Annotated in this window: 41 protein-coding genes and 2 tRNA genes (1 of these 43 running past the window's edge); 26 read left to right on the top strand and 17 right to left on the bottom strand. The window is 33.1% G+C overall.

All coding sequences use genetic code 11. The features are described from left to right. The 9 genes from NTX22_04675 to NTX22_04635 form a co-directional block, all read left to right on the top strand. Positions 1 to 899, top strand: partial view of a metalloenzyme gene (locus NTX22_04675; GenBank protein MCX6149799.1) — the 3' portion only. It extends 7 nt beyond the left edge of the window; only the last 899 of its 906 coding nucleotides appear in the window; its start codon lies off the left edge, out of view; its stop codon occupies positions 897 to 899. Then, positions 896 to 3,295 (top strand): DNA internalization-related competence protein ComEC/Rec2, encoded by a 2,400-nt coding sequence (locus NTX22_04670; protein ID MCX6149798.1) that lies wholly within the window; start codon positions 896 to 898, stop codon positions 3,293 to 3,295. The genes NTX22_04675 and NTX22_04670 overlap by 4 nt, the downstream gene beginning before the upstream one ends. A 99-nt stretch (positions 3,296 to 3,394) precedes the next feature. Continuing rightward, on the top strand, positions 3,395 to 4,822 hold the full coding sequence (locus tag NTX22_04665) for an MFS transporter (GenBank protein ID MCX6149797.1): 1,428 nt from the start codon (positions 3,395 to 3,397) through the stop codon (positions 4,820 to 4,822). 292 nt (positions 4,823 to 5,114) lie between these two features. Further along, positions 5,115 to 7,958: a T9SS type A sorting domain-containing protein gene (locus NTX22_04660; GenBank protein MCX6149796.1), complete on the top strand. Its 2,844-nt coding sequence runs from the start codon at positions 5,115 to 5,117 to the stop codon at positions 7,956 to 7,958. Positions 7,959 to 8,177: 219 nt separating this feature from the next. Next, positions 8,178 to 11,069, top strand: a complete 2,892-nt coding sequence (locus NTX22_04655; GenBank protein MCX6149795.1) for a T9SS type A sorting domain-containing protein — start codon at positions 8,178 to 8,180, stop codon at positions 11,067 to 11,069. Then, positions 11,066 to 13,921, top strand: coding sequence for a T9SS type A sorting domain-containing protein (locus tag NTX22_04650; GenBank protein ID MCX6149794.1), 2,856 nt, complete (start codon positions 11,066 to 11,068; stop codon positions 13,919 to 13,921). Before NTX22_04655 ends, NTX22_04650 begins: the two co-directional genes overlap by 4 nt. A 114-nt stretch (positions 13,922 to 14,035) precedes the next feature. Then, positions 14,036 to 15,727, top strand: a complete 1,692-nt coding sequence (locus NTX22_04645) for a T9SS type A sorting domain-containing protein (protein ID MCX6149793.1) — start codon at positions 14,036 to 14,038, stop codon at positions 15,725 to 15,727. A 167-nt stretch (positions 15,728 to 15,894) separates the two neighbouring features. After that, a complete protein-coding gene (locus NTX22_04640; GenBank protein MCX6149792.1) occupies positions 15,895 to 17,445 on the top strand; it encodes a metallopeptidase TldD-related protein in 1,551 nt (516 codons plus the stop codon). A gap of 54 nt (positions 17,446 to 17,499) precedes the next feature. Beyond that, positions 17,500 to 18,822, top strand: coding sequence for a TldD/PmbA family protein (locus tag NTX22_04635; protein MCX6149791.1), 1,323 nt, complete (start codon positions 17,500 to 17,502; stop codon positions 18,820 to 18,822). A gap of 118 nt (positions 18,823 to 18,940) precedes the next feature. Here NTX22_04635 and NTX22_04630 read toward each other — a convergent pair whose 3' ends face one another. Together NTX22_04630 and NTX22_04625 are read right to left on the bottom strand one after the other, a co-directional pair. Then, a complete protein-coding gene (locus tag NTX22_04630) occupies positions 18,941 to 20,455 on the bottom strand; it encodes a magnesium chelatase (GenBank protein ID MCX6149790.1) in 1,515 nt (504 codons plus the stop codon). A 171-nt stretch (positions 20,456 to 20,626) separates the two neighbouring features. Then, complete coding sequence (locus tag NTX22_04625) at positions 20,627 to 21,778, bottom strand: hypothetical protein (protein ID MCX6149789.1); 1,152 nt, start codon at positions 21,776 to 21,778, stop codon at positions 20,627 to 20,629. A gap of 109 nt (positions 21,779 to 21,887) precedes the next feature. Here NTX22_04625 and alr point away from each other — a divergent pair, with 109 nt between their 5' ends. From alr to ftsE, 11 genes are all read left to right on the top strand, one after another. Next, the gene (gene alr / locus NTX22_04620) at positions 21,888 to 22,997 is read left to right on the top strand and encodes an alanine racemase (GenBank protein ID MCX6149788.1); all 1,110 of its coding nucleotides are present in this window, start codon (positions 21,888 to 21,890) and stop codon (positions 22,995 to 22,997) included. Between the two features lie 3 nt (positions 22,998 to 23,000). Then, a complete protein-coding gene (locus NTX22_04615; protein MCX6149787.1) occupies positions 23,001 to 23,900 on the top strand; it encodes a hypothetical protein in 900 nt (299 codons plus the stop codon). Positions 23,901 to 23,910: 10 nt separating this feature from the next. Then, positions 23,911 to 24,978 (top strand): mannose-1-phosphate guanylyltransferase, encoded by a 1,068-nt coding sequence (locus NTX22_04610; GenBank protein MCX6149786.1) that lies wholly within the window; start codon positions 23,911 to 23,913, stop codon positions 24,976 to 24,978. A gap of 35 nt (positions 24,979 to 25,013) precedes the next feature. After that, positions 25,014 to 25,772, top strand: coding sequence for a dihydroorotate dehydrogenase electron transfer subunit (locus NTX22_04605; protein MCX6149785.1), 759 nt, complete (start codon positions 25,014 to 25,016; stop codon positions 25,770 to 25,772). Further along, positions 25,769 to 26,686, top strand: coding sequence for a dihydroorotate dehydrogenase (locus NTX22_04600; GenBank protein ID MCX6149784.1), 918 nt, complete (start codon positions 25,769 to 25,771; stop codon positions 26,684 to 26,686). Before NTX22_04605 ends, NTX22_04600 begins: the two co-directional genes overlap by 4 nt. A gap of 82 nt (positions 26,687 to 26,768) precedes the next feature. Then, entirely contained in the window at positions 26,769 to 28,046 is a 1,278-nt protein-coding gene (locus tag NTX22_04595) for a bifunctional folylpolyglutamate synthase/dihydrofolate synthase (GenBank protein ID MCX6149783.1), read from the top strand. A gap of 157 nt (positions 28,047 to 28,203) precedes the next feature. Further along, positions 28,204 to 29,451 carry a transcription termination factor Rho gene (rho, locus tag NTX22_04590; GenBank protein MCX6149782.1) on the top strand — a complete coding sequence of 416 codons (1,248 nt, stop codon included), beginning with the start codon at positions 28,204 to 28,206 and terminating at the stop codon, positions 29,449 to 29,451. 61 nt (positions 29,452 to 29,512) lie between these two features. After that, on the top strand, positions 29,513 to 30,769 hold the full coding sequence (locus tag NTX22_04585; GenBank protein MCX6149781.1) for a GWxTD domain-containing protein: 1,257 nt from the start codon (positions 29,513 to 29,515) through the stop codon (positions 30,767 to 30,769). Further along, positions 30,766 to 31,749 carry a 4-hydroxythreonine-4-phosphate dehydrogenase PdxA gene (pdxA, locus tag NTX22_04580; protein ID MCX6149780.1) on the top strand — a complete coding sequence of 328 codons (984 nt, stop codon included), beginning with the start codon at positions 30,766 to 30,768 and terminating at the stop codon, positions 31,747 to 31,749. Before NTX22_04585 ends, pdxA begins: the two co-directional genes overlap by 4 nt. Next, entirely contained in the window at positions 31,742 to 32,488 is a 747-nt protein-coding gene (locus tag NTX22_04575) for a methyltransferase domain-containing protein (GenBank protein MCX6149779.1), read from the top strand. The genes pdxA and NTX22_04575 overlap by 8 nt, the downstream gene beginning before the upstream one ends. Further along, a complete protein-coding gene (gene ftsE / locus NTX22_04570; GenBank protein ID MCX6149778.1) occupies positions 32,475 to 33,152 on the top strand; it encodes a cell division ATP-binding protein FtsE in 678 nt (225 codons plus the stop codon). The genes NTX22_04575 and ftsE overlap by 14 nt, the downstream gene beginning before the upstream one ends. 40 nt (positions 33,153 to 33,192) lie before the next feature. On the opposite strand, the gene NTX22_04565 is transcribed toward ftsE, so the two are convergent. Beyond that, entirely contained in the window at positions 33,193 to 33,834 is a 642-nt protein-coding gene (locus NTX22_04565; GenBank protein ID MCX6149777.1) for an adenylate kinase, read from the bottom strand. Between the two features lie 197 nt (positions 33,835 to 34,031). Here NTX22_04565 and NTX22_04560 point away from each other — a divergent pair, with 197 nt between their 5' ends. Then, the gene (locus NTX22_04560; protein MCX6149776.1) at positions 34,032 to 35,597 is read left to right on the top strand and encodes a glycosyl hydrolase family 28-related protein; all 1,566 of its coding nucleotides are present in this window, start codon (positions 34,032 to 34,034) and stop codon (positions 35,595 to 35,597) included. Between the two features lie 39 nt (positions 35,598 to 35,636). Here the strand turns inward: NTX22_04560 and tadA are convergent, their stop codons facing one another. The 3 genes from tadA to NTX22_04545 form a co-directional block, all read right to left on the bottom strand. Continuing rightward, positions 35,637 to 36,080 (bottom strand): tRNA adenosine(34) deaminase TadA, encoded by a 444-nt coding sequence (gene tadA / locus NTX22_04555; GenBank protein MCX6149775.1) that lies wholly within the window; start codon positions 36,078 to 36,080, stop codon positions 35,637 to 35,639. Positions 36,081 to 36,208: 128 nt separating this feature from the next. Then, positions 36,209 to 36,282 (bottom strand) — tRNA-Arg (locus NTX22_04550). Between the two features lie 144 nt (positions 36,283 to 36,426). Then, positions 36,427 to 37,254, bottom strand: coding sequence for a hypothetical protein (locus NTX22_04545; GenBank protein ID MCX6149774.1), 828 nt, complete (start codon positions 37,252 to 37,254; stop codon positions 36,427 to 36,429). A 365-nt stretch (positions 37,255 to 37,619) separates the two neighbouring features. On the opposite strand from NTX22_04545, the gene NTX22_04540 reads away from it, so the two are divergent. Beyond that, the gene (locus tag NTX22_04540; protein ID MCX6149773.1) at positions 37,620 to 37,955 is read left to right on the top strand and encodes a hypothetical protein; all 336 of its coding nucleotides are present in this window, start codon (positions 37,620 to 37,622) and stop codon (positions 37,953 to 37,955) included. A 225-nt stretch (positions 37,956 to 38,180) separates the two neighbouring features. Here NTX22_04540 and NTX22_04535 read toward each other — a convergent pair whose 3' ends face one another. The 11 genes from NTX22_04535 to NTX22_04485 form a co-directional block, all read right to left on the bottom strand. After that, positions 38,181 to 38,468, bottom strand: coding sequence for a hypothetical protein (locus NTX22_04535; GenBank protein MCX6149772.1), 288 nt, complete (start codon positions 38,466 to 38,468; stop codon positions 38,181 to 38,183). Positions 38,469 to 38,635: 167 nt separating this feature from the next. After that, entirely contained in the window at positions 38,636 to 39,868 is a 1,233-nt protein-coding gene (locus NTX22_04530) for an ABC transporter permease (GenBank protein MCX6149771.1), read from the bottom strand. Positions 39,869 to 39,935: 67 nt separating this feature from the next. Then, complete coding sequence (locus NTX22_04525) at positions 39,936 to 41,171, bottom strand: ABC transporter permease (protein MCX6149770.1); 1,236 nt, start codon at positions 41,169 to 41,171, stop codon at positions 39,936 to 39,938. 124 nt (positions 41,172 to 41,295) lie between these two features. Beyond that, positions 41,296 to 42,519, bottom strand: a complete 1,224-nt coding sequence (locus tag NTX22_04520; GenBank protein MCX6149769.1) for an ABC transporter permease — start codon at positions 42,517 to 42,519, stop codon at positions 41,296 to 41,298. Between the two features lie 8 nt (positions 42,520 to 42,527). Then, on the bottom strand, positions 42,528 to 43,763 hold the full coding sequence (locus NTX22_04515; protein MCX6149768.1) for an ABC transporter permease: 1,236 nt from the start codon (positions 43,761 to 43,763) through the stop codon (positions 42,528 to 42,530). A 21-nt stretch (positions 43,764 to 43,784) separates the two neighbouring features. Further along, the gene (locus NTX22_04510) at positions 43,785 to 44,504 is read right to left on the bottom strand and encodes an ABC transporter ATP-binding protein (protein ID MCX6149767.1); all 720 of its coding nucleotides are present in this window, start codon (positions 44,502 to 44,504) and stop codon (positions 43,785 to 43,787) included. A gap of 101 nt (positions 44,505 to 44,605) precedes the next feature. After that, a complete protein-coding gene (locus NTX22_04505) occupies positions 44,606 to 45,901 on the bottom strand; it encodes an efflux RND transporter periplasmic adaptor subunit (GenBank protein MCX6149766.1) in 1,296 nt (431 codons plus the stop codon). A gap of 26 nt (positions 45,902 to 45,927) precedes the next feature. After that, positions 45,928 to 47,280 (bottom strand): TolC family protein, encoded by a 1,353-nt coding sequence (locus NTX22_04500; GenBank protein MCX6149765.1) that lies wholly within the window; start codon positions 47,278 to 47,280, stop codon positions 45,928 to 45,930. Positions 47,281 to 47,541: 261 nt separating this feature from the next. Further along, a complete protein-coding gene (locus NTX22_04495; GenBank protein MCX6149764.1) occupies positions 47,542 to 48,969 on the bottom strand; it encodes a CCA tRNA nucleotidyltransferase in 1,428 nt (475 codons plus the stop codon). Between the two features lie 21 nt (positions 48,970 to 48,990). Next, positions 48,991 to 51,210: a hypothetical protein gene (locus NTX22_04490; protein ID MCX6149763.1), complete on the bottom strand. Its 2,220-nt coding sequence runs from the start codon at positions 51,208 to 51,210 to the stop codon at positions 48,991 to 48,993. Positions 51,211 to 51,234: 24 nt separating this feature from the next. Continuing rightward, on the bottom strand, positions 51,235 to 53,133 hold the full coding sequence (locus NTX22_04485; protein ID MCX6149762.1) for a YCF48-related protein: 1,899 nt from the start codon (positions 53,131 to 53,133) through the stop codon (positions 51,235 to 51,237). A 330-nt stretch (positions 53,134 to 53,463) separates the two neighbouring features. Between NTX22_04485 and NTX22_04480 the strand changes: the two genes are divergently transcribed. From NTX22_04480 to NTX22_04465, 4 genes are all read left to right on the top strand, one after another. Beyond that, positions 53,464 to 53,547: transfer RNA gene (locus tag NTX22_04480), tRNA-Leu, on the top strand. Between the two features lie 28 nt (positions 53,548 to 53,575). Continuing rightward, positions 53,576 to 54,886 (top strand): trigger factor, encoded by a 1,311-nt coding sequence (gene tig, locus NTX22_04475; GenBank protein ID MCX6149761.1) that lies wholly within the window; start codon positions 53,576 to 53,578, stop codon positions 54,884 to 54,886. Continuing rightward, positions 54,886 to 55,518: an ATP-dependent Clp protease proteolytic subunit gene (locus NTX22_04470; GenBank protein ID MCX6149760.1), complete on the top strand. Its 633-nt coding sequence runs from the start codon at positions 54,886 to 54,888 to the stop codon at positions 55,516 to 55,518. Before tig ends, NTX22_04470 begins: the two co-directional genes overlap by 1 nt. A 613-nt stretch (positions 55,519 to 56,131) precedes the next feature. Then, positions 56,132 to 56,611: a Rieske (2Fe-2S) protein gene (locus NTX22_04465; protein MCX6149759.1), complete on the top strand. Its 480-nt coding sequence runs from the start codon at positions 56,132 to 56,134 to the stop codon at positions 56,609 to 56,611. The last annotated feature ends 1,060 nt before the right edge of the window (positions 56,612 to 57,671 follow it).

The raw sequence follows: 57,671 nt of genomic DNA, 5'->3' as shown, positions 1-57,671 counted from the left end.
CAACATTATTAATATTTGTGGATGGGGTAGGAATTGGAAAACCGGATCCAGCAATAAATCCTTTTTTCAAATATCATTTCAGATTTCTAAATGATATCTTTGGTCAACCACCTTCAATTGATAATTTATATTTAAATTCTGATGGCTGTTATTTATTTCCAACTGATCCATTACTTGGCGTTGAAGGATTACCACAAAGCGGAACTGGACAGACATCAATCTTTTGTGGCGTAAATGCTCCAAAGATTGCTGGGCGACATTTTGGTCCATTCCCGCATTCCACAACTATTCCACAATTAAAAACAAAAAATATTTTCCTTGAATTGAAACGAAGAAAAAAGAAAGTAGTTTTTGTTAATGCTTATCCAAAAGTATTTTTCGATTATATCAAATCTGGTAAAACCAGGTTAAGCACTACCACATTAAGCTGCCGATTTAGTGGAATTCCTTTATATCATTCCTCTGATATTTGGAAGGGGAGAGCTTTAGCTGCCGATATTACCAATGATAGATGGGTAAGAAAACTTGGTTACAAATTGCGTATTATAAGCCCAGAATCAGCAGCTAAAAGATTATTACGAATTTCCGCTAAGAATCATTTAACTGTATATGAATATTTTCTTACTGATCATCTTGGACATTGGAGGCACCGTGAAGAAATGGAAACAATTATGGAATCGTTTGACCGGTTTTTATATTTCATTTTAAAAAACCTGGACAAAGAAATGATAACGTTAATAATCTGTTCGGATCATGGAAACCTGGAAGATATTTCTGTAAAAATGCACACATTGAATCCTGCATTAACTATTACCGCAGGAAAATTTGCCAAAGAATTAAGCAAGAAGATTAAAAACCTTACTCAAATAAAACAGGCAATAATAAATTTATATAAATGAAGGATTATCCTTTAATAAAAGTAACTCTTTGCTATGTTCTGGGAATTATTCTCGCGAAAGTGTTTATTCTTCCTCTTAATCTTGATCTCCAGTTAATTGTAATCGGATCTTTAACCACACTATTCCTTTTATCAAGATTATTGAAACTGGGAGATTTATTTTCAATCATTTCTATTTCATTGTTAATAATTTCATTCGGAATCGTTTCATACTCAATTGCGCAAATATCAATTCATCCATATCCATTTAATGATTCCAAAATTCAAAATGCAGAAATTTTCGGAATGATTGAAGACATTGAACTAAATCGTGAATATGAAATTAGAATGACGGTACAAGTCGATTCGGTTAGAATTTCTGGAAATTTAACAAGACTTAATCATTCATTTTTATGTAGAGTAAGAGATGAATCAAGAAAAAATCTGGATTCAATATATAATAACTCTAGTGTTGGAAATTATGTGGCAATAAAAGGCACGATTACAAAAGGAAGAGAACAAAGGAATCCCGGTGAATTTGATTATCAATATTATCTTGAACAAAAAGGAATCAGCGGATTATTTACATCTTACTCAACCAATGATTTTAAAATCACAAATTTTACAAATAAAATAATCCCAAATTTGATTTTAGATGCACGTAAAGCAATTGATAAAAGTATTACAGAATTGCATGATGCACAAACATCGGCTTTGCTGAAAGGTTTACTTGTTGGTGACCGAACTGAAATAAATGATGAAACCAAAACTGATTTTATTAATACTGGAGTGGTTCACGTACTGGCTGTATCTGGATTGCATGTTGCATACATCCTTGTAATTTTTCTATTTGTATTTGGCAGACTGAATCTCTATTTGCGAACTACGCTTACAATAATTGGAATATTTCTTTTCATTTATGTTACCGGTGCAACAGCATCGGTTGTAAGATCTGCCATCATGGGAATTGTGATTCTAACTGCTTTTCTTTCCAATCGATCAACTAACATTTATAATTCTATTTCCTTATCAGCATTAATTATTTTAATTATAAATCCAATCGACTTATTTGATCCTGGTTTACAATTGTCTTTTGCGGCTGTAATAGCAATTGTTGCATTAACTCCATTTTTTAAGAAAAGGATAAATGAAATAAATCTTAAAAATAACTACCTCAAAAAACTTTTGCTTTTTTGTACAGTATCTCTTGCTGCTCAAATCGGAACTCTACCTTTTACATTGATTTATTTTAGGAAGCTATCTCTCATTTCGCTTGTTGCCAATATAATTATTGTACCATTAACCGGAGCAATGATTAGCATTGGAATACTAACTTTAGTTCTTGGTATTGTCTGGCTAAAAGCCGCAATTGTATATGCAAGTGTAAATAATTTAGCAACTGCGTTTTTATATTGGATTGCTCATCAGCTAAGTAGTTTCAAATTTTCATTTCTTGCAATCAGGCAATTTTCCGTTTTAGATGCGTTAATATTTTATTTTTTAATATTTATCATCTTCTACAATTATGAAAAATTTGTAATTGCAAAGACAAAGTTCATTTTAATAATTCTAACTTTCGCAAACATTTTAATTCTTAGCTCTTTAGACAATAAAGAATATCTGCCTAAAAATAAATTGAGTATAACTGCAATTGATGTTGGGCAGGGTGATGCATTTCTTTTAAAATTTCCGAATGGAAAAACTGCGTTGATTGATGCTGGTGAAGCCACGCAATATTTTGATAATGGAGAAAGAATTATCTTGCCTCTTCTTCAATATCTCGGTGTGGATAAAATCGATTATGGATTTATATCGCACGTTGATAGCGACCATTATGCAGGATTTGTTTCATTGGTGCATAATGGAGTTATTCAAGAAATATATAAACCACCACTTGACACTTCTTACAAAAAAGATATTCGTTTAGAAAAATTTCTTGCGGAGAATCAAGTTCTTGTTCATCATTACAATAAAAATATTTTAAAGATTGGTGATGCGAGAATTTATTTTTTGTACAATCCAAATGATAATGAGTTTTCTAAATTTAAAATGAATGATAGAAGTGGAATTATCAAAATTGTTTATGGCAACAATAGCTTTTTATTTGTGGGTGATGCTGAAAAGAAAGCTGAGAGCAAACTAATTAATAATTTCGCAGGATTCTTACAATCTGATTTACTAAAACTTGGTCACCACGGAAGTTCAACCGGCTCATCTACAAAATTTTTAGATGTTGTTAATCCAAAGTATGCTTTAATTAGTGCCGGACAGTACAATAAATTTAAACATCCATCACCAATTACTTTGCAAAGAGTACAGGAAAGAAATATCAATATTCTAAGAACAGATAAGTTAGGGTGTATAATGCTTTCCAGCGACGGTGAAATTATTAAAAATATGGGATGGCGCCGGTTATAAAAATCCCCATTCTTTGTTAGTAAGAAAAGACAAAATGATTCATTATCTTGGCAGGCAAAATTAAACCTGTTATTAGAATTTATTCAAATTGGAGTTTTTATGGAACAAAATAAAGAAGACAAACAACACACAAGTGGAAATGTCTTCAAAGGAGTTTTAAAAGAAATAACTCAACCATTCATTGATTTATTCCATGCATCTCGTGCACTGTGGGGAGTTAATCTTTCTTATTTACTTGAAGGACTAACGTACTTTGGTGTAGTTGGTTATTTAGTAATCTACTTTACTGATTTTATAAAACTTGATGATATAAGAGCCGGACAAATGGTTGGGCTTCAAACTGCTGGAATTACGCTTGCCATGCTTTTTCTTGGGGCAACTGTTGATTGGATTGGTGTCCGTAAATCTCTTATCTACTCTCTAATCTTCATGTTGATTGGAAGAATATTCCTAACACTTGGACCAAATATTACTTCATCAGTTGGATTGTGGTCTACGGCGCATCTTATTGCTTTGCTTGGAATTTTTGGAATTGTTTTGGGATATGGAATTTATCAACCTGCGTGTTATGCGGCAGTAAAACTATTCACAAACGAAAAAACTTCTGCAATGGGATACGCCATGCTTTATGCATTGATGAATCTTGGTGGATTTCTTCCTGGCTTAATGGCTCCACCAATCAGAAAAGCGTTTGGAAATGAAAAAGATGGAATCTTAGCAGTGATGTGGGTTTATGTAGTGTTGACTGTTCTGGGAATTATTGTGGTAGCAATAATTCTTTCAAAAAAAACAATTGATAAGACAATTCAGGAAATGAGCAAAGACTCTAAAGAAAAAATTGCTGCAGATAAAAAAGCTCAGGATGAAAAATCCGCCAAAGAAAAAATTATGTTCTATGTTAAAAACTTTCCAATAACAGATTTCCGATTTATGTATTTCATTTTCATTCTTATTCCGGTTCAAACTTTGTTTGCTCATAACTGGTTAACGCTTCCTGTTTATTTTAGTCGGGCATTTACCGGTGTTGTTCAGGATAACTTTGAATTTTTTACCAACTTCAATCCTATATTAATTTTCATTTTAACTCCAATGGTTGCTGCTTTAACAATTAAAAAAAATACTTATAAGATGATGATCTATGGTACTTTTGTTATGGCTTCACCAACTTTTATCCTTGCATTAGGACCAACTGTTTTTAACGTGTTTGCTTATTTAGTTATAATGACGATCGGAGAAGCAATGTGGCAGCCAAGATTCCTTCAGTGGGTTGCAGATATTGCTCCAAAAGGAATGACTGGAATTTACATGGGTATTGGTCAGTTTCCTTGGTTCCTTACTAAAGTTGTTACAAGTTTATATTCCGGCTGGTTCTTGATGCATTATGCTCCAAAGGGAGTTGCACCTGCAGAAATGCACACAGAAACAATGTGGTTGTATTACGGATTTATCGCTATAATATCTCCGGTTGGTTTAGTGCTTGCAAGAAAATGGATGATGAAAGGATTTAAAGTTAAGCACGAAGAATAATTTTTAAATCATTGAGACTCCGGGATAAATAATTTTCCCAGAGTCTCAATGTATTTCTAACGCCGCTTCTTCACTTCTCCGTTTCCTCATTTCTCCAATTCTCCGTTTCTCTGATTCCCCGTTTCCCAGATTCCTTCCTTTGACTTTACTCATATTCACATTGCTTCTAATAAGAAAATATTTTACGTTAATAGTGTCTTTTTAATTTTGCTGTTCGGGAAGTAAAAATTAGTCACAAAGACTTAAAGTTAACTGAGATTTACATTGTATCATTTGGAAGAGGGAGTTTGAAATGAAACAAACCTATCGTTCAATTTTATTATTCACAATACTGTTTTCCTTCCAATTGTTTTCACAGACGAACACTTTCATTAAAAATTATTCAAGAGGTGGTGGCTGCTCAGTCATTCAGACTAAAGATTCAGGATATTTAATCGGTAGTTATTTGTATTATGATAAAATTGTAATATTAACTAAAACAGATAATGCAGGAAATCTTATCTGGGAAAAAAAGTTCGAAAATCTAACTGAGCCGCTTCCTTATTTTTTACGAGTTGTTCAACATTCCGATGAAGGATATAGTTTCGTTGGTACAAAAGAAGGTAATGATACGAATGTTTGTTTGTACCGATTGAACAAATCAGGAGACACAATCTGGACTAAAACTTACCTCACTACCGCTTGTGAATTTGGTAAATCATTTGTTCTAACAGATGACGGCGGATATTTAATAGCAGGTACCCATCAAGCATTAAATTCTCCTGATAAAACAATGATTATTAAAGCTGATTATGATGGCAACTTAATCAAACGCAAATTATTTAGTTTCCCTACTTCATCCATTACTTTTCTTGATATTCAAAAAACGTTTGATAATAATTTCATGTTATACGTCAAAGGTAGGTTATTCAAAATTTCTGATGATGGTGATTCATTATGGGTAAAGAATCTTTCAAAATCCTGTACGGACTTTTTCCAGACAAGCGATAGTGGTTTTGTTTTATGTGGTGAAGATTTTTTAATGAAAACTGATAAAATTGGAAATAAAATTTGGACAAAAAATTATTCCAATTGGACTTTTAGATCAGTAATACAAACCGAAGATGGTGGTTTTGCTTTAGTAGACCGTGGAATTTTAAAAACTGATGCTGATGGAAATAAATTATGGGAAATAGTAATTCCAAATTATTTTTATGAAATTCAAAGCACAGGAGATAAAGGATTTATTTTAGCAGGGCATATAAATAATTATATCAGTTTGATTAAAACAGACGCAAATGGAAATGCAAGCGGGGTTGCTTTAACTTCTTTTAATGATGCTCAATCTTGTGTAATTGGGAGGGAATATATTTTTTATTGGTATAGTCAGAGTATATCAAATGTAAATATTGATTTAACAACTAATGGTGGAGCTAGTTGGGATAGAATTGCATCTGTCATCCCTGATTCTGGATTTTATAAATTTGCAATGGAAGGGAAATCTTCAGATAAATGCAAATTAAAAGTTAGCGATGCAAATAATCCAACTCTGTTTGATGAAAGTAATGAATACTTCTCGATCACTTATAATTCCACTTCAGATTTTATAGCTATTAATCAAATTATGATGTTTGTTGGTAATAATGGAATGGGTTCGCACGATCCGAGATCAGATGGGGCGGGACTTTATTGGCCCGGTGGAAAATATGCAACTATCGGTGCTGTATTTCAGGATGGATTAATTTGGGGAGGGAAAGTAAATGGAGTAATAAATGTAAATGGTAGTACATATAGAAGTGGCTTACAACCGGGGAAAATCTTGTCTTGCGGTTTACCAGACACTACCACCAAACCAATTTATAATATTTGGAAAATCAGAAGAGATTGGGAATCGCTTCCACCCAGATCCGAAAGAGCCGCATTTGAATACAATTATGATAACTGGCCTGGTGAACTAGGAGCACCATATGAGGATATAGACCACGATGGTCAATACACTAAAGAAATAGACAAACCAAAGTATGAAGGTGATGAAACACTTTGGTTTGTAGCAAACGATCTTGATTCAGCAATTACACAATACACGTACGGAAGCGAACCTATCGGATTGGAAGTTCAGGTTACAACTTATGGTTATAACAGGACTGATGATTTGGCTGATGTTGTGTTCAAGAAATATAAGATTATAAATAAAAGCACAACTACTGTTGAAGATATGTACTTCGGTTATTGGTCGGATACCGACTTAGGTGATGGTAGTGATGATTATGTTGGATGTGATTCAATACTCAATTTAGGATATGCATACAACAGTAGTAACAATGATCAAGCGTATGGTGCTGCTCCTCCTGCTTTAGGTTATTTTTTATTACAAGGACCAACTTGTCCATCAAAATTATCTGATAGTGCTTACTTTGATGGACGATGGGTAAAGGAAAAGAAAAATTTAACTATGTCAGCATATGCAGCAATATTCAAGACGTGGCTTTATGCACTTGATCCACCGATAGGTTATAATGGATCACTTGGCTTCTATTATTATTTAAAAGGATCCAGATATTCATATCAAGCACCTGAATTACCTTATATTGATCCATACACAGGTGATACAACTAAATTTCCTCTTTCTGGTGATCCAGTCTTTAATACTGGATGGTATGAGGGTAATGGCTGGCCAGGAGGACCTTTTGCTGGAGATAGACGACATATGATTTCTTCCGGTCCATTTAATTTTGCTCCTGGCGATACTCAGGAAGTTGTTTATGCAATTATTATAGGTAGAGGAACGGATAATATAAATAGTGTAAAAGTTCTAAAAGATAAAACCAAAGCGGTTAAAAATTTCTATTACCTTGGAATTCTGGATGATGTTGCTAAAAGTAATTTCTTGCCCAAGGAATTCAAACTTTACCAGAACTTTCCAAATCCTTTCAACCCTACAACAACAATAAAATATTCTATCCCAGAAAGAAGTAGGGTAGAATTAAAAATATTTGATGTACTTGGCAAGGAAGTAGCAACTTTAGTTAATGAAGAAAAATCCATTGGAAATTATGAAGTTCATTTTGATGGAAGTAATCTTTCGAGCGGAGTTTATATCTATAGACTGAAAGCAGGAAATTTTTTCAATACAAAAAAAATAGTATTAATAAAATGATGAATTATATAAAAATAATTTTAATTTGCCTTAAGCGCTGTTTACTGTTAAATGGACAGTTATTTTCTCAGACGAACACTTTCATTAGAGATTATTCTAAAAGTCCTGGATTTACAGCTATCCAAACAAAGGATGGCGAATATTTAATCGAAAGCCATTATTTCTATTTGCTTACAAATAAAATCCTGTCCAAAATGACAACAAATTTTTGAGAGGTATATGAAAAAGATAAAAACTTTCTTCATTCTTTTATTTTTATGTCTATCATCTTACAATGCACAGGTTATTACATTTGATAGCGTTTATACTCGCTACAAGAATTTCAATTATCTTGGATCTGAGCAAAGAAAAGACAGCAGTTACCTGGTAGCTATTGCTATTTATAATCCAACAATGAAAATAGTACATATTGATCAGAAAGGCAGAGTTATAGGTTATAATGATTTAACAGTCGAATTGTTTCTCAGATCAAATCCATTATGTAATACCTCTGATGGAGGTTGGACAGTTGTTTCTTCTATTATTAAAGGGAAAAACCCAAATTCCTACGTAAATATCTCTCTTACAAAGTTTAGCTCCGACAACAAATTAGAATGGCAGAAATTCTATGGTGATTCATTGTTGAAGGAATATGGAATGATGGTAATGCAGATGGATGATTCTGGTTTTTTAATTCTTGCTGGTACTTATGTAAATCCAATTCTGATTAGAACAGATTCGCTTGGTAATCTTATCTGGATGAAACATTACAAATATCCCGCACTCTTTTCCAATATTGATTGTCAATTTATAAAACTTGCAGATGATAAACTAGTAATTGCAAATAGTAGTTCTTTACTTGGTGTAAACCAAAACGGTGATTCACTTTGGACAACCAAACTGGATATGAAGGTGAACAGCATTACTCCATTAGCCGATGGAGGATTTTTAGCTTGTGTTAATACAAAATTATATAAGTTCAACAAATCCGGCAATATTTTATGGCAGAAAGATTTCCCTTTTAAACTTACTGATATGGTTGAAACTTATGATAAAAAAATTGCTCTTGTATCCTATGGGCAAAATAATAGGTTTTTAAAAATTCTTGATGAAGATGGAAATTTAATAAGGCAGAAAAGTCTGTATAACTACAATGCCCTTTTTGTAAAGGAAGCTTTAGATAAAGGGCTAATAATCAGTGGTGCTAGCGATTATATTGCAGTTTATTCACCACCCTGGCTAATGAAAACAAATAATGAGTATGAAGTAAAAAGACTTAGTCTTACACTTTCCAATTATACTTTTTTTATAAATGATAGTATCACTATTAATTGGAGAAGTGAAGCAGTAAATAAAGTTGATTTATATTACTCAACTGATGATGGAGTAAACTGGATTGAGATTGTGAAGAATTTGCCGGATACTAGCTCATATGTTTGGGTAGTACCCGAAACACCAACTATAAAAGGCAAACTCAAAATTGTTGATGCTGAATATCCTGAGCTTTTTGATATAAGCGAAATAAGTTTCCGGATCTTTGATCCGGGCACCATCAATTACATAGACATCAATCAGATTTTAATGTTTGTTGGTAATAATGGAATGGGTTCACACGATCCGAGATCAGATGGGGCGGGACTTTATTGGCCCGGTGGCAAAGATGCAACTATCGGTGCTGTATTTCAGGATGGCTTAATTTGGGGAGGGAAAGTAAATGGAGTAATAAATGTAAATGGTAATACACATAGAAATGGCTTACAGCCAGGCAAAATTTTATCAAATGGTTTGCCTGATACTACCACCAAACCAATTTATAATATTTGGAAAATTAGAAAAGATTGGGAATCGCTTCCACCCGGATCTGAAAGAGATGCATTTGAATACAATTATAATAACTGGCCTGGCGAACTTGGTGCCCCGTATGAAGATATAAACCACGATGGGCAGTACACAAAAGGAATAGACAAACCAAAGTTTGAAGGCGATGAAACACTGTGGTTTGTTGCTAACGATCTTGATTCAACAATTACTCACTACACGTACGGAAGCGAACCTATCGGATTGGAAGTTCAGGCTACAACTTATGGTTATAACAGGACTGATGATTTGGCTGATGTTGTGTTCAAAAAATATAAGATTATAAATAAAAGCAATTCAATAGTTGAAGATATGTATTTTGGTTATTGGTCGGACACAGACCTGGGTGATGGTAATGATGATTATGTTGGCTGCGATACACTTCTAAATTTCGGGTTTACCTACAACGCAGATAATATTGATGGATCAGGAAATTATGGTTATGGTACACCGCCGCCTGCTTTAGGTTATCTTTTATTACAAGGACCAAAGCAAACTTCAAACTCTTCCGATAGCGCTTTCTTCAACAATTTCTGGCATAATGGATTTAAGAATTTGGGAATGAGTTCTTTCGTTCCAAATATGAAAGGTTCATTCTGGACACATGATCCATCTCAAGGACGATACGAGGGCACGCTTCAATTTTATAATTTACTTAATGGATTAAGAAATGAAGGTGAGCCGATGATTGATCCGAATACGGGTGATACAACAAAATTTGGTTTAGCAGGTGATCCGGTAGCTGAAATCGGTTGGTATGAAGGTAAAGGTTGGCCTCCCGGTTATGATATCACTCCAATACACTACCCCGGTGATAGAAGACTTATGGTTACTTCCGGTTCATTTAACTTTGCTCCTGGTGATACTCAGGAAGTTGTGTATGCAATTATAATTGGAAGAGGAACTGACAACATCAACAGCATTAAAGTTCTTAAGGATAAAACCAAAGCAGTAAAAAATTTCTATTACCTTGGAATTCTGAGTGATGTTAATGATAGTAAAATTATTCCTGAAGAATATAAACTTTATCAGAACTTTCCGAATCCATTTAATCCAACAACAACAATAAAATATTCCATTCCAGAAAGGAGCGGAGTAGAATTAAAAATATTTGATGTGCTTGGAAAAGAAGTGACAACTTTAGTTAATGAGGAAAAAACGGCAGGAAATTATGAAGTAAAATTTGATGGAAGTAAATTAGCAAGTGGGATATATATATACAGACTGAAGGCGGGAAATTATTTCAATACAAAAAAATTGGTGTTAATAAAATGAAAATCATTTTTTCCTTTTTATTTTATTTCCTTTTTTATTTAGCCATAATTGCACAGAGTATTACATTTGAAAAGCATTTTGGTAAGGGTATTGGCTATTCAGTTGTGCAAACAACAGAAGATGATTTTATTATTGCAGGACGTGACGCAAATAGTATTTCAAGTGATTTGACCAATTCAAAGCTAAGAGTATTAAAGGTTGATAAACATGGTGAAAAAGTTTGGGAAAAGAATTATGATGCGCTTGGATTAAATTCGCCTTTCATAACAACTACATCAGATGGAAACTTTGTAGTAATTGCCATAAAGAAAACCGGTGAAGTTGTTAACCTGTTTTTAATAAAAATAAATTCAAATGGCGATACGCTTTGGACAAGGTTATTCGCTTCAGTTAAAAATGAATTTTGCTCTTTTGTAGTAGAGACAAAAGATAATGGATTTATCATTTCCGGATATGCTTCCGCAAGTTCAAGTTTATCTTCACCAGATATATGTGAAGTTCTTATAAAGACCGATTCAATTGGCAATGTAATCTGGAAGAAAAACTATTATTTACCTTTTACTTCATACACTACTAGGCTACCGGTTGTTGAGTTTTATGATGGGTATGCACTTTTAGCAAACTCAAAACTTCTCAAAGTAAGTAGACTGGGTGATTCACTATGGACAAGTATACTAAGTTCAATTTCTTATTCAATGATAAAAACATCTGACGAAGGAATCCTATTGCCAGGAAATAATTACGTAACAAAAATTGATTCTGCCGGAAATAATGTTTGGGTAAAACCATTATCTGGAAGAGCATATTTTATTAATCAAACAAATGATTCTTGTTTTATCCTTGTTGGAAGAGAATGGTTAAAGAAAATAAATCAGCAAGGTGATACTTTATGGAGTAAAACTATCTCAGGTGGTTTTCCAAGTTTTATAGGACAAACAAGAGATAATGGCTTTATTATAGCAGGAGAAAATGGCAATATTAAATTAATTAAAACTGATGCAAACGGCAATTACTCAAGTCTTATCCTTTGGAAACCTCAACCAGGTGAATATTTAACGATTGGTTCAGAATATAATTTTGAGTGGGAAAGCAAAAATGTTTTCAGGGTTAAATGCGAAATTAGTACAGATAACGGTTTTCATTGGTTAACCATTGCTGAACAAATTTCTGAAACAAATAAATTTAAATGGACGGTACTAAACTTACCAAGTTCCAATTGTAAGCTAAAAATTATAGATACAGATAAAAATTATAATTATGATATAAGCGATAGTACTTTTACTATTGGTTATAATCCCAACTATGATTTTGTTGCTGTCAACCAGATAAAAATGTGGATTGGAAACAACGGAGATGGGTCTCATGATCCAATTACAGATGGACAGGGATTTTATTGGCCCGGAGGTAAGGACGCAACGATTGGAGCTAGTTTTGAAGATGGATTGCTTTGGGGAGGAAAAATTGACGGAAAGATTTATGTGAATGGAAATACACATAGACAAGGATTAAAACCGGGCAAAATATTACCAGATGGAAATGCGGGATCTGCGGAAGGAATTTGGAAAATAAAAAAGGATTGGCAATTGTTGCCTGGTGGACCTGAGAAAGACAGATATGAATATAACTACCAGAATTGGCCTGGAGATTTAGGAGCACCTTTTATTGATGAAGATGAAGATGGAAAATTTACAAAAGGTATTGATCAACCAGGATTTCTTGGAGACGAAGTTCTATGGTTTGTGGCAAATGATCTTGATACAGCAACTTCGATAAGAACTTATGGAAGCAACCCAATTGGATTGGAAGTTCAGGTATCAACATTTGGATATGACAGACAAGATGATCTTGCAGATGTTGTATTTAAGAAATATAAATTGATAAACAGAAGCGGAAAAGAAATTAAAGATATGTATCTGTCTTATTGGGCTGATCCAGATTTAGGTGATGCAAGTGATGATTATATTGGTTGTGATTCAACTTTGAATTTAGGCTTTTGCTATAATGGGAAAAATGATGATTACATGTATGGCAGCCCACCTCCAGCAATAGGATATTTGCTTCTTCAAGGTCCCATTCTCTTGTCAGAAATATCAGATTCGGCAAGATTTGATGATAGATGGAAGCACGGTTATAAAAACTTAGGAATGACAATGTTCACGCCTATTATTAAAAACTGGATGCCAGGAACAACCGATCCTTCAGTTGGAATTTATGAAGGTACACTTCAAATGTATAACAATATGCGATGTTTAACAACGTTCGCGGGCAATCCTTTAACTGATCCAAATACAGGACTCTCGACAAAATATGGTTTAAGCGGAGATCCAATAGCTGGGTCAGGTTGGTATGAAGGGAAAGGATGGCCCGGAGGACCTTTGCCTTATGATAGAAGATTGATGGTAGATTCAGGTCCATCCAAAATGGCTTCTGAAGATACTCAGGAAGTTGTCTATGCTATAATAATGGCAAGAGGAACAGATAATATAAACAGCGTTGCCGAATTAAAAAGAAAAGCAAAAGTTGTTCAGGAGTTTTATGATTCTCACATTCCGACAGATGTAAAGAAGGAAAAAATTCTTCCAGCAAAGTTTGAACTTTATCAGAACTACCCAAATCCATTTAATCCCTCAACAACAATTTCTTTCGTAATTCCTAATTCGTCATTTGTAATTCTTAAAATCTTTGATGTACTCGGTGAAGAAGTAGCAACTTTAATTAATGAAGAACTTAAAGCCGGCATTCATCATTATACATTATCAACTATAAATTATAAATTATCCTCCGGTGTTTATTTAATTCAACTTAAATCAGGAGAAAAATCACTTACACAGAAAATGTTGATGTTAAAATAATGAGTTGACTTTGAAAGCAGATTTACTAAGTTTGTAATGTAATTATATATCTTAACTAAATTTTAGGATGGAAAGGAAGGTTTTATTTTTTAATTAAATAGGTAAGGGGTTCTTATGAAATCTTTAATTCTTGCTTTGTTAACATTTCTGATAATTTCAATAATTGCTTTTCCACAAGTCGTTTCCAATGAATCAATATGCGAATTGAAAGCAAAAACCCTTTTGAAGAAAAATCCCGCTGAGATTCAAACTGTAAATTTTTATAATTATATCGCTATAAATGAAGTAAAAATGTGGGCAAGTAACAACGGATCGGGTTGTACTACTCCATCGGGTGCAGGTTTTTTATGGCCTGGTGGAGAAAATGCAACTTTAAGTGCAATTTTTGCTGATGGTCTGATCTGGGGTGGAAAAGTAAATAATCAGGTAACGGTTAATGGCAACACTCACAGAACGGCATTTGCCGCCGGAAAGATATTACCAAATGGATTACCTGATGATCCAACTTTGATGGGGAACCGAGTGTACAAAATCAGAAAGGACTGGATGAGCTTACCGCAGGGAGAGAAACGAGATGCTTACCAAAAAGATCTAACGGAATGGCCTGTATGGGATGGAGCTCCCTGGAAAGATGCAAACGGAAACGGCAGTTATGATGTTGGTGAAGCAAATTTTTACGGCGATGAAGTTTTGTGGTCTGTTTCCAATGACTTGGACAGCGTTAAGTCAAACTATAATTTTGGGAATAATCCATTTGGATTCGAAGTGCAAACTTGTATTTATGCATTCAATCAACCCGGATTAGAAAACGTAGTATTTAAAAAACAAACAATTATTAACAAGGGGAATTCCAATGTTGAGGATATGTATCTTGGTTATTTTGTAGATCCCGATTTAGGAAATGCAGTTGATGATTATGCAGGTTCACATCCTGTTCTTAATATGGTTTATTGCTATAACAGCGATAACAAAGATGAAGCTCAATATGGAGGTTATGGCACTGCGCCTCCTGCTGTTGGATATATGATTCTTCAAGGTCCGATTGTGCCAGGTACACAGAATGATAGTGCAATAATTAATGATCGATGGAAAACCGGGTATAAGAATCTTCCTTTAACTTCGTTTATGCTTTATAATTGTGGAAGTACAATCTATGGTTGTCCGGCATATGGAGATGCAATTCCATATTACAACGGACTAAAAGGATTAATGAAAGATGGTAATCCCATAATCGATCCTGTCACAGGACAGGCAACCACTCTTGTACTTAATGGAGATCCATCTACAAAAACAGGTTGGTATGAAGGAGCAGGCTGGCCTGGTGGACTTCCAGCCGGTGAAAGATATTTTATATTTAGTTCTGGTCCATTCAACTTTGCACCTGGTGATACTCAGGAAGTTGTAATTGCAATAGCGATAGCGCGGGGAACAGACAACATTAACAGTGTTTCTGTTTTGAAGAATACAAAATTAGAAGTCCAAAACTTTTTCAATCGTTCTGTAACTGAAGTTCAAAAAAGTAGTGATCAAATTCCGGCTAAGTTTGAGCTTTACCAGAATTATCCTAATCCGTTTAATCCCTCAACTACTATTTCGTTCGTAATTCCTAATTCGTCATTCGTAATTCTAAAAATCTTTGATATACTCGGTGAAGAAGTAGCAACTTTAATTAATGAAGAACTTACAGCCGGCATTCATCATTATACATTATCAACTGTAAATTATAAATTATCCAGCGGAGTTTACTTTTATCAGCTAAAAGTTGGCAATTCCATAGAGACTAAGAAACTTGTTTTAATGAAGTAACTGATTAATCTTCTACCATTTTTGTAGAGCCACTTTTAAAACTAAAGTGGCTCTTTATCCGTCCTGAAATAAAATGTTAAATTTCTATAAACGGTCTACCTACTTCAATTTATTTTTACTAAATTGCCGCTGAAAACTTGCCAATTATAAATTAATTAGGAGAGTATATGAGTTCAAAAATCTCACGGCGTGCTTTTCTAGAAAGAAGTTCAAAGGGATTAGTAGCTGTTGCGTTAATTCCACCTTTTCTTAAATCAAATTTAGATAAAGCATTTCCACTAACTAAGGGAGTTGATATGAAACTCCTTGACTATTACAATCATTTTGGTATTGACGAAAAATTAATTAGCGAAATTATGTCTGAAGCTTTGTCCAGGGGAGGAGATTACTGCGATCTTTTCTTTGAGCACAGCATTGCTAATTACATTGGACTTGAAGACAAAGCTGTAAACCGGGCATATAGCGATGTTGGTTTTGGAGTTGGAATCCGTGTATTAAAAGGGGATCAGACCGGATATTCTTTTTCGGAAGAGATAACTCCCAAAGCGATGAAACTGGCTGCACTAACTGCCGCCAATATTGCAGATTCTAAAAGTGTAATTAAACAAGTCCAGCTTAAACTTAAGGACGCTCCAAATTATTATCCGATAGAAACACCATGGGAGCAAATCGGAATCGATAAAAAAATTCCATACCTGCAACAGATTAACGATAAAGTTTTTGCTGAAGACAAGCGCATTATTAAATCCAATATTTGGTTTACCAATGAAACTAAATATATTCTGCTTGCTAATTCGGATGGTGTAATTCAATTCGATTACCAACCGATGGGACAAATATCCGTTAGCTGTAATGCAGAACAAAATGGTAAAAGAGAACAAAACTATTTCGATCTATCCGGGAGAAGAGGAATTGAATTTTTTACTCCGGCTAATATCGATAGGCTTGCTAAAGAATCTGTAAGAAGAACAGTAGAATTATTTGAAGCAGTTAAACCTGATGCCGGGGAAATGCCGGTTGTGCTTGCTGCCGGAAGTTCTGGTATTCTTCTTCACGAAGCAATTGGTCATGGTATGGAAGCGGATTTTAACCGGAAGAACATTTCAATCTTTAGCGATAAAATTAATAAACCAGTTGCAGAAAAATTTGTTAATATTGTTGATGATGCAACCAATCCAAACATCCGCGGTTCAATTAATATTGATGATGAAGGAAATCCCACAGAAAAAACTTTCTTAGTAGAAAACGGAATATTAAGAAGTTACCTGCACGATAGAATAAGTGCACAGTATTATAAAGTTAAACCAACTGGCAGCGGTCGCAGAGAATCATTCCGGTTTGCACCCCAACCGCGAATGAGAAATACATATATGCTGCCAGGTCCACACACAAAAGATGAAATAATTGCAAGCGTAAAAAAAGGAATTTATGCCGAATCGTTTACTAATGGACAAGTATTTATTGGTGCAGGCGATTTTACCTTCTATGTAAAATCCGGTTACTTAATTGAGGATGGAAAATTAACCAAACCAATTAAAGACATTAACATAATTGGAAATGGTCCCAAAGTTCTTGCCGATATTCAAATGGTTGCCGATGACATGCAAATGGCTGAAGGCGGCTGGACTTGCGGAAAGAATGGACAGGGCGTTCCTGTTTCTATGGGCTTGCCAACGGTTAAAGTAGGTAAAATAACTGTGGGCGGAGTAAAAGCTTAAGACTTTTCCATCAAAATTAATAATCAATTTTAAAATTGAAGAAGGAAAATAAATATGGACAATAAAGAAAGATTGGCATTAGCCGAATGGGTTATTAAACACGCAATAAAGAGTGGTGCAGATCAGGTATCAGCATCTATACACAACAATAGATCAGTAGAAATTGAACATAGAAATAAAAAATTAGATAAGCTTCAGGAATCAACACAAAATTCTCTTTCGTTACAGATTTATGCCAAGCAGCGTTATTCTGGTCATAGTACAAGCGATTTAAGAAAAGATTCACTTGAAAAATTTATAGAAGAAGCTGTTGCAAGTACAAAATATCTTACTGAAGATGAATACCGCAAACTTCCTGATCCAAAATATTATCCAACAAAAATTGAAGGTGATCTTAAATTAGTAGATAGTAATTACGAAAAAGTTGATCCGGCGGATCGGGTGAAAATGGCAGCCGAGATTGAACAGGTTGCAATGGCACAAAGCGATAAAATTATTTCTACAACTGCTGGTTACTCAGATGGAATTTATGAAGGTATCCAGGTACATAGCAATGGATTTTCTGGCGAATCAGGTGGAACATATTTTTCGGCTGGTGCAGAAGTAACAGTTAAAGACAATGCCGATGGACGACCGGAAGATTGGTACTATGCTACTACTCGTTTTTATAAAGAACTACCACCATGCGAATTATTAGGCAAATATGCTGTTCAACGTGCATTACAAAAAATCGGGCAGAAAAAAATAGCATCCGGAAAATATACAATGCTGGTGGAAAACAGAACGAGTTCAAGAATACTTTCATTATTCCAGGGTGCAATGACTGCACGCGCAATTCAACAAAAGAGTTCCTGGCTTGATGGCATGCTTGGGAAGAAAATTGCATCCGATGTTTTAACTATTATTGATGATCCTTTTGTGGAAAAAGGAATGGGTTCCCGTCATTTTGATAGTGAAGGAATTGCAGCTAAAAAGCGAGTAATGATAGATAAAGGAGTTCTCCAGCATTATTATGTTGATAATTATTATGGAAAAAAGATTGATATGGAACCAACTTCTGGTTCACCATCAAATCTTTTCTTTGAGTATGGAACAAAATCATTCGATGATATGCGCAAGGAATTGAAAAGAGGAATCATTGTAAATGGTTTCATTGGCGGAAATTCTAATTCAACAACAGGTGATTTTTCATTTGGTATCGTTGGTCTTCTGATTGAAAACGGAGAAATTGTTCATCCGTTAAATGAAATGAATATTTCCGGCAATGCGAAAGAATTTCTAAATCAACTGGTTGCAATGGGAAATGATCCTTATCCGTATTCTTCAGTTAAAATTCCAAGCATGTTGTTTGAGAATGTTGATTTCAGCGGTATCTGATTCTGATGTTTTAGGATTTGATAAAATTATAATTTGGAGACTTTGAGAAGAAAAAATTTTTCTTAAAGTCTCCGGTATAAAATTTAGTTCAAGAAGTATTTTTGTTTAGGAAGTCTCATCAATAATTATCTTTTCCATCATACTCATCTTCATCATCTTCCTTTGACATAGAGAACATACTGCTTAACATATCTTTAAATTGTATTCCGGATTCCAATCTGAATTTGCTAAGTAAAGAATATTCAGCTAAACCGTGCAGTGCAAACTCCATCAATAATAATTTAAATTGTTCATCTTCATTTGGATGAAATTTGTTTATCAATTCTTTTAAACCAGGAACACTTTGCAAAACTTTTTTATAATCTGAATTGGTAACATTATGCAGCAGGTCAACCTCATTTCCTTTGGAAAACCAACTAACAATTACCTGGTATGGATTCGATTCCTGGCTTCGCTTTAGTTTATCCGGACTTGGAAAGTAAAGCGCAAACTGAGAACGAATAGCTTTGCCAATTAAAATTTGAGCAACCTTGCCAGGTCCTTCCTGCTCACCTTCATAAACTAGTTCTATCTTTCCGGTTATGGATGGAATTACTCCAGTAAAGTCAGAAATTCTGATTGAAGTTTCCTTTTCATTATTCAACAAAATTCTGCGCTCGGCAGTACTCACAAGATTTTCATAAGCAGAGATAGTTAATCTTGCAGAAACACCGCTCTTTGAATCAACATATTCGCTTTCACGCGCTTCAAATGCAATTTGTTCAACTAAATTTTTCACTAAATCTGAAGAGCAAATTTTAGTTTGTTGTTCATTGGTTATTCTTGCTTCCTGGTGTGTAATTTCTTTAGAAACATAAATCGATTTTGGATAGTGCGTTAAAATTTGGCTGTCTATTCTATCTTTCAACGGTGTAACAATTGCACCACGATTTGTGTAATCTTCCGGATTAGCTGTAAATACAAATTGAATATCAAGTGGTAAACGTATCTTGAATCCGCGGATTTGAATATCTTCTTCTTGTAAAATATTGAATAAAGCAACCTGGATTCTTGCCTGCAAATCCGGCAATTCATTAATTACAAAAATGCCTCTGTGCGAACGAGGAATTAATCCAAAGTGAATAACTCTTTCATCAGAGTATGGAAGTTTTAAGTTAGCAGCTTTTATTGGATCAACATCACCAATCAAATCAGCAATGGAAACATCCGGTGTTGCAAGTTTTTCTGTATATCGTTCACTTCTGTGTACCCACTGAATTGGAGTTTCATCACCATATTCAGCTATTAAATCAAGTGAGTACCTTGAAATTGGATTGAACGGATCATCATTCAATTCTGAATTTGCAACAATTGGAATATATTCATCGAGAAGATTGATCATCAACCTTGCAATTTTGGTTTTTGCTTGTCCACGCAATCCAAGCAGAATAATACTGTGTCTGGATAGAATTGCAGTATGAATATCTGGAATTACAGTTTGTTCGTAACCAACAATCCCATTAAAAGTGTTTTCTTTTTCTTTAAGTTGAACAACAAGGTTTTCTCTCATTTCATCTTTAATAGGTTTCGGAGAGTAACCGGAATATTTTAATTGTCCAAGTGTTTTTATTTCAGAATAATTTTTAATCTGCATTTAAATCCTGTTTCAATTTTAGTATTAAATGATATTTTATTCTAAGACGTTGGACGTGAAATGTCAAACGTCAGATGTAAAAAGTTAGAAGGAATTCTCTTTTTAAGATGCTATTATTTATTGAAATAAGATTTAACAACAACAGCGATCTATAAACTGATAACCGGGAAATCATTTCACTCTTTTCTTTCTGTTTCTAACGTAATCCTCAAATACATATTCACCAAGCGTATCCGGAGTGCTGTAGAAAGCTTTACCATTGTTTGCTTTAGTAAAATCGCGTACAAACCTTTGCAAATAAGTATCCTGTGCTATCATAAAAGTAGTTATTGTAATTCCATATCTCCGGCATTTAGCTGCCTGATCTAAAGTTTTATTAACTATTTTTCTATCCAAACCAAAACTGTTTTTGTAATATTTAATTCCTTCTTTAAGGCAGGTTGGTTTTCCATCTGTTACCATAAATATTTGTTTGTTGCTTGTCTTTCGTCTTCTAAGTATATCCATTGAAAGTTCTAATCCTGCAAAAGTATTTGTATGATAAGGACCAACCTGGAGATAAGGAATGTCTTTTATTTCAATTGGCCAGGCATCATTTCCAAATACAATAACATCAAGTGTATCCTTTGGATATTTGGTTGTTATCAATTCTGCAAATGCCATTGCAACTTTTTTTGCGGGAGTAATTCTGTCTTCACCATAGAGAATCATAGAATGTGAAATATCAATCATCAAAACAGTTGAGTTTATGGTTTTAAATTCCTTTTCTTCAACTTCAAGATCATCTTCCGTTAAAGAAAATTCATTTATCCCATGGTTTACTTGCGCATTTTTTATTGAGTCGGTCATATCAATTTGATCAAGAGAGTCACCAAATTCATAATCACGCTTGTCTGAAGTTTTTTCATCTCCAATACCAGAAAAGGGAGTTCTATGATTTCCAGCGGATGTTCTTTTCAATTTCCCAAATACTTCTTCAAGGGATTTTCTTCTAATCGATTGCTCGGATTTTGCTGTCATAATTAAAGTATCTGGATCTGCTTCATCTTCTTTGAGATAATTTTTGTCTTTCAATTCCTGTATGAAATCCCCAACTCCATATTTATCCGATGTTAACTTATATTTAGCATCAAGTTGGTTCAACAGCCGCAATGCCTCAGAAACATCACCAGAAGTAAGTGTAAGCAGTTGCAAGAATAGATCAAGAAGCTGTTCAAATGCATTTACATTCTTCGGATCAGGTCTAAAATCTGTAAATCGAAAACCTACCATGATAATTTTTCTTTCATATTGTTTCCTTAATATGAAAACTGAAAATGTCATTTTAAAGTTCTCAATCTGTTAAAATGGGTAAATCCAAAGCTTCTTTTCTAAATTGATTCTAACTATAACAAGAAGTATATTTTGCAAGACATTTTAAATGAATAGGATTATGCGCCCTACTTTTGCTGAGATCAACCTCTCTAATTTGAAGTTCAACTTTTTGAATATAAAAAAGAAAGTTAGAAACACTAAAATTATGGCTGTAGTTAAAGCAGATGCTTATGGACATGGAATGATTGAATGTGTAAATGCTATGAATTCTCTTAAAGAAAAACAACCGGATTATTACAGCGTAGCTTTAATTGAAGAAGCATTGGAATTAAGAACTGTAATTGTCGAACAGCCAATTTTAGTATTTTCACCTATACTTGAATCAAATGTTGAAGAGTACTTTAAGCATAACATTCTTCCCACAGTTTTCAATGAAAATCATATCAAGATTCTAAAGAAATCATGCAATGGAAGAAAAATAAAAGTTCATGTAAAAATTGATACGGGGATGGGAAGACTGGGCATACGGTTTAATGAAGCAGTAAATTTTGTTGAAAATCTTTCAAAACAGGATGATATTATTGTTGATGGAATTTATATGCATTTTGCAACCTCGGATGAAAGGGATAAATCATTTGCCCAGCTACAACTTAAAAGATTTGCTGAAATAGTTAAAGAATTAAAACATAGAAAAGTAAATTATGGTTTAGCACATACTGCAAACAGCGGTGCAATTATAGATTTACCCGATTCCTATTTTGACATGGTTCGTCCGGGAATTTCTTTATATGGGTATTTCCCTTCACTTGAAACAAGCGAATCCATTAAATTAAAACCGGTAATGTCCTTAATTTCATTTGTATCCAGCATAAAAGAAATTAATAAAGGTGAATCAGTTAGTTATGGAAGAAAATTTATTGCTAAACAAAAAACTAAAGTAGCTACAATTCCAATTGGTTACGCAGATGGATACGTCCGGGCACTTACCAACAAAGTTGAAGGAATAATTGGAGGGGAAAAATACAAACAAGTCGGGCAAGTTTGCATGGATAGAATTATGTTTAATATTGGAAATGGTAAAGTTAAAGAAGGAAACAAAATAATTCTTCTTGGCAAAGATAAAAAAGCCGAAGTTAATGCTTGGGATTGGTCGAAGATTTTAGGTACTATTCCTTATGAAATAACCTGTAACATTAGTAAACGGATTCCCAGAGTTTTTATTGACTGATATATGGATTTAATAAAACAATATATAGTTCAATGCATTGTCTCTGCCGCAAATAATCTTCGTTTAAGCACAGAAAAAATTGAAGTAGTTGCTTTACTCCGCGAGGAAATTACACACGCAGAAGATTTAGAAAACTTGATACAGGAAATGAAGAAAGTAACCGAACTTTCTACTTTTGCAATTAAACTTGGAGAAGTATTTACCTATCTTGCCATGGGGAAAATTGATTTTCTAAAACTTTCTGATAAATTCAAAGAACATGGTTCGTACATTGCCAGAGAATTTAGCAATTTACTTGATAAGATAAGTCCACAAATTTATCGTCAGATCAGCTTTTCTATGAAAGAACATATGTTAACTTCAAAATTATCTGTGACTATGAGTGAAACAGTTACAGAAAAAAAAGGTATCGTTTTAGAAGAAATTCATGAAATAAAATCGTCAGAACTTTTTATAAAAGAAAAAGAAAGCGCTCAACCAGATAGTGATAAACTGAAAGAAGAATTTATTTTAGAATTGGAAGAAAAAAGTGATGACATTCTTTTTGAGAAATTTGAGGAAAGAATTTTAACTCCCATTAAAGCAATAGACCAATTCTTAAAAGAACTATCCCCGGAAAAAATTAACTACGATGAACTTGAAAAATTTTATAAGTTGATGGAAAAGAACGCAGAAATTTCTTCTAAAATTGGATTTGAGATAATTGCGAGTATGCATTCCATTTTTGCAAAAGCTTTGTTGCTTATAAAATCTCAGTCGCTCCAACCAGTTAAAGAAGTTCTGGAAGGAATGCGCGCTTGTCTTATAGTAATTGTGGCTGTAGTTAGAGGTAAGGAAGTAGATATTACAAATTATTTAAACCGGGCAGAAAAATTTGGTAAACAAATTCAGGATATAAATTAAGGGAAAATTTATGGAATTATTTGCGGTTATTATGGCTGGAGGTGTTGGTGCACGCTTTTGGCCCAGAAGCAAAGAGAAGACGCCAAAACAGTTATTAAAAATATTTGGGGAAAATTCACTGATCCAGGAAACTGTTTTTAGATTGGATGGATTAATAAAAAATGAAAATATATTTATCATCACTAATAAAATTCAGAAGAAAGCAATCAAGAACCATCTTCCCGAAATTCCTTCCCAAAATATTATTGATGAACCATTTGGTAAAAATACTGCAGCAGCAATCGGACTCGCATCATTAATCATCGAAAAGAAATGTGAAGATGCAGTTATGATAACTCTTCCAGCCGATCATATTATCAAAGAGAAAAATGAATTCCAGAAGACTATTCGGAATGCCGCTGAGTTTGCTTACAAATCCAAAGGATTGTTAACCATTGGAATAAATCCAACAAGACCAGAAACTGGATATGGATATATTCAAGTTGATGAATCTCCTTTGGAAGACAGCATTTATAAAGTACTTACTTTTGCAGAAAAACCAAATTATGCTACTGCGGTTCGGTTTATTGAAAGTGGAGATTTTTTATGGAATAGCGGGATGTTCATTTGGCGTGTTGATTCCATTTTAAGAGAAATTGATAAATATATGCCGGAACTTTCGGATGGATTAAAAGTAATTCAACCAGAAATCGATACACTAAAATTCAAAAAAACTCTTACTAAAGTTTATGGACAATTAAAAAGTATTTCTGTGGATTATGGAATTATGGAAAAATCGAGTATTGTTTATTTAATAAGCGGAAGTTTTTCCTGGAGCGATGTTGGAAGTTGGGAAGAAGTTTTTCAGCTTTCCACAAAGGATGGAGAAGGAAACGCAATTCCAAGTTGCAATTATACACAAAACTCGAGTGACTCTTATGTTTATTCACCCAAGAAATTTGTTGCTTTAATCGGAGTTGAAAATTTAATTGTGATAGATACTAAAGATGCGCTGCTTGTTTGCAAACGAGATCAGGCGCAAGCAGTTAAGAATGTGGTTGATTATCTTAAAATGAAAAAAATGACAAAACATTTATAGTGTAATATTTCATTAAGGAAGAAAGAGAAAAAGATTTGGTAATAACTAACTCAGTTCTTGTTCAATCCTACGAACTTGAAAACTCAATTTATCTTATTAAACTTCATTCGCCAGAAATTGCTCTTAATTGTTCACCGGGACAATTTTGTAACATCAAGGTTTCAACTTCTACTTTCCCACTGTTAAGAAGACCATTTAGCATATGTGAAGTTGAAGAGGAGCATATTTATTTTATGTTTAATATCCTTGGTGAAGGAACAAAATTATTATCGCACAAAAAAGTTGGTGAAACCATTGATGTTTTGGGACCACTTGGCAATGGATTTAATCTTAAAGGTGATTTTGAAACGGCGGTTATAGTTGCTGGTGGTTTAGGATCTGCTCCATTTCCATTTGTAACCAAAAATTTATCTGAAGAGAAAAGGATTTTTTCATTCATCGGAGGACGTTCTTCTAAAGATGTTATTACTTACGGAATGAAAAATATTTTAATTTCTACCGATGATGGTTCTCTTGGATTCCAAGGTAATGTAATCCAGCTTCTTGAAGAGAATATAAATCTTTTAACTTCAACTAAAATTAAAATATTTGGCTGTGGTCCAAATGCGATGTTAAGAATACTAAAAGATTTTAGTATTAAGAACAATTTTGAATGTGAAGTCTCCACAGAATGTGCAATGGCATGTGGGTTTGGTATATGCCAGGGTTGCCCGATAGAAGCCACAGATAAAGAAGGTTATTATCTTGTCTGTAAAGATGGACCCGTCTTTGATGTTAGGAAAGTTGTAATATGAACAATATAGATTTATCCGTACAGATTGGTTTTCTTAAACTTAAAAATCCAGTTATGCTGGCTTCCGGAACGGTTGGATATGGAAACGAAATATCAAATCTAACTGATTTAAATAAACTTGGAGCAATAGTTACAAAGTCAGTAAGTTTGAAACCAAGAAAAGGAAATCCACCGCAAAGAATAGTTGAAACAGCGGCTGGAATGCTAAATGCTATAGGCTTAGCTAATGTTGGTATTGAAGAATTTATAAAAGAAAAAATTCCTTTCTTAAAAGAAATTGATTCTGCTATTATTTGTAATATTGCCGCTAGCACAATTGAAGAATACGTTGAATGTACACGGTTACTTACAACTGAAGAAACAATAAAAGCTTTTGAGATAAATGTTTCTTGTCCAAATGTAAGAGAAGGCGGATTAATTTTTGGTAATGATTTGCAATCAGTTGGAAAGATTACTGAAAAAGTTAGATCTATTACTAATAAACCAATCATCATAAAACTTTCTCCCAATACAGCAAGCATTTCATCATTTGCCAAAATTGTTAAACAAGAAGGTGGAGATGCTGTTTCAGCTATCAATACGTTGGTCGGTACTTCCTTTAACATTAAAACCAGAAAACCAAAATTGATGAATATTACTGGTGGACTTTCTGGACCTGCAATTAAACCAGTAGCGCTTGCTAAAGTTTTAGAAATAAAAAGAAATGTTGATATTCCAATTATTGGTATAGGTGGAATTATGAACTGGGAAGATGCCGTAGAATTTATGATTGTTGGAGCCACTGCTTTTCAGCTTGGAACTGTCAATTTTATTAATCCAAATTGCGGAGTAGAAATCATTAATGGATTGGTGGAGTATTGCAAAAAAATGTCAATTCAGAGTATTGCTGATTTAACGGGATCATATATTATTTAATTTTGATACCAAAATCGATTGAAAAACTTTATTACCTTGAAATCTTGACAATGGAACCTGAAGAAAGAGTAGGTGCAAAGATTTGAAATTAGAAACGGCAATAAGTAAACTTTATTCCTTGCAAAAGTTTGGGATAAAACTCGGTTTAAAGAATATTGAAAAGTTTTTAGAGTTGTTGCAAAATCCTCAAAAGGATTTTAAATCCTTTCATATTGCTGGATCAAATGGAAAGGGAAGTACGGCTTCATTCATCGCAAGTATTTTAACTGAAGCAGGTTTTAAAGTTGGACTTTATACATCTCCTCACTTTGTTAGATTTAATGAACGAGTTAAGATTAAAAATTTTGAAATTTCTGACGATTATATAATTGGATTCATTTCAAAATATTTTAGTTATATTGAACAGGAGAAACTTACTTTTTTCGAAGCAACTACAGCTTTAGCTTTCAAATATTTTTCGGATAATAAAATTGATTATGGAGTAATTGAAACCGGTTTAGGTGGCAGACTTGATGCGACAAATGTAATTAATCCACTTGCCTCAATTATAACTTCTATTAGTTACGAGCATACTGAAATATTAGGCGAAACACTTGAATTGATAGCTGAAGAGAAAGCTGGGATAATAAAGCGAGGTTGTAAAGTATTTATAGGCAGGCTTCCATTAGAAGCAGAAAAAGTAATTGAACGTAAGTGTGACGAATTTTCGGTTGAATTATTTAAAATCTCGAAATATGGAAGTAATGAAATTGATGGTTTGAAATTAGATTTTCCAAAATTATTTTTTGAAAATTTACCGAATCCATTGTTGGGTGAGTTCCAAAAATATAATGCTGCTCTGGCAATCTTAACAGTATCTGAATCGTTGGAAATGTTAGATAAAAATTTATTCAAAAAGGGAATTGATAAAGTTATTCCGAACACTGGATTACAAGGCAGATATGAAATAATTAACGAAAATCCAAAAGTTATTTTCGATTCAGCACATAATGTGGAAGGTGTAGAAAATTTCATTTCAACATTTGCTTCTGAAGCAAGCAATTACGAAAAAAGAGTTTTGCTATTTGGAGCAATGAGAGATAAAGCAATAAGAGATATGCTTTCTACTTTAAATCCTTACTTTACTGAAATACATTTTACAGATATTTTATTAGATAGATGTGCAACGATTGAACAATTAAGTGAAATTGCTTTGGAACTAAATCTAAAATGTTTTGTTGAAACTGATGTGGAAAGTTTTATTTCAGATTTCATTAAAACAAAAAACAATCATTGTCTAGTGGTACTTGGGAGCATATACATATTAGGCTTCATAAAAGAAAAACTATTAACTAAAAAAACACTTGACATTATTTCTTAATAAGCCTAATTTTATCATAGTTCCTCTTGTTCCTATCACAATTTCATATAAACAGAGTGATCTAAAAAAATAACCCCGATTTAACAAATCCGGTTATTGTGAGTAACAATAATTAAATATTTTTCGTAACATAATTAACAGGATTTGAAATATGCCAATGGATATTTCTGAACTGCAATCAAAAAAAATTGTCGATTTGTACAAAATCGCCAAAGAATTGGAAATTTCTGGTTACAGTGATTTAAGAAAGCAAGAACTAATCTTCAAAATACTTGAAGCTCAAACCGCCAAAGACGGATTGACCTTTTCAAAAGGAGTACTTGAAGTTTTAGCCGATGGTTATGGTTTTCTCCGTTCTGCGGATTACAATTATTTACCATCACCGGATGATATTTATGTATCTCCTTCACAAATTAAACGGTTTAGTTTAAGAACTGGGGATCATGTCAGCGGTCAGGTTCGCCCGCCAAAAGAAGGTGAAAGATTTTTTGCATTACTTCGGGTTGAAGCAGTTAACGGGCAAAATCCGGAGGCAATAAGAGAAAGAACACTTTTCGATAACCTTACACCTCTTTATCCAACAAAACGACTTATTCTGGAATCCGCACCCGGCGAGTACTCGATGAGAATAGTTGATATGCTTGCTCCAATTGGAAAGGGACAAAGAGGATTGATAGTCTCTCCACCTAAAAGCGGAAAAACAATTTTACTTCAGAAAATTGCTAATTCGCTTACAAGAAATCATCCTGAAGTAAAATTAATTATTTTATTGATTGATGAAAGACCAGAGGAAGTAACCGATATGCAACGGTCAGTTCAAGCTGAAGTAATTAGTTCTACTTTTGATGAACCCGCTGATAGACACGTTCAGGTTGCAAATATGGTTCAGGAAAAAGCGAAACGAATGGTTGAAGCCGGTGAAGATGTTGTTATTCTATTAGATAGTATAACTCGTCTTGCAAGAGCTAACAATACAGTTGCACCTCATAGTGGTAGAATCTTATCAGGTGGAGTTGATGCAAATGCACTTCATAAACCAAAACGGTTTTTTGGTGCGGCAAGAAATACTGAAGAAGGTGGTAGTTTAACAATCATAGCAACTGCTTTGATTGATACTGGAAGCCGAATGGATGAAGTGATCTTTGAAGAATTCAAAGGTACTGGAAATATGGAAATTGTATTAAGCAGGGATTTAAGCGATAGAAGAATATTTCCTGCAATTGATGTGAATAAATCCGGAACAAGAAAAGAAGAATTGCTATTACGGGAAGATGAATTAAACAAAGTATGGATAATAAGAAAAATCTTAAGCGATTTTGATTCCGTTGAGGCAATGGAATTCTTAATGGATAAAATTAGAGGTACTAAGACTAATAAAGAATTTATGAATAATATGAATAGCTGATATAATAGCAATCATGCTCTATTCATCTTTTTTTATTATCAACTAAGATTGAAAATTGATTATGATTAAAAATAAAGCATTCATTTTCTTTTTTGTAATCTGTTCCTTGGTTTACTCGCAGATTCCCCCAAAAGGAATTTTTATAGAAGCAATACAGACACATGATAATTTTGATGTAAATTGTTTCATCCCATTCAGGGTATCTTATGAACAATTAGTATTTGTAAAAGACAATTCAAAATTTACAGCACGATTTAACATTACAATAGAAGCAACAGATTCTCTTACAAAAAATGTTTTTAGGGAAACTGTTGAGAAAACAATATCATTAGATAATTTTGAACTAACTTCTCGAAAAGATTTATATTCCCAGGGTTTCCTAAAAATGAAATTAGGAGATGGGAAATATAAAATCCTTCCAATTTTTAGTGATGATAATTCTGGCGCTGAATTTAAATTAAAAGAAATTCTATTTGAAATATCTTCAAAAAAGAAAGAGGAGATTTTAAAACCTTTTGTAGTTGAACAGAACAAAGAAGTGGTGATAAATGATTCTACAATGGTTCTTGCTAATTATAATGACTTTATTCCCTTTTCTCCAAAGAATTATGATTTGATTATTCCCGTTCAGGATACAACCATAAATTCAATCGATTTAGAAATATCAAATTCTGATTCATTGGTTCTTAAAACAAAGATTGAGGAATCATTCATCTCATCATTTTCCTTTAATGAATCTGAAAATAAAATATTTGTGTCAATCAATAAAACAAGTTCGTTAACAAAAAATTTTGTTACTCATTCAATTAATCAAAATTTAATGGAAGGGGAATATAATTTTAAAGTAACACTGAATAACCTAAAAAGCTTTTCTTTTCCATTGTCTGTCTCCTGGATTGAAAAACCAACAGCATTAATGAATATTGATTTTGCAATAAAGATTTTAAAATATGTTGCAAGCGAAGAAGATATTAAAATTATTAACAAAGCTTCAAGCAAAACTCTTTACCAGTCGTTGTGCAATTACTGGAAAAAACTGGACCCAACACCACAAACAACTTTCAACGAGTTGATGTTTGAATTTTATGAACGTGTAGATTATTCAGTTTTAAACTATTCGGTTTTGGGAGCAAATAATGGATCTGAAACTGACAGGGGTAAAATTTATATTCAATACGGAAAACCCGATGAGATAAATAGAATTTATACGAACGCAAATAATGTTTCTGAAATTTGGGCTTATAATTCGCCTTCAAGAAAATTTTTGTTCAGAGATAAAACTGGATTAGGAAATTTTGTTCTTGAAAATTCATTATGAAGAAATTTATTTTCACTTGCGGTGATGTTAACGGAATTGGTCCGGAGATTTCGATTAAAGCAATTAATAGAATTTACAACCCCAGCCTAAATAAAATATTTTTCCTTTGTCCCAAAAATGTTTTTGATAACACAACTAATCAAGTAGTACCAAATTTTCCGTTTGAAGTAATCAGCAAATATTCTAATTCTGATGGCGAGAAAGTTACCGTAATCAATTTTGATAAAGCTAAGCTAAAGGTTGGGTTTCCAACAAAAAATTCAGGAATGATTAGCTATAAAGCAATTAGAATTTCTTATAATCTTGCAATTAGTAAAAAAGTTGATGCAATAATTACTTCACCTATTTCTAAAACAGCGCTATCGCTGGCAAATATAAAATATCCCGGGCATACGGAAATGTTAGCCGAGTGGTCTTCAGTTAATAATTTTATGATGATGTTTCTTTCCGATAAAATTAAATGCGGACTTCTTACTATCCACAAACCAATAAGTAAAGTTGCAAAACTTATTACTAAAAAAAGAATTTTAAGGAGTATTGAAGTAGTTGCAAACAGCTTAAAACAAGATTTCGGTATCAGGCAACCGAAAATAGCTATTCTGGGATTAAATCCACACGCTGGAGAGAGTGGATTAATAGGAAAAGAAGAAAAAAAAATCATTGTACCTGCAATGGAAAAGTCGTCTTACTCAAAGTTTTGTTACGGACCATTTGTACCTGATGCCTTCTTTGCAAATAAAAGTTACTTGAATTATGATTTTGTTTTAGGAATGTATCATGACCAGGTTCTTATTCCATTTAAACTTTTAAATTTTCATTCCGGTGTTAATTATACTGCTGGTTTACCGATTATCCGAACTTCTCCTGATCATGGAACTGCGTACGACATTGCTGGTGGAAATAAAGCAGATGAAAATAGTTTAGTTGAAGCTTTCAATTACGCAAATAAAATAATTGATAATCGAAATAGATATGCTTAAGAAAAAAAAGCCATACTCAAAAGTATCCGATATATATCCTCACTTGATGCGTTTTATTAATTACAATGATTGGGCACATTATTATTATTCAATTACCAAAAATAATTTAAAATCAAAACCAAAGGTTTTAGAATTAGCTGCTGGCAATGGTAGTTTGGCAGTTAATCTAAAAAAATATTATAAAAATATTATTGTATCCGACTATTCCTTGAATATGTTGCAGAAATGTAAGGATGATGGTCTACTTAAAGTCTGTTGTAATATGGTTAACCTACCATTCAAGAAGAAATATGATTTAATATTTTCTGCCTTTGACAGTTTTAATTATTTGTTAACAAAAAAAGCATTGAGTAACTTATTCAGAGAAATAAATGAATTGCTGGATGATAGTGGTATTTTTTCATTTGATGTAACATTAGAATTAAATAGCATTAATCATATTTCTTATTTGAACCGGAAAGGTATCTTTAACGGAGTGAGTTACATACAGAAGAGTGTCTACAATAAAGGGAAAAAAATTCATACAAATAAATTTACGTTAACATACCCTGATGGATCTAAAGTTGAAGAAGTTCATCAGCAAAGAATTTATCCTATGGAATTATATTTTAAGTTATTAACTGAAAATGGTTTTTATATTCAAAATTGTTTTGATGCTTTTACATTTAATGATGCATCAAGCAAGTCATATCGAATTCAATTTGTCGCATTAAAAAATAAAAGTTATGCTAACGTTTAGCAATATTACATTTGGATATCCCAACCAACCGCTTTTTAGCGAGTTGAATTTTTCTATGGAGCCGGGTGAATTTGTATTTTTAATTGGTAAAAGCGGTGCTGGTAAAAGTACACTTATTCAAATGATTTATATTAATCTTTTTCCTCATTCCGGCACCGTTCAGGTTGGTCCTTATAATTCAATTACAATAAAGAAAAAGGAACTGCCTTTTTTAAGAAGAAAATTAGGTGTCATTTTTCAGGATTTCAAACTTCTTACAGACAGAAATGTTTATGACAATCTTGCTTTTGTTTTGGATGTTACAGGAACACCAGGGCGGGAAATCAAAAAGAGAGTTTATAATGCTCTCTCAGCTGTTGGATTGTCGCATAAACAAAAAAATATGCCGAATGAATTATCGGGTGGAGAGCAGCAAAGAATTGCAATTGCCCGTGCTATAATAAATGAACCAATGCTTGTTTTGGCAGATGAGCCAACTGGTAATTTAGATCCGGAAACTTCTTTGGAAATTTTGGAAATATTGAAAAAGATAAACTCCAGAGGAACTTCTGTTTTATTTGCTACTCATAATTACGAGTTAGTCCGCAAACATAATGCGAGAATTGTAAAACTTGATAACGGAAAAGCTCTTAAAGTAATATTGAAGCAACCTCAAAAAAGTTAGATCATTAAATATTTTGTTGTAATTCCTGTCGAATAACTTTTCACTTTATATTATCAAGAACTTCCTGAGCAACATCTTGAACAGGTTTATTCCCATCCACAAAAATTAATTTTCCTTTTTTTTCATAATATTTAAGCACCGGTTCTGTTTGCTTATGGAAAACAATTAATCTATTTCTGATCACATCTTCCTCGTCATCTTTTCTTTTATATAAACTTTCCACAGCTTTACATTTTGAGCAATCTCTTTTTCCTTCCAGTTCGCTTATACTGAATATAGTACCACATTCTTTACAGGCTAACCTGTTTGATAATCTTTGTATTATTAGTTCATCATCAACAGTAATGGCAATGTAATGTTCAGTATCTGTTTTCAAAAGTGCAAAAATTTCATCAAGAAGTTTTGCCTGCTCTAATGTCCTTGGGTAACCATCAAGAATAAAACCTTTTTCACAAGCTTTCCCAGATAAAACTTCCTTTATTAAATCCGCCATCAAATCATCAGGAACAAGATAGCCGGATTCAACAATTTCTTTTGCTTTAAGACCAAGCGGGGTTTTATTTTTAATTGAATTACGAAGAATGTCCCCAGTAGAGATGTGCGGAACATTCAATTTATCTGCAAGTATTTTTGCTTGAGTTCCTTTACCAACTCCAGGTGCTCCAAACATTACTATACGCATTTAAAATCCTTATTTTTATTGTTAAAAATATAGGTAAAATGATTTTTAAGCAAATGAAGTAAAAAATATTTTAGATATTCTGTCTCGCAGATCAATTACTTTTCATTTTCTTGAACAAAAGAAAGCACGAGTTTTGAAATGTTACAAAATAAGTATTAAAATAAATAACAAGTATATCCATATCTGGAGCAAATGAAATGAAAAAAAAAATTCTTCTCATAAATCTATTTTTACTATTAAACATTTTACACTCACAAGTGGAATGTACATTACCAAATTCTGGAACAATAAACGATATTTTTAATGTTAAAAATTTTGGTGCAAAAGGGGATGGGCATAATAATGATACCCGCTATATTCAGCAGGCACTTGATTCAATAAAAGAAAGAGTAATAAACTGTGGGAGAGGAGGAACTGTTTATTTCCCTCAAGGTATTTATATGATTGATCGACCATTAAAAATTCCACCAAGATGCACAGTGTTAGGATTGAGTGGGATTTTTACACAATCATATGATTGGGATAAGGATTATTTCAAACATCAACCTGTTGTAATCCGTTTGTTGAACGATGCTAATTGTAATATGATTGAGCCTTATCAGATGGAAGCAACTAGTGGAAACTATCAGGATTATGAAAATGTAATTGTTCAAGGTATAACTTTAGATGGCAACCAGGAAGAACAAAAAAATACAAATAAAACATATGGTTTTTATGTTCCAGAAAGGAAGCCACCGGTGAACAGACCTAATTTTATTTTAAGAGATGTTATGATTTTTAATGTTAAAGGCGATGGTTTCCATAGTGGGAAAAACCAGGGAGAATATACATTTGAAAAAGTATGCGCAAAAAGAAATTCTGGTTATGGATTTTATTTTAACACAAGTGAAGACGTTGCATTTGATAAGGTGTGGGCTTGCGAAAATGGTGAAGATGGATTTCATTTTGAATCCTGTGGAGCAATGCGATTTATGAATTGCGATGCATGGGGTAATAAAGAATCTGGTATTTATCTATATAATAGCGGCGCTTGTTATTTCGATATTTTACAATCGGCATATAACTATAAACAGGGGGTTGTTATAAAAGAATGTTTCGATGTAAATTTTACTAATGCAATATTTTATGGTAACGATAGACTTGATTGGGATAAAACCAAACCTACTATTTCGGCATATCCTGAAGTATTATTAATCTCGAACCAAAACGGATTTGGGAGTTATGGTGTTAAGTTTATTGCCTGCAAGTTTGGACAATCGGGAACTGGAGTGCAATCGAGCTATGCAATTTTTGACTCATCAATAAATCACCAAAAGTCAATTCCAAGAAATAATTCTCTTATTGGATGTATGTTCGTAACAAACAGATTTAATTACGGCATTTGTAACGATAACGTAATGGATTATTATATTTTTGAAGGATGTACCGGCGGTTTGGATGGGGCATTACAAATTCCGAATCCAGCGAGTTTTAGAAGTTACAATTCTGCTTCTCAAACTTCTTCTATTCTAACTCCGCAGAATTATATTATTGAGATTAATACAGAAAAAACGAATTACAATTTACAGTTACCTTTATTTGAATTAACTTATTTAGGGAAAGAATTTATTGTAATTAAAAGCCACTCTAATAATTCTATTTTAATCAAACCGTCAGAAAATCAATTGATAAATGGTTCTTCAGCAACTTATACTTTTTCCGGGAGTGAATATTCGCAAATTAAAATAATAAATGGCGGAAACAACTGGATTATTACACATTAAAAAAATGTGATGGCACTAAATATTTGTATTACCAGATAATCAATTATTTTTATCTTGGCGTTTCTTCTTAAAAAATTTTTTCATTAAATTGTTGCTTTCTTCAGCAAAAAGCCCGGTAAAAATTTTTATTTGATGATTTGCTTTTCCTTCTTCAGCAATATTGTACAAAGATCCACAAGCTCCGAACTTTGGTTCAAAAATAGAAAAGTAGATTGACTTAATTCTTGCCGCGATTGAAGCCCCGGTACACATTATACATGGTTCTACTGTAACATAAAGTTCGCATTCATTCAATCGCCAATTTTGCAGATGGTTAGCTGCAGCTGTTATTGCAATTATTTCTGCGTGGGCTGTAGGGTCTTTTAACTTTTCTGTTTGGTTATATCCTTTGCCAATGATTTTATTCTGATAGACAACCACCGCACCAATAGGAACTTCATCTTCCTCAAGCGCTTTTTCAGCTTCTAAGAAAGCGGAATACATAAATTTATAATTGAATTCTGAGAAGAGCATAGCAATAATGTAAAATGAATAATTTATAATGTACAATGAAAGAAAATTGAAATAGAAGTAATTATAAATTTTACATTATTCATTATACATTAAATTCGTACGCCCGGAAGGATTCGAACCCTCAACCCTCAGATCCGAAGTCTGATGCTCTATCCAGTTGAGCTACGGGCGCAAAAATTTTTGGTTATTGGAATTATCCGTTTGAATCAAGGAACATTAACTACAATTCAAATATATTAAAATAAATTATGATGAAGTAATACATCAAACAATAAAAAAATATTAGAAGTATTAATGAACTAACTTGTTACTAATGCTAAATCATTTTATTCAATGATTTTTGTTGTTTATCAATTTTGCTATAATCAAGTTCAGAACCTAAAACGCTATGAGGAATTATATAAACAACTAACATCAACAATGCGGCAAAAGCTATCCACCGTTTTGGCTGCGAATATTTTCTTAATGCATATGCAGCAATTATCCATCCGATTAATGCAATTAGAGTTTTGTTATCTGTAAGATCGAATCCGAAGGGTACTCCTGTCCATAAAGCCCCAAATGCATAAAGCTGGGTTAAAGGACCGAATATCATTCCACCAAGGACAATAAATATTAAAGTCCAGGTTGTATATATTTTTAGTTTTGGGTCGCTGTTAAAAATTTCTAATCCTGTTCTTGTGGATAACAACATTGCAAAAAAAATAAAAATTATGTGTGGAATTAAAATAAATCCCGGAACATCACCTTTAAACCTAATAACTATCGGTTGTTCAGAAAGTAGAACAATTTTATTTCCACTTTTCAGTTTTACATTATATTGTAATTTACCGGAGGCTGGTTGAGCGGGCATTTCCGCTAAAAGAAAACCATTTTCAAATTTCATTTTTTCAATAATAGTCTGGTCATTTGATTTATATCTTTTCCATTCCAAAAATCCTTCAATCGAATTATCAACTGTTTTAAATTTTATTAAGTAATTTGATGAAGTAGAATGGCTTCTTTCCAATTTATATATGATGGAATTTTCATTCACCATTTTTTCGCCTGTTACCGGGTACGTTGGACCTGTAACCCTTTGATAGTAGGCGGAAGCAATTGTAATTAATATTGCAAATATCCACAGTAAAGTCGATTTTTTCATAAAAATTAAATAATTGTTGAGTGTGTTTAATTACAATCTTTTTAACAATAAATAATGATTTACAGATGATTCAAAAATTGGTAAAATATAGGGGAACTCTTTTAAATCCCGAGAGTATCTAATTCCTACATCCTTAAACAAAAATACAGTTACAAGATTAAATTTCAAAGATGAATATTTGGAATATGTCAGATTTTCAAAAAAAATAATTATTTTCACAGAAATACAAATCCATTGCTTTCACAAGTCGATTAAGTTTTATATTTTCCGCACCATATATTGCAAGAATATTTTACACAACGGCAATTTTTAATTCATTAAAAATATTTATTACTACAATGGACATAATTTCAAAGGAGTTACAAATGGCAAAACATAAGTGGGTGAAAGAATTCCCTGGTAAGATTGAAGTTTGCGATGTAAATGGTATTCTGATGGAGATGAATGATCAAGCAAAAAAACAGGAAGATGGGGAACAGGTAATAGGAACGAATATCCTTGATTGCCATCCAGAACCTGCGCGAACAAAGTTGAAGAAAATGCTTGAAAGCGGACAACCAAATATTTATACGATTGAAAAAAATGGTAAGAAAAAGTTGATCTATCAATCTCCCTGGTACATTGATGGCAACTATTCAGGATTTATTGAACTTAGTTTGGAAATTCCAGAGATAATGCCTCATTTTATTCGTAAAAGTTAGATTTCAAACTACATTATTAAGTACTAATAAAAAGTAATATATAAACATACAATCGAAGTTATAATACAATCAGCTTCTATTGGATTTTAAGAAGTAAAGTAAAATTGATTTTTCCCAGTTGTGTCAATCTTTTTGAATGGGGGAGAGATGACCTTTTTCTATCAGCATCTTCTATTACCTGAAAAATTATTTGAGCAATAACAAAATTTGCAAAATGGTCTTCTATCAGTGTAATTCTGTTATTTCAACTAAGTTTAAGATTCGTGTTTGAGGATTAAACATAACCTTTCCTTCCACCTGGATCCATAAACCTCGGAGTGCAGATAAAGTAGATTCAGCATTTTTTAAGTTATCAAACTCCAGATCAACAATAACATAATTTGGATCATCTTTGGGTTGGTAAATACGATAAAGCCGCACACCGGATTGCTTACGGTTAATTGGATCACTATCGAATGCTTTTTTCCATCCATTAAAGTTTGGGACATTATGTTCAATCCGAAGAATTATCATACTAACCTCCTGTGAAATAATTATCAGCAATTACACACTTAATAATTATTATACAAAATTCGTAGGAAACTATCTATAATGGATTAGGAGAATGGCGTTGGTAATTATATTCAACTTAAGGTAAGAAAGCAGGAAATGAATACTTCCAACTTATTTAGTCCAAGTCTTTATTCGTATCGCAAAGCTTCAATTGGATCTAAGTTGGATGCTTTGATGGCTGGGTACACACCAAAGATAAGTCCAACTGCTGTTGTTACAGTTAAACCAACAACAACCCAAAATACTGGCAGCACCACGGAAGCGCTTAATAACATTCCAATTATATTTCCGCCGATTAAACCAAGAAGAATCCCAACCGTTCCACCTACAAGACTAAGTGCTATTGCTTCAACAAGGAATTGAATTCTGATTGTTCTCTTCTGAGCACCAATGGCTTTTCTAATTCCAATTTCGCGGGTTCGTTCTGTAACGCTAACAAGCATGATGTTCATGATTCCAACACCAGCAGCAATCAAGGCAATGAAAGCAATAATTGCAGCGCCAAATTTAAAATATTTAGTTATGTCATTAAACTGGGTAACTAACTGATCATTGGAAACAATTTCAAAATCATTATCTTGCCCTGGCGGCACTTTACGGATTGTTCTTAAAGCACCAACTACCTGATCGGCAGTAGCATCAAACAATTCGTGACTCGGAGCCTGCACATTAATTCCAACTGACTGATGATCATCTCCAAAGTATTTTGCAAAAACTGAAATTGGTGTAATAACAAAATTATCCTGACTTTGCCCTAATATTTTTCCTTTAGGCTCAAAACGCCCAATTACTTCCAAAGTCATATTATCAACCATAATTTTTTGCCCGATGGGATCTATTGTTTTAAATATTTTAATTATTACGTCTTCTCCAAGAATGCATACATTTCTTGCATAATCAACATCTTGCTTAGAAAATCCTCTACCATCACTAATTATATAGCTTGATGTAATAAACTCATCTGTATTTACACCAACAATGTAAACATTTGGATTTGTTTGTTCTTTACCATATTTAACAATTTTTCCATCATTGCCAAGTGAGAGGCCTACTGCGATTGGAAGTGTTGTCATCTCTTTTAACCGTTCGCCTTGCTCAATGGTAATATCTTTCCGGTTACGATATTTGCGCCAGCTTCCTGGTCCCATCTGGATAGCAGGATATTTTTGAACTATGATATTATTAGTTCCAATTTCGCTGAATGCGTCCTCAATACTTGATTGAATTGCAGAGATTGCCGTCATAACTACAATGATTGAAAACAATCCTACTGCAATTCCAACTAATGTAAGAAAAGATCTTAGTTTGTTGGTTCTTAGCGAGTTGAACGCCATCAATATACTTTCGAATATTTGGATCATAATAATTTTAGTTTTGTTTATTTTCTCTTTTTTCAAATACTTGAAGAAAGAGTTATAAAAATTTTATTTATTCAAATCTAAGGGCTTCTACAGGATTCATTTTAGCTGCTTTAAATGCAGGCAGAAAGCCGGATGCAACGCCAACCAAGGCAGAAATAACCAGGGCAAGAACTATAATTTCTAACGGCATTGAAGTTGGGATAAACTGATTTACAATCAAACTAACTGGAAACGCAATTATTAAACCTATTATTCCGCCAAGTATACAAATTATTGCAGCTTCCGCTAAAAATTGAATAAGAATAGACCAGGTTTTTGCACCAATCGCTTTACGTATACCTATTTCTTTAGTTCTTTCTTTTACTGAAACGAACATAATATTCATAATTCCAATTGCACCAACAAAAAGAGACAGGGCAGTAATTACAAGTCCTGCAATTGCAATGGTTCCTATAATCATATCGTATGCTTTTGTAAAAGCTTCCATTTGGTTTATGGCAAAATCATCCGGCTTATGTGGGGGAACTTTCCGTATCGTACGCATAACCGCTCTTACTTCTTCCTTTGCATCCATAAGCTGACTTGGATTTATTGCTTTTATAGCTATCCGGAAAGAATTTCTTCTTTCCCCAAATAATTTTTTAAATAACTGGAATGGAAGAATAACCTGTCCATCTGCGCTAGCGGCACCTAAAAAACCGCTACCTTGTTTTTCCAGAACTCCAATCACTTTTAATGGCGCTCCTTTCATTTTGATAAATTTATTCAATGGATCTTCATTTGCAAAAAGTTTATCGGCAATATCCTGTCCAATAACGCATACATTTCTTGCTCCCTTAACTTCAAGTTCAGTAAAAAATCTTCCGCTTGCCGGAAACGTGCCAGCTACTTTTATATAATCTTCTGTAGTACCAAAATTAGAAGTGGATGTAGCAGATTTTTCATTTCGTTTTACAATTTCTCCGTGCGATCTAACTGTAGGAACCACAGCACCGGCTAATTTTAATTGGGATTTAAGTTTTTCATATTGTTCCCAGGTTATATCTTTCCTGTTGCGGTAATAATGCCAGTCCTGGTCACCAAACCATTCAAATTTTTCCACATATAAAACATCAGTGCCAATTACTGAGATTGATTCCAGGAATGAATTTCTTAATCCAGTTATTGCAGTTTGCATAGTTGTAACTGCAACAATTCCAATAACAATTCCAAGTGTTGTAAGGGCAGTACGCATTTTATTTGCTCTAAGAGATTTCAGAGAAAATATAACACCTTCTTTTAATTCGAGAAGAAAATTTTTCATTTTAATAATTAATTTTAAATCTGATTGTCAAAAATATTAGAACTAATTCTTATTTACAAACAGAACAATAAAAAACGCAACAAAGAAGTTGCGTTTTTTAGACAAAAAAATTGTTGCCAGGGTTTTATTCATACCTAAGCGCTTCGATTGGATCCAGGTTTGAAGCTTTATACGCAGGATACGTACCAAAAGTAATTCCGACTATAACGCAAAGCAGGATACCAACAATTACAGATGTAAGTGGGATAGTTGGATTAGCCGCAAGAAATGTCCCAGCAAGGTTGCCAATTGCAACCCCAAACACAATTCCAAGTACGCCTCCAAATAAGCTTAATACAACCGATTCAATTAAAAACTGAATTAAAATATTAATTCTCTTTGCACCTATCGCTTTTCTAATTCCAATTTCTCTGGTTCTTTCAGTTACAGAAACGAGCATAATATTCATAATGCCAACACCGGCGGCTAATAAAGCAATTGCTGCAATTACTATTGCACCAAGTTCAACATATTTAGTTGTGTTATTTATTGTTGATAAGATTGTTTCATTTGAGAAAATATCAAAGTCATTATCTTTACCTGCTGGTACTTTTCTGATTGCACGAAAATTTCCAATTGCTGCTTCAATTGTTGCATCATAAGTATCCCGGCCAGTAGCCATAACTGTTATATTTACACTATGGTTATATTTGCCATAAAAACTTTGATATGTAGTTATCGGTAAAATTGCAAAATTATCCCGGCTCTGTCCAAAAATTTCTCCCTGTCCTTCATAAACTCCAATAACCTGAAGTCTATTTCCATCAACTTTTACATATTGCCCGATAGGATCAACATACACGAATAATTTTTTAGCAACATCTTTTCCAAGAACAATTACGCGGACTGCTCTTTCAACATCATTATTATTTATAGCTCTGCCGTCTTCTACAATCCATTTATTATTTGGTTGGGCTTCAGGAGTAATTCCGCAAATCTGAACATTTGGATTTGTTTCAACATTCCCAAATTTTAATTGTTTTCCAAAATTCCACATTTCTGCACCAACAGATTGTGCAATAGTCAGTCTATCCTTAAGCCGGTAATATTCTTCCAAAGTTAAATCATGCCGGTTGCGGTACTTTTCCCAGAACTCCGGACCACCACCTTCCATAGCCGGATATTTTTGTATTTGAAATGTATTTTGCCCAAGCTGAGATACTCCTGATTCAATACTGTTCTGAAGCATCGTAAGAATTGTGCTGATAGAAATGATAGAGAAGATACCAACTACAATTCCAAGTATAGTTAATAACGAACGCAGCTTGTTAGTGCGCAGCGAGTTTAAGGCAACTATTAAAACTTCCATAAATCTCATTACTCATACCTCAATGCTTCCACAGGATCCATCTTTGCAGCGGTATAGGCAGGAGCAAAGCCGGATATTAAACCTGTTATTAATGAAATTACAATTGCTAAGATTACAGAATCAAATTGAATAGATGTTGGTAAAAATTGGTTAACTATCAAACTTAAAATGATTGCACCAATTAGACCTATAAGTCCACCAATTAAACAGATGATAGTAGCTTCGGTTATAAATTGAGTCCAAATAGTTCTTCTCTTTGCACCAATAGCTTTTCTAATTCCAATTTCTTTAGTTCTTTCTTTTACAGAAACAAACATAATGTTCATAATTCCAATAGCGCCAACAAAAAGAGCCAAGCCAGTAATGAACAAACCTGCTGTTTGTATAACTCCAACAGTTTGATTGTATTGTTGAGTTAATGCTTCCTGCTGATTAACGGAGAAATCATTTTCCTTACTAAATGATAACCCACGGACTTTGCGCATAACTCCTTCAGCTTCCTCCCGAGTATCTGCAACCATAGCCGTATTTTTTGCCCGAACCACAATTGTTACGCTTCGGAAATTTTCAGACATAAAATATTTGAACAAGGTTCCAATAGGCACAAACACTTGTTTATCAGGATTCCAGGCACCCATTATAAAACTACCTTGTTCTGCAAGTACACCAACAACCCGGTAATTAACAGAACCAACTTTAATTGTTCTATCTACTGCATTTGTATTTTGGAATAGATTTTTAGCAACGTCACTTCCAAGCACCGCTACATTTCTGGAACCTTTACTTTCAAGATCATTAAAAAACCTTCCTTCGTTAAAGGTAAAATTTGTAGTCGCAAGATATTCGCTGGTAGATCCATTAACAACTACACCATTTGATTTTTGAGCACCATTTTTAAGGTTTTGAATTGACCACAAAGTGGGGGCTACAGCAACCGGTAGTTTTGCCATCTCTTTGAATTTTTCATATTCCGCCATAGTAAGGTTTTTCCTGTTCCTTATCTTCCACCATTCATTATCAGAAAACCAAGCCCATTTATCGATGTAGAGATTGTCCGAACCCATTGAGCTTATACCACGTTCAAATGCGCCATCTATTCCTTTTATAGCTGTAGACATTAATACTACGGAAGTAACACCTATAAAAATTCCAAGTGTTGTAAGAGCCGCTCTTATTTTATTTGCTCTTAAAGCACGGAGAGAAATAATCAACCCCTCTTTTAATTCATAGATGAAGTTTTTCATAGCTGCTTTCTTTAATAATTTCTATTGTTGAAAACTTAATTTTTGTCCTTGTGGAATATATCTTTGTGCTACTTTTTCGTCCCGTTCAATTAAACCATCACGCAATCTTATAATTCTTGCGGCATGTTCTGCAATATATTCTTCGTGGGTAACAAGAATAATTGTATTTCCCTGAAGATAGATTTCATTGAATAAAGTCATAATGTCTTCACCAGTTTTTGAATCAAGGTTACCTGTAGGTTCATCTGCTAAAATAATTGATGGATTTGTTACCAGAGCACGCGCAACCGCTACTCTTTGTCTTTGTCCACCAGAAAGTTCGTTTGGTTTATGATGAATTCTATCACCCAAACCCACGTTATATAATGCCTGTCTTGCTCTTTCTTTTCTTTCTGAGGAAGGTACACCAGCATATATAAGCGGGAGTTCTACATTGTGAAGCGCATCTGAACGCGGTAATAAATTAAATGTTTGGAATACAAATCCAATTTCTCTGTTCCTAACTTTAGCCAAATCGTTATCACTCATATTACTAACATCTACTGCTTTAAATTCATATTTACCACTTGTAGGGGTATCTAAACATCCAAGCATATTCATTAATGTTGATTTTCCGGAACCAGATGGACCCATTATAGCAACGTATTCATTCTTATTGATATTAAGAGTAACATCCCTAAGTGCATGAACTTCTTCTGAACCAACCTGATAAATTTTTGCAATGTGTTCTATGTTGATTATGTTCATAAATTTTCCAGACTTAAAAATTTTTAAAATTTATTTGAAACGAAAAATGGAATAATGATTTTTTTTAAGTATTCATTATTCCATTATACCGATTTCTATTTAGCTGCTTTATCTTTATCAGATTTCTTTCCAGCTTCTAATTTTATATTTGCCTTATCCTGAAGTTCCCTGGAGATTGCTCTGTAAGGTCCGCTTATAACTTTTTCTCCACCCTTAAGTCCACTCTTAACTTCAATATAATTATCATCACTAATTCCAGTTTCAACTTCAACCATCTTTGCTTTGTTATTATCAGCTAAGAATACAACTTCTTTTGGTTTCTTATCTTTTTTAGTTTCATTTTTAACTGTAGTGGCTTCATCCTCACCTTCTTTTTTCACTTCCTGCATTTTGCCTCTAGCAGTTACACTTTGTATAGGAACTGCGAATACACCTTTTTTAGTTTCAGTCTCAACGTTAGCATTGCAAGACATTCCTGGGCGAACATTTTTATCGATATCAATAAACCTTATTTTAACTTCAAAGTTAACAACTTCCTGTTGAGTTCCTAAGCCAGTGGTTTTTGCACTGTTTGCAATTTCAGAAACAACACCTTTAAAATCTTTTTCACCATATGCATCAATAGATATTCGGGAAGTATCGCCAATGGAAACTAATACAACGTCATTTTCATCAACTTCAACAGTTGCTTCCATTTGTGATAAATCAGCCACGGTCATAATATTTGTTCCCTGACTGAATCCGCTGCCAAGAACTCTTTCACCAAGTTCAACATTCAGTGCGCAAACCGTTCCGTTCATTGGTGAATAAATTGTTGTTTTATATAATTGTTCCTGCGCTTCTTTTAGTGATGCCTGAGCCTGAATTACCGATGATTGCTGACCTTCATATTCACTCTTTGTAGAAAGATAATTTGATTTGGCAAGTTCAAGTTCAGAATCGCTGGATAACTTTTTATCATATAATCCTTGTACTCTTTCATAATCCGATTTTACCTTATCCAATTGGGCTTTAATCCTTCCTAAACCAGATTTTGCTGATTCCAGGTTTGCTGCAACTCTATCTCTTTGTGCAGCATATGTATCGGGCTTTATTCTTATAAGTAGCTGACCTTTCCTAACCTGTTCTCCTTCTTTAACTGGAAGATCAACAATTTCACCCGTAACCTCTGGTGTAATAATAACCTGGTACTCAGGATTTATCTTTCCAGTTGCTGTTACTACTTGAGTAATATCTCTTTTCTTAACTTCATCTGTTTGGACTGTAATAATTTGTTCTTTGTTTCCACTAAAGATTACTAAAAGAACCAAGATTAAAACTAAAGCACCAATTCCACTAAAGATGTAAATCTTTTTCTTTGATTTCTTTTTGTTGTTACCATTTTTAGCCATTGTAATATACTCCCTTACAAAAATTTTTATTCGAATTTCTTAAAGTCTAAAATTCCAAGATAATACTCTAACTGAGATTTCAATCTGAAGAATTCAAACCTGTTATTTATACTAGTTTGAAGTGCCAATGTGTATTCTGAACTGGCAAGTAATAGATTTACCAACGAGCTTGCGCCAAGATTATATTTCTCTTGTTCTATCCTTCTGTTTTGTTCGGCTGATAGAACATTTTTTTCACTAACATCCAATCTTTTTTCAGAAGCTTGAAAATCGAGGTAAGTTTTTTTAAGATTAATTTTAATTGATCGCTCAAGCTCAGTCAATTCTACTTCTTTATTCATCGCATTAACTTTAGCAAACTGAACGCTGGATTCTGTAGACCAACCACTAAAAATAGGAATATCTAATGATAAGCCGATAGAATAGGTCTTAGAATCTTTTAGTTCACTTGGCGTATTTGCATTCATATCAAAACCATAACTGTTTGTAAGTCTTGGAAGATATCCGCTTTTAGCTATAGTAATTCCATCATTGGCACTTTCCAAACTAAGTAGAGTACTTTGGTAATCATACCTGTTTTTTAATGATTGTTCTACACCTTGACTCAGATCTTTGTAATCAGCAATCATAATTTTTCCAGCTTGAAGACCAGCGGCATCATTGGTAACAGGATCAACAAGTGTTACATCCTGAAAGACATCAATTCCAAGAGCATTTAATAAATCACTTTGAAGTGTTTCATAATCATTTTTAGCCTGGATTAATGCCAACTCTGAGTTACCAACTCTAACTTGTGCAGCGTAAACATCTGCAAGTGTAACTGATCCAAGTTTGTTTTTTTCATTTATCACATCAAGATTTTTTTGATTCCAAACTAAATCATCTTCTCTAACCTTCAATAACTGCGTTGCATTTAGAACCGCATAGTACCGGGAGATAATTTCAAAAACTATATCTTGCTTTAGTCTTTGCAGGCTAAGCTCGGCGGATTCCAGATTGTTTTTACTTTGAGAAATGGATGAGAAATTTGCCAGACCATCAAACAAAGTCCAGTTAGCACCAACATTTACTCTGTAATTTCTACTTTCAATTGTAAGAGCTGGGTTAACTACATAACCATATTGAGAACTTGAAGATGTTTGAATATTTTGAACCCGTCTTGACCATCCCCATGAACCGCCAGCCCCGACAGAAGGTAACAAGCCACCGTAAGCACTCTTCAAATTTGATTTGGTTGCTTCAAGGTTGTTCATACCTTTTTCTAAAACGGTATTTTTTTGGAGAGCTATTTTAATAGCTTCATCAAGAGTAAGTGTTCTTTGAGCATAAGTGCCCATTGAAATAATTAGTAATAATAACAGGGAAAGATAAAGACGCATTAGTTACTCCTTATACTATATCATCAATTATTTTGTAACGTATGGCATTTTGACGAGTGATTTTTACAAAAAGTTACATTACGATATAAAAAATATTAAATAATAATTGGAATTGCTAAAACGATGACATTTTTTTACAAGTGAGAATGAATGAATTTTTCTGAATCCGAATATTGATTTACAAACTAAAAAATCTCAGATAATGAATTCGTAATTCGTAATTTGAAATTCATAATTGAAAAATAAAAGATGATTTTACAATTATTTATTTAGTAATTCATCTTTAATTTGCAGAAGGTATTGATATGCTTCTTCATAATTGTTTCCAATCTTACCATCAAGAATGGCCTCTTCAATTGCTTTCTTAATTTCTCCAACTTTTCTTGATGGAGATATTTTGCAGATTTCCATAATCTCTTCACCACGCACCGGAGATTGAAAAGAACGCAACCGGTCTTTCTCTAATACATCACGCACTTTGTTCATTACAGTTTCGTAATTGGAAAGATATTTGGAAACTTTCTTTATATCCTTGCTTGTAATATCTGCACGGCAAAGAGTAATTAAATCTTCCAGATCTTCTCCGGCAGATACAATAAATCTTCTGATAGCTGAATCTGTAACTTCTTCATCAACTAAAGCAATTGGTCTAAGATGAAGCCTGACTAATTTGGTAACATAATCAAGCTTAGTAAGCGGCAGCTTTAAGTGATGAAATATTTCCTCCATCCAACGGGCTCCAATTTCTTCATGTCCGTGAAATGTCCAGCCGATTCCTTCCACAAATCTTTTAGTTTGAGGCTTAGCTATATCATGCATTAAAGCAGCAAATCTTAACCAAATATTATTTGTCGCAAGAGAAATATTATCTACAACCATACAAGTATGGATGAAAACATCTTTATGATGATAATCTTTTCTCTGATCTACACCAGCCAATCTTGATATTTCCGGAAAAATAATATCCATCAATCCAGTATTGTAAAGTAGTTTTAATCCAACAGAAGGTTTTGCTGAAGCAAGAATTTTTAAGAACTCATCTGTTATTCTTTCCTGCGAAATTATTTTTAATCGGGCTGATAATTCTCTTGCAGATTCTTTAACGTTTTCATCAACCTCAAAATCAAGTTGAGAAGCAAATCGTATTGCACGCATCATTCTAAGTGGATCATCATCAAATGTAATTAATGGATTAAGCGGCGTTTTGATTATTCTTTTTTCAAGATCATTTATTCCATCGAATAAATTAATGAGCTCCCCATAATTATCTTTATTTAAGGAAACCGCCAAAGTGTTGATTGTAAAATCACGGCGGCTTATATCATCCTCAAAAGTGCCTGCTTCCACAATAGGATTTCTACTATCGTGTTTGTACGATTCTTTTCTTGCACCAACAAACTCATAATTAAAATCTTTGTATTTAAAATGTGCAGTTCCAAAATTTCTGTAAATAGAAATCTGACTCACTCTTAATTGTTTTGCGAATGCTGCAGAAAACTCAATTCCATTACCGACAATAAGTAAATCAAATTCGTCAAACGTTCTTCCCAAAAGAAAATCTCTAACAAAACCGCCAACAATAAACACTTTTACATTTAATCGTTCTGCAACTTCAGATGCAAGTAAAAAAGTTTTGTTAGCGAAAAGGTATTTTGATAATTCTTTTATTTTTGTTTTAAAGTTTTCCAAATAATTCCTTTTTTAAATCAACTATTTTTTCCAGATAAACTTAGTCTGAACTTCCGGCGCAAAGTTATAGAACCAATTAGCTCGTTTTAGTTCTGTCTTAATAACTTCATTCAACTCCAAATCTTCTTTATAATTTAACGCTTTAACAGCAAATTGTTTTGCTCCATCAAAATCAAGATTATTAAATGCATAACCGGACAATTTTCTTAATCCATAACTTGAAATGAAATTATTCGCTTTATCCACACTTTCAAATAATTTAATAAAACTATTATAATTTTGATGTAAATCTGCGGACAAATTTATCATCAATGGAATGGTAGCAAAAACAATAGAATCTCTATTTAATTGTTTTAGAATTTCAAATTTGTCAAAATTACTTCCTTTAAGATAAGATAATATAATAGTTGAATCCTTTATTAAATTTTTTCTGGTTAAAGTTAATGCTAAAAATCTTGGTGAAGAATTTTCATTTATCAACACAGAATAAATTGAATCAGCCATTTCTAATTTTTTATTTAAGACACATTGATCTGCCAGGAGGAGTTGTAAATTATAAATATATGAAGTGGAATCGTATTTAGAGATATTGGATTGTAAAGTTTTTAAAGCTGATTTATCTTCATTCAATTTGGATAGACAGTTTATATAACCAACCAACGCACCATATGAATCAGAGTATTCAGATAATTGCTTGAATTTTATCTTCGCTTCCTTAAAATTTCCTGAATTAAATTTATTCCCTGCAATCTCCATTTGTTCAGCAAGAAATCTGGCACATACTTTTTTGAAGATAGGTTTCCTTCCAAAATAAAGTAATGCTTCGTGTTTATTATTTTTAAAATTTTGTGCTTTTAAAAAAGCTAAATATTCCTTTTCAAGATTATTTATGGATTTTTTATATACCAGCAAAAAATCTTCACCGGAATAAATTTTCTTAAAATTATCAATTCCATATTTATCTACTAAAAATTTTACAAATGAGCCGGAATAGATGTAAGATAAAGTTGATAATTGATTGAAGAAATTGAGCCCCGAAAACAATTTACTTAATGGAAACCAAATTCCATTGTTGTATGCTAATTTCGCCAAATAATGAAGTGAATGCTCATCGGAAATATCTACACTGGCAGAAGCTATACCTTCTAACAAAGCAGCATTAAATGAAGCGGATATTTTAAACGGAGTTACACCAAATTCTGATGTGAGACAATGAGCAATCTCGTGCTGTAAAGTTGATTCATAGTTTTCAAATTCAATATAAACCTGGTTCAGCCACGGTTTTGCAACATCTGCATTACCTGCACCAATTAATTTTCTTTTCTGTTCAGAATCCAGGAATATAAATGCTGTTATTTTGGATTGAGGTTTGACTTTGAAATATTCACAACCAATTTCGTAATAATATTCGCAGCTAAGTCCAATAAGTTCTAATTTTTTTTTATTAATTGAATTATCGTAAAATATATTAAAATGTTCGGTCTCAAGGTTTCCACCAAGAGTTTCTGCAATTGACATTTCATTTTCTGAATAACTTAGCTTTTGATTGAATAAAAAGAAAATTGATGCAACCACAATTGCTGTTAATGTTATTGCGATTTTGGAATACTTACCTAAAAAATTCTTAAGCAAATCAATTCTGAAAAATACAGCAGCAACGCCAACAAAATAAATCAGGTTCAGGATTCGATAACTGATTAACCTCCAATCCACGTAAATGGATTCATCATAAATTGTCCCAGGGAAAAATCCAATAAATGGATTGTAAAAATAAATCTGGCAATTATAAAAAATATCCAGGATTGGCAAAAACAAAATGATAAAAAAAGTAAGTATGAAAAATGTTGATTGAAATCTATTGAGCATTTCGAAACTAATTATGCCCAAGCAACAACCAATTATTGCTGAAGGAATGGTTAGAACTAAATAAAAAATAAATCCATCAACTAAGGAGCAATTCAAAATGAAGAATGAAGCTACTACAAAAATTAAAATCGGGATAAGAAGAAAAGTTAAAAGTCCATTTAATAAAAGATGGAAAAAGTGTTGGTGGTTATATTCTTCTTTTAATGATTTAAAAAGTTTTATCGAATAAATCCCGGATAAAAATGCAAGCAAGACCGCATTTAGAACTGCTGATTCATATCCCAAAATATTTACAAGCGGGAAAAACAAAAGAATTATATTAAATAAGAAAATAATTCCGGCAATTATTATAGTGGATCTGGATTTTATATTCATTCGGATTGTAAAGAAGATAGTTTATTAATTCAATTTCAATTTAATGATGGAACCATTTACACCAACTGCAAATATATTTCCGTTTGATGTAGAAATAATCCGTTTTAATGTTGTGTAGGATTTTACGGCATCAGAGTTCCAGTTCTTTCCACCATCCTGTGAAAACAAAACCCTGCCTTTTGCACCAACTATATAACAATTTAATTTACCCACAAATGTTAAATCGAATAGTGCATCGGTAAATGTTGTTTCTATTTTATTCCACTCATCTCCGGAATCAACAGTAACAAATAAATTACCGGAACTTCCGATTACAAAACCATCTTTAGCATTTAAAAATGTTATAGCTTTAAGATAATTGCTGCCAATACTATTTTGATTACTCCAGGTTTCCCCTAAATCAGTTGTCTTTAAAACTTCTCCGTTCCACCCAACAATAAAGCCACTTTTTTTATTATAGAATGCCAAATCAAAAAGGATGTTTTGAGATTTTGTAATAATAGATCTCCATTGGTTTCCACCATCAGAAGTTTTCATTAAAAATCCTTTATTACCAAGAATAAATCCATTTTTATCGTCTATAAATTTAATTCTTATCAAAGAGCTACCTTCGCTTAAGTTTACTTTATTCCAGGTTTCTCCATTATCAGTGGATTTTAGAATAATAGAACTATCCCCGATCATAAAACCAAATCCTTCTTTGGTAAAGCAGACGTCAGTAAAATTAAATCTATATGGTAGAATAATTTTATTCCAAGTTGAACCGGAATCTTTTGTCTTTAAAACTGTACCATTATTTCCACAGCAAAATCCAATTGATGCATTTATAAAAGAAATAGAATTCAGATCATCATACACGCCACTTTTTAAGTTTACAAAATTTAATTTTCCATTTTGTTTAGCAATTTTAATTGTGTCTTTTGATGATTTATCTTCCAGTAATAAAATATTTTTCCCACTTTTCCATTGTGTTAATACTTGTGTGATTATGAAATACATCATTCCTAACCCAAATAAAACAATTATGGAAGAGTAAATTGCAGCTTTCAGTTTGTATTTTTTTGTTTTAAAAATGTTTAACCTGTTTTCTCCCTTAACATCGGAATGTAATGTTGATTCAAATTTTTCTAACTTTTGCCTGAATTCTTTAACAGATAAAAATCTATCAGCCGCATTTTTAGCCAGCAATTTATCAAAGATCAAATCAATTGTAACGGGCAATTCTGGTGCATATCCTAAAACACTAATAGGTTTTTGGTTTAATTGACCATCAACAATTTCATCTTCTGTATGATAATCGAATGGAGTTTGACCTGTTAACATTTCGTAGAAAGTGATTCCTAAAGAATATATATCAGATGCTTCTAAGGATTTTTCCCCGCGTATCTGTTCAGGACTCATGTATTGAAGCGTTCCAATATTTTTTCTTGCAATATTTAGCTTATCATCAAAAATAGATTTAGAAATTCCGAAATCCATTATTTTGGCTATACCATCATTACCAATTATTATGTTTGAAGGTTTAATATCGCGATGTACAAATCCTTTGGAATGTGCGTACTCAATTCCGTTTAATACCTGGGTTAAAATGTGGATAGCATCATGAATATCCAACCGAATTTTTCTATGAATAAGCTGCTCAAGTGTCTCACCTTCAATATATTCCATGGCAATCCCGAGCATTTTATCTTCCTGGATAAAATCATAGACAATAACAATATTTGGATGTGTTAACTTAGCCTGGTTCTTAGCTTCCTGCTTAAATCGCTGGATAACCTCAAATACATTTGTACCCTTAATATCTAAAAACTTAATTGCAATGTATCGTTCAAGTTTAATATCGAATGCTTTATAAACAATTCCCATTCCCCCGTGCCCAATTTCCGAAATTATTTTATAGCTATTGATCACTTTGCCAATCATCAACCTGCCTCTGAAATAAATGAAAAGGATTGATTTTTTACGGATTGTAAAGTATAAATTAAATTCAGGAAACACAACAAAACTATTTCATATACGGTAATAAAAGTACTTATTGTAAAATTGCTGAATTGTTAGGATAAAAAAAGTACTTTAACAAACAAATTAGTAATTGAACAATTTCTTACCATTTAGCCCAGGATTTGAGAGTTAATCTAATATTTTATAAGACAAGCGTTGGTTAATCAGGATGCTCCGCTTATGCTTTTATCTTAATTATTAGTATATTTTGGCACTTAATATTGAATTAGAGAGTTAAGAAAATTAAATTTTGCGAGAATGGCGGAATTTGGTAGACGCGCTAGACTTAGGATCTAGTACCGAACAGGTGTCGGGGTTCGAGTCCCCGTTCTCGCACACGGTTTTAAATTAAAAAGAGGATCTATTGGAAACAAAGATTAATTTTATATCTGCAAATGAACACGAATTGGAAGTAACCCTGGGTTACGATGAGATTCAACCGGAAATTGATCAATCATACAAAGATGAATCCAAAAAAATTGAAATACCTGGTTTTAGAAAGGGAAAAGTACCGCTTTCTATGTTGAAGAAAATGTTTGGTGATGAGATTGAATATAAAGCTGCAGAAAAAATTGCGAATAAAAAGTATTGGGAAATAGTTGAAGAACAAAAATTAAAACCATTAAGCACACCAAAAATGACCGACTTGAATTTTGAAAGAGGTACAAAGTTATTTTTCAAAATTCTGTATGAAGTAATGCCGGAACTGGAATTAAAGAATTACACTGATAATGAAATTTCTAAATTTGAATGGCATGTAACGGATGAACACATTGATAAAGAAATATTATCCCTTCTTAAAACAAACTCCACAAAGGAAGATGCCAATATTGTTGAAGATCAGAATTACATCATCACAGTTGACCTGCAAAGAATTGGTGCGGATGGAAAACCTGATGGTGAAATGAGGCATGATTTAGCGATTGATCTTTCTGATGAAAGAGTTAACATACAAATATTTGAAAATGCTAATGGAAAAAAGATTGATGAAACTTTTAACTTTAGTTTTAAAGATTCCAGGGAAGTGGAAGAGAATGGTGAAAAGAAAATTATTGAAGAGGAATTTAATTACGAAGCAAAAATATCTTCTATAAAGAAAATTGTACTGCCTGAATTTAATGATGAATTTGTCCAGAAGGTTTCTAAAGATAAATTTAAAACTGTGGAAGAATGGAAAGAAAATATTAGAAAAGGCATGCAAGCTTATTACGATGGGCAATCGGAAGATATTTATGTGAACTCTCTGCTTAATACTGTTGTTAAGAATAATGACTTTGAACCGCCACACGGTTTTGTTCATAAAGTTTTGGATAATATGCTTGCAATTGAAGAGGAAAAAGCAAAGCGTGATGGACATAAGCACTTTGATGCTAAGGAAGCAGAGAAACACCTGCATAAGCAGGCAGAGTGGAGTGCTAAATGGCAGATTATTATTGCAAGCCTTGCTAAGAAAGAAAATATTTCAGTTGAGCAAAACGAATTGAAAGAAAGTGCTGAAAAAGAAGCTGCCGAAACAGGAATATCTGTTGATAAGCTGCTTAAATTTTATAACGACACGAACAAGATGGAAGTGTTATTAGAAAATAAAATAATCGATTTCTTAAAAAAGAATAATAAAATTAAAATAATAAATCCAGACGATTTAAAACCAAAAACAAACGAATCAGAGGGATAATGAAACAGGAAATTTATAATCAGCTTGTACCTTATGTAATAGAACAAACCGGGCGCGGTGAACGCGGTATGGATATTTTCTCCCGGTTATTAAGGGATAGAATTATTTTTATTGGAACACCAATAGACGACCACATTGCAAGTCTTGCTATTGCTCAATTAATTTTCTTAGAAGCTGAAGATGCTGAAAAGGATATTAACTTGTACATCAACTCGCCAGGTGGTTCTGTATCTGCCGGTTTAGCTATTTATGACACAATGAAATATATCAAACCGGATGTAGCAACTATCTGTGTTGGAATGGCTGCAAGCATGGGAGCCATTTTATTAGCTGGAGGTGCGGCAGGCAAAAGATCATCTTTACCACATTCAAGGATATTAATACACCAACCATGGGTTAGCGGATTGCAGGGACAAACAAGTGATATTGAAATCCATGCTAAAGAAATGATAAAGACAAGAAATTTGCTTTATGAAATTCTTGCTGAACACACCGGTAAAGATATGGAACAAATTACCAAGGATTGCGACCGCGATTATTATATGTCCCCGGAAGAAGCAAAGGACTATAAATTGATAGATCATATCTTTGTTAACAGAATTATCCCTGATAAAGACAAAGAGAAAAAATAAATCCTGTTAATAAATAATTACTTTTAAAGAAACCCTCGCCAGCAATTGCGGGGGTTTCTTGTTTTTCAAACACAAATTACCAACTTACCTTACACAAAAAATATTAATTGTCATTCTGGGCAAAATGTTCCTTTTGTGTGAACCTGTTAAAGATGCTTATGTAGTTTTAAATTTACTAAAGGTAACCCAATTATTTAATCAAACAATGAACAGTTTACCATGTAGAATTACGAATTAGCAATTACGAATTACGAATTACGAATTACCATTTTCTAATCCCAAATTTCGTAATTCGTCATTCGTAATTCCTAATTTGTTTTTGGGAACCTTTCTAATTTATTTGTTGTCCAAAATAGAAAAGGGCTTCTGCATAATTGTTTCTACAGTTTAATTTTTCCTTCAATAAATAGTTAATCCAATGTCTGCAAAATGGTAAAAAATTTTCATTTACTTAAATATCAAACCTACCTGCTGTTCGTTGGCATCAACTTTCTAATTCACGTTACGCAAGATGTCATTATTCCCAGGATGGCAATTAATAATATTTTTGGGTAAGGTGAATTACTAATTAACACTTTTTAAAAAAATAGAAACAACAACAAGGAGCAAAGACATGAACGTGACACGCAGAGAGTTCTTTATAAAAACAATTCCAGGTGCAACACTTTTAGCTTTACCAATAACATTAGGTCCGTTTTTAGAAAGCTGTAATGATCAGGGTACAAATCCAACTAATCCTGGTTCTACTTTACAAACAATTAATGCAGCTTTAGCAAATGGAAGTGTTGTTATAAATATTGATTCATCATCTCCGTTAGCAAACACAGGGGCAGCAGCAATTGTTAATTATCAATCTGGTAGTGTTCTGGTTGATCATCCAGCCAGCAGTACCTTTAATGCAATTTCACCGATATGCACACACCAGGGATGTGGAATTAATAACTTCGACTCAAAAACCAGCCAGTTTGTTTGTCTATGTCACGGTTCGCGCTTTAGTGTTGATGGTCAGGTTGCCCAGGGACCAGCTTCAGCAGGGTTGCATAAATATCAAACAACGTTTTCTAATAATCAGCTAACTATAAAAATAGTTTAGGTTTCACTATTTGGTTAATTTGTATTTCAGTAGATGTTGTTGTACAACCGCAATTCCAAAGGTAGTAAAACAGAGTGAAGGAATCTCCAATTAGAATATCAGCTAATTCTGCCATTCGATAATTATATTTTTGAGATTCTTTCGCTTGATGATTCGCCCAGAATGACATTTAGAGTTTTGCAACAGGCTGAGTAAATGAAGTACATAAATAATCAAGTTCCAATTTTCTATTTTCCAAATTTCGTTATTCGAAATTAATAATTTGAATTTGGCAATCCCGGTCTTTGCCGGCGGAGTCTGTTGCGCAACTCGAATATGTCATTCTGGGAGAACCTGCCTTTGTCGGCAGACAGGCCTGCCTTTGTCGGCAGACAGGGTTTCGAGCGAAGAATCTAACGCCTATATAAAAGTAAGTACCATTATTAACATAGAGATTCTTCATTTCGCTTTGCTTCATTCAGTATTACAATTTCTAATTTGTAGTATCAATGACATTTCTAAAGAGTTACTACACGATTTCAAATTTTCTTAAATTACACTTGACTTTAAAGTTTTAATTTTACAGTTTGCGTTTAGAAAAAAGACAATCCTGCCTTAATTGAAATAAAAATACGATTGAAAAAATTATTATCAGCAGGATTTTTCTTTTCTAATTTGTTCTTATAGTAATATTTTTAAGAATCTTCAATAAGTTGGGGAGGGGCTTAATATACACTACTCAAAAACATCCTCAATGAAAAAAGAATTTGTTACAGTGCTATTTACTTTTTAATGCTGAACAGACACAAAATAATAAAGTAAGTGGCGGTATAAGAAAAATATATTTTGTTATATAAATGTTTTATTTCTGTTTTTATTCTTTGCACATAAAAAATAATTGAATCACTTTAAACATAATATATTTGGAGTAACCACGTCCTTTAGAGGCTGTGTTAAAATCTACTTGCCAGAGCAGTTATTTTTCCGTTGTCTTGTATTCCGAAGTTAATTATCCATAAATTTAATTTGCCTCTTTTTTCACAGCCTTATAATTTGGATAAAAAAACGGCGTTTTATACCG

This window comes from Ignavibacteriales bacterium (genome assembly GCA_026390815.1).
Taxonomy (GTDB): domain Bacteria; phylum Bacteroidota; class Ignavibacteria; order Ignavibacteriales; family SURF-24; genus JAPLFH01.
This window is presented reverse-complemented; position numbering and strand designations above follow the sequence as displayed.

Bases quoted from the DNA above. Each gene is read 5' to 3' on its own strand.
- NTX22_04670 (MCX6149798.1), top strand. From the start codon at position 896: ATGAAGGATTATCCTTTAATAAAAGTAACTCTTTGCTATGTTCTGGGA.
- NTX22_04665 (MCX6149797.1), top strand. From the start codon at position 3,395: ATGGAACAAAATAAAGAAGACAAACAACACACAAGTGGAAATGTCTTC.
- NTX22_04660 (MCX6149796.1), top strand. From the start codon at position 5,115: ATGAAACAAACCTATCGTTCAATTTTATTATTCACAATACTGTTTTCC.
- NTX22_04655 (MCX6149795.1), top strand. From the start codon at position 8,178: ATGAAAAAGATAAAAACTTTCTTCATTCTTTTATTTTTATGTCTATCA.
- NTX22_04650 (MCX6149794.1), top strand. From the start codon at position 11,066: ATGAAAATCATTTTTTCCTTTTTATTTTATTTCCTTTTTTATTTAGCC.
- NTX22_04645 (MCX6149793.1), top strand. From the start codon at position 14,036: ATGAAATCTTTAATTCTTGCTTTGTTAACATTTCTGATAATTTCAATA.
- NTX22_04640 (MCX6149792.1), top strand. From the start codon at position 15,895: ATGAGTTCAAAAATCTCACGGCGTGCTTTTCTAGAAAGAAGTTCAAAG.
- NTX22_04635 (MCX6149791.1), top strand. From the start codon at position 17,500: ATGGACAATAAAGAAAGATTGGCATTAGCCGAATGGGTTATTAAACAC.
- NTX22_04630 (MCX6149790.1), bottom strand. From the start codon at position 20,455: ATGCAGATTAAAAATTATTCTGAAATAAAAACACTTGGACAATTAAAA.
- NTX22_04625 (MCX6149789.1), bottom strand. From the start codon at position 21,778: ATGACATTTTCAGTTTTCATATTAAGGAAACAATATGAAAGAAAAATT.
- alr (MCX6149788.1), top strand. From the start codon at position 21,888: ATGCGCCCTACTTTTGCTGAGATCAACCTCTCTAATTTGAAGTTCAAC.
- NTX22_04615 (MCX6149787.1), top strand. From the start codon at position 23,001: ATGGATTTAATAAAACAATATATAGTTCAATGCATTGTCTCTGCCGCA.
- NTX22_04610 (MCX6149786.1), top strand. From the start codon at position 23,911: ATGGAATTATTTGCGGTTATTATGGCTGGAGGTGTTGGTGCACGCTTT.
- NTX22_04600 (MCX6149784.1), top strand. From the start codon at position 25,769: ATGAACAATATAGATTTATCCGTACAGATTGGTTTTCTTAAACTTAAA.
- rho (MCX6149782.1), top strand. From the start codon at position 28,204: ATGGATATTTCTGAACTGCAATCAAAAAAAATTGTCGATTTGTACAAA.
- NTX22_04585 (MCX6149781.1), top strand. From the start codon at position 29,513: ATGATTAAAAATAAAGCATTCATTTTCTTTTTTGTAATCTGTTCCTTG.
- pdxA (MCX6149780.1), top strand. From the start codon at position 30,766: ATGAAGAAATTTATTTTCACTTGCGGTGATGTTAACGGAATTGGTCCG.
- NTX22_04575 (MCX6149779.1), top strand. From the start codon at position 31,742: ATGCTTAAGAAAAAAAAGCCATACTCAAAAGTATCCGATATATATCCT.
- ftsE (MCX6149778.1), top strand. From the start codon at position 32,475: ATGCTAACGTTTAGCAATATTACATTTGGATATCCCAACCAACCGCTT.
- NTX22_04565 (MCX6149777.1), bottom strand. From the start codon at position 33,834: ATGCGTATAGTAATGTTTGGAGCACCTGGAGTTGGTAAAGGAACTCAA.
- NTX22_04560 (MCX6149776.1), top strand. From the start codon at position 34,032: ATGAAAAAAAAAATTCTTCTCATAAATCTATTTTTACTATTAAACATT.
- tadA (MCX6149775.1), bottom strand. From the start codon at position 36,080: ATGTATTCCGCTTTCTTAGAAGCTGAAAAAGCGCTTGAGGAAGATGAA.
- NTX22_04545 (MCX6149774.1), bottom strand. From the start codon at position 37,254: ATGAAAAAATCGACTTTACTGTGGATATTTGCAATATTAATTACAATT.
- NTX22_04540 (MCX6149773.1), top strand. From the start codon at position 37,620: ATGGCAAAACATAAGTGGGTGAAAGAATTCCCTGGTAAGATTGAAGTT.
- NTX22_04535 (MCX6149772.1), bottom strand. From the start codon at position 38,468: ATGATAATTCTTCGGATTGAACATAATGTCCCAAACTTTAATGGATGG.
- NTX22_04530 (MCX6149771.1), bottom strand. From the start codon at position 39,868: ATGATCCAAATATTCGAAAGTATATTGATGGCGTTCAACTCGCTAAGA.
- NTX22_04525 (MCX6149770.1), bottom strand. From the start codon at position 41,171: ATGAAAAATTTTCTTCTCGAATTAAAAGAAGGTGTTATATTTTCTCTG.
- NTX22_04520 (MCX6149769.1), bottom strand. From the start codon at position 42,519: ATGGAAGTTTTAATAGTTGCCTTAAACTCGCTGCGCACTAACAAGCTG.
- NTX22_04515 (MCX6149768.1), bottom strand. From the start codon at position 43,763: ATGAAAAACTTCATCTATGAATTAAAAGAGGGGTTGATTATTTCTCTC.
- NTX22_04505 (MCX6149766.1), bottom strand. From the start codon at position 45,901: ATGGCTAAAAATGGTAACAACAAAAAGAAATCAAAGAAAAAGATTTAC.
- NTX22_04500 (MCX6149765.1), bottom strand. From the start codon at position 47,280: ATGCGTCTTTATCTTTCCCTGTTATTATTACTAATTATTTCAATGGGC.
- NTX22_04490 (MCX6149763.1), bottom strand. From the start codon at position 51,210: ATGAATATAAAATCCAGATCCACTATAATAATTGCCGGAATTATTTTC.
- NTX22_04485 (MCX6149762.1), bottom strand. From the start codon at position 53,133: ATGATTGGCAAAGTGATCAATAGCTATAAAATAATTTCGGAAATTGGG.
- NTX22_04470 (MCX6149760.1), top strand. From the start codon at position 54,886: ATGAAACAGGAAATTTATAATCAGCTTGTACCTTATGTAATAGAACAA.
- NTX22_04465 (MCX6149759.1), top strand. From the start codon at position 56,132: ATGAACGTGACACGCAGAGAGTTCTTTATAAAAACAATTCCAGGTGCA.